Origin of the sequence: Chryseobacterium sp. CH21, assembly GCF_004119445.1 — a bacterium.
GTDB lineage: Bacteria > Bacteroidota > Bacteroidia > Flavobacteriales > Weeksellaceae > Chryseobacterium.
In genome coordinates, this window is record NZ_QICI01000070.1 from 1 (window position 1) to 57671 (window position 57671).

Below are 57671 nucleotides of genomic sequence, written 5' to 3' on the forward strand. Positions count from 1 at the left end.
GATTACAGCTCTTACAATTGTTCAATTTATTAATAAAAACTATTTAAACAAAAAAATCAACAATCTAAAATCAAGCATATTTTAAAATGCACAACGGGTTTAAATTGATGATTTCTATCACTTTAAGACATTCTCATTACTGAGGCTTAATGCTCACAAATTCTTTCGGACTTTCGTGATAATTCAACTTAAGCTCTAAAGAAGTTTTGATAGAATGTGACAATTCATCAATAATTTTTTGCTTAAATGTGGGCTTATAATAAATAATACTGATTTCTCGATAAGGGAAAGGTTTTTTGAATCTGAAAACATTTTTCTTCTGCTCTTCTGAAAGCTGGCTTAATGCCAATTCCGGCAGAATACTGATCCCTCCTACTTTATCTACCATGTGTACCAGCGTCTGGATATTGGAGGCTAAGAAGTCCAGGTTTTTAGGCTTCAAAGTATTTTCTTTAAGGTGGCAGATGTTCTCAAACTGATTTCTCAGACAGTTTCCTTCTTCAAGCAGCCATACTTTCTCTACATTCAGATCTTCCGGAATGATGTAAGAATTCTTTTTGTTGGCTTCCGTATTGGAACTGTAAATCATTAGTTCTTCATTGAATAAGAAATCCTGATAAAACTCGTCAGCAGTGTCATACGGAGTAGAGATAATTCCCGCATCCAGTTCTCCTGCTTTCAAAGCTTTAATAATATTATCAGTGGTCATTTCTTTTACATTCATCTGGATCTTAGGATTCTCTTCAAGGAATTTGAAAATTTCCGTTGGCAGAATAAAAGAAGAAACCGTAGGAATGATTCCCAGATTGATAGTACCTCCTAAAATATTATTCAAAAGATTGGCTTTGTTTTTCAGCTCATTGACAGATTCAATAATTACTTTTGCCTGATCAATAATCTGAAGACCTACATCCGTGGTACGAATCGGGTGGGTAGTCCTGTCGAACACCTTTACATCCAGTTCATCCTCAAATTTCTGTATCATGGCACTTAACGTAGGTTGGGTAATAAAACACGCCTGAGCGGCTTTACCAAAATGTTTATACTTATCTACAGCGATAAGATACTCCAGTTGCTGAATGTTCATTTGATTAATATTATCTATTACAAAGATATAACGTTTTTGCTATTAGCAATTAAAAATTCAAGTAAATTTGATATTCATTACCTTTACACTTGGATTTAGAAAAACAAAAACATTTATACAAATCATTAATGATATGGATTCTAAAAAATTAACGTTAAGTAACGGCGCACCTTATTTTGAGCATCAGGATTCACAGACGGTAGGACCAAGAGGCCCGGTATTGCTGCAAGACTTTATTCTTCAGGAAAATCTTGCGCATTTCGTTAGGGAAAGAATTCCTGAAAGGATTGTGCACGCCAAAGGAAGCGGAGCTTACGGAACTTTTACCGTAACGCATAACATCAGCCAGTACACAAAAGCAAAGCTGTTTTCAAAAGTAGGAAATTCATGCAGAATGTTTGCAAGATTCTCTACGGTAGGTGGAGAAAAAGGGAGCGCAGATACTGCGAGAGATCCAAGAGGTTTTGCTTTAAAATTTTATACTGAAGACGGAAACTGGGATCTTGTAGGAAATAATACTCCGGTATTCTTTATTAAGGATGCCAAAAAATTCCCGGATTTTATTCATACTCAAAAAAGAGTTCCGAAAACTAATTTAAAAAGTGCCACAATGATGTGGGATTTCTGGAGCCTGAATCCTGAATCTCTTCATCAGGTTCTTATCTTAATGTCAGACAGAGGAACTCCTCATGGCTACAGACATATGCATGGTTTCGGATCTCATACTTTCTCTATGATTAATGATCAGAATGAAAGAGTATGGGTGAAATTCCACTTCAAGACAAAACAGGGCGTAAAAAATTTCACTGATGAAGAAGCTGTAAAAATGGCTGGAGAAAATCCGGATTTTGCACAGGAAGATCTTTGCAACGCTATTGAAAATGGAGATTTTCCGAAATGGACCTTATATATTCAGGTGATGACTGAAGAGCAGGCAAAAGATTTCAGATGGAATCCTTTTGACGTAACCAAAGTATGGTTCCATGATGACTTCCCTTTGATCGAAGTAGGAGAAATGGAGCTGAACGAAGTCCCTGTTAATTATTTTGCTCATGTGGAACAATCTACTTTCTCACCAAGCAATCTGATTAACGGAATCAGCTTCTCACCGGACAAAATGCTTCAGGGAAGATTATTCTCCTATCCTGATGCTCATCGCTACAGAGTGGGTGTGAATTCTCATCAGCTGGAGGTAAACAGATGCCCATTTGAAGTCAACAATTATCAAAGAGATGGTTATATGGCAGATTCAAGCCAGTATCAGGACAAACCTAATTATCATCCGAACAGTTTTGATGACATCAAAGCGGATTCATCTTATAAAAACTTTGAATATGAGTTAGATAGCGCTCATGTTGCAAGCTATAACAGAAATGATAATGACAGTGATCACTACACTCAACCGGGACTTTTGTATTCTAAAGCTATGAATGCGGAAGACCGAGATCACCTGATCAAAAACATTATAGGCAGCATGAAAGGCATCAGCGGACCAAAGAAAGATGAAATTATCAACAGACAGCTATGTCACTTTTTCAGGGCCAATATTGAGCTTGGCATGAAAGTAGCTTCTCAGCTAAATGTGAATATTGATGCAAATATGATGAATCATTCCAAATAATCATATTGAACGATAAATTAAAAAAAAGGAAAAAAAAATAATATTTTTTCCTTTTTTTGTAAAAAATTCATAATTTGCAAAGGATGATATTTTAAAGTGGAAAAATGAGTTACGAGAACGTATTATTAAAAAAAGAAGATAAATTATCTATCATTACCATAAACAGACCTGAAAGTTTAAATGCTTTAAATGCAAAAACCATTCAGGAGATCAGTACCGTACTGGATGAGCTTAATGCTGACACTTCCTGCAGAGTAATTATCCTTACCGGAAGTGGAGAAAAGTCTTTTGTAGCGGGAGCTGATATTAAAGAATTCAGTGATTTCGGACAGGAAAAAGCTGAAGAACTTGCAAGAAACGGACAAAATATTTTGTTCAATAAAATAGAAAACATGTCTAAACCTGTCATTGCAGCCGTAAACGGTTTTGCATTAGGAGGAGGTTTAGAGCTTGCCATGGCATGCCACATCAGATATGCATCGGAAAACGCCAGATTAGGGCTTCCTGAAGTAACTCTTGGGTTAATCCCAGGCTACGGAGGAACACAAAGGCTTCCAAAGCTTGTAGGAAAGGGTATTGCCAACGAAATGATCTTCTCTGCCAAAATGATCCCTGCTCAAAAAGCAAAAGAGATCGGATTGGTAAATGAAGTATATCCTATAGAAGAATTATTAACCAAAACGAAAGAATTAGCAAATACGATTGCCTACAATTCACCAATGGCAATCTCGAAGGCTATAAATGCCGTGAATTTATCTGACACGGAGAAAGGTTTTGAAACTGAAATAAAATATTTCGGTGAACTTTTTGAAATGGAAGATAAGAAAGAAGGAGTTACTGCGTTTCTAGAGAAGAGAAAGCCTAACTTCTAAATCTTTCTAAAAGATTTTAATCCAAATTATTTCGAAAAAAACAATGCTGCGGTATGAATAAGTTTGATAAAGCTTATCTAAAAATGGCTCAGGAATGGGCAAAACTCTCCTACTGTAAGAGAAAACAGGTGGGAGCTCTTATCGTAAAAGATAGGATGATTATTTCAGATGGCTACAACGGGACTCCTTCGGGATTCGAAAACTGCTGTGAAGATGAAGAAGGGAAAACACACTGGTACGTATTGCATGCGGAGGCCAACGCTATATTAAAGCTGGCCGCTTCTACTCAATCTGCAAAAGGGGCAACGTTATACTTAACGCTGTCACCCTGCAAAGAATGTAGTAAGCTGATTTTGCAGGCAGGAATTACGAGGCTGGTGTACATTAATGAGTATTCGGATGACGATGGAATATCGTTCCTAAGAAACCATAACATTGAAATAGAACAAATATCGGACTGTGAACTAAAAAAATAAGCACAAATGACTTGGGATGAAAAGATCAAAGATTTTGAAATATTTCTTCGCTTCGAAAGAAATTTTTCAGAAAACACGCTCGACGCTTACGTTCGAGACATTAAGAAATTAAAAGATTACGCAGAAGAAGATCTGGCAAACGTCGGTCCAGAATCTATCGGTTACGAAAACCTGCAGGAATACATTTTCAATCTTTCCAAACAGAAATTCAGTGAGAGATCACAAGCAAGATGGATATCTTCCATCAAAGCATTTTTCAAATTTCTGCTTGAGGATGAATATCGTGAAGACAATCCTGCGGCGTTACTTGAAGGCCCTAAACTGGGATTATACCTACCTGATACCCTTAGCCTGCCTGATATCAACAAAATTATTGCTGCTATTGAAGTCAATACAGATCTTGGAAAAAGAAACCACTGCATCATAGAGGTACTTTATGGGTGCGGACTCCGTGTTTCTGAACTGATTGATCTGAAGATCTCCAATATCAACTTTAAAGAGCAATACATCAAGGTACACGGAAAAGGAAATAAAACGCGTTTTGTTCCTTTGGCCGACTATACTGCAGATATGCTTGAAAGTTATATCAAAGAGGTACGCTCTAAAGGTAAGATTAATAAGAAATATGAAGATACTCTGTTTTTGAACAGCCGCGGGACATCCATGTCCAGAGTAATTGTATTTCTTATTATTAAAGAACTTACAGACAAAGCAGGGGTTAACAAAAAAATATCTCCACACACATTCAGACATTCTTTTGCAACACATTTGTTGCAGAATGGAGCCGATTTACGTTATATTCAGGAAATGCTGGGACATTCCAGTATTACCACAACGGAAATCTACACGCACCTGAAAACAGAAGAATTAAGAGATGTTATTTTGAGTTATCACCCGAGAAATATTAATATTGCTCAATGAAACTATTGAAATATTGTCCAAGCTGTGGCAAAGAGTCCTTACACTGGGATGGCGAAAAAAAATGGAGCTGTCCTGAATGTGGTTTTACCCTGTATAATAATGTAGCAGGCGCTGTAGCGGTTGTTATCAGATGTGGTGACGAAATTTATCTTACCCGAAGAAACAGAGACCCTAAAAAAGGAAAACTGGATCTTGCCGGAGGATTTGTTGACCCTAAAGAAAGTGCAGAGGAAACCTGTAAAAGAGAACTGTTTGAAGAACTTCAGCTTGACATCAATATTTCTAACCTGAAATACCTTACCAGCCTTCCCAACATCTATCAATACAAAGAAATTGATTACAATACAATTGATCTCTTTTATGAGTATACTGTTTCGGAAAAGTTTGAGGTAAATCTTGAGATCTCTGAGATCTCAGAAGCGATCTGGATTCCTTTACAGGAGTTAAATTTAGAAGACATTGCTTTTGATTCCCAGAAGAGATTTTTCGAGGATTATTTAAAGAAATAATTTTTGTAATATATATTCTCCCGCGGGTTTTATAGATCTTGCAGACGGTTTTTTAACAATCTGTTTAGTTTATAAAATCTGCGGGAGTTTTTTTATTGTAGAAATTAATAGGTTTTAGTCTTCAGCATTTCATCAAAATACTGAATCAGCAATGCTCTTTCCGCATCTGAAAGATTGGCTTCTTTGTGATAAACAATATAACCCGGCATTGGCATTGTCTTATTCTGGATCGTCTGAATAGCTTTCGTGAGCATATTCTCCTTCAAATCCTTATTATAACTCTCCCAGCTGGAAAAGTTGAGATGTTCTCTGCCTTCATTCACGTGACTTTTTACAGACCAGGAAATGGGTGCAATAAAAGCATATTTTGGATAGATTGTTTCATTGGAATGACAGTCATAGCATGCATTTTTAAGCAGGGTTGCAATCTTCTCAGGCGTTTTCTTAGCATCAACAAAATTCTTGGCAGCATCCACAGGTATATTAGTCCTGTCAATAGGAAAGAATTGAATCAGGGCAAAGCCTACTAATATCCAGAATATGATTTTTTTAGCCATCCTTATGTCCTTATTTTACTGGAGTTAAAATAGCATTCCCGGATTTAAATTCTTTTTTCAGCTTTGGCTGTACTGTTGTAGTAGTTTCTGCAGGCACAGGAGTTTCAGATACTGATGCAGGAGTTGAAGCTGAAGCTGGCGTAGCTGATGTTCCTGTTGCAGATTTAGGACTATCAAGTGTTCTGGTATCCTTCAGATCCCATTCCTCTCTTGTTTCCCACAATCCTCTAACGACAACCTTTTTATAGAAAATATAAGCATCTTCAGCAAATACATCATTGACAAAGTCTGCTTCATCCCAATATTTATTTCCGTTATTATCTACCAGTATTCTTATAATGTATTCTCCTGGTTTCAGGATATCAAACTTTACCTTATCTCCTTTTAAATATTTTTGATAAGCAATCTTATCAGAAGAATCAACCATCTGAATCCAGTAATTGGCAGTAGGTGCATTTGAAATAGAGAATTCAACACTTCCAAACTGATCTATCTTAGCAACATCAAAATCGAAACGTTTTGACTGAGTATTCTTTGCATAGAATGAAGATACAGTTTCCTTAGGAACAGTAAGCTCATAGCTTTTCCCCATCACAAAATCTGACTGAACATGGATCTGATAAGGATTTGTCTCCGATATCTTAGCTGTGAATGGCAAAGTCGTTAAGCTGTCTCCTTTAGCTCTCAAAGTCCATTTTGTAGGGTCAATTTTATCTACAATATAGTTGGAAGCAATTTTTAAATCTGCTTTTGGAGCAATGGCAGTTCCGTCATTATCACTAAAGACATCCATTGCATTCTTTTTATTGTATTTATAGAATAATGAAACACTGTAAGCACTATCTTTTTTCGGGCCTTTATTGTGAGTGAATATCAGTTTTTCATTCGCTGTCTGCCCCACATCATCTTTTACTGCATCAAACCAGATTCTCACGGAATCGGATTTTGGATTGTGCGTTATTTTGATGTCTTTCAGTTTCTCATTCAATGACTGAACTTTTACCTCTTCAGGATTTCCTTCGAATGACATTAAAACTCCTCCAGCAATTTCCTTCATCTCAGAATACTTCACAGGCTTTTTGGAAGGATACACTTTTAAATTCAGCCCTGAAATCGATTTTTCAACATTGATGGGATCTTTCTGAAAACCTACCTTTTCTTTTCCCGGATCATACATTGAATTTCCGTTCTCATCATTAAAAGCTATAATTTTATATTTGCCCGGTGTCAGATAGTTCAATTCGTAGTATCCATCCTCATCAACCTTGGTGATATAGTATGGTTTTTTCTTATAGTTCATCGTATCTTTTATCTGATACAATCCAACCACAAGTTTATTTTCTGTTGTTGTTGCAGTCTTCTTTTTAATATCAAAAGCATCCTTAATCTCACCACTGATATACAAATCATCCAATTTATCTCCGGTTGAAAAAGCAAAATTGAAATACCTTAATATATTCGATTCGTTATTATCGACAATTGAATTTCCAAAATTGAAATTATAGGTTGTATTAGCCTGAAGAGTATCCGTCCACTGGATCAATACAAATTTGTTGGCAATATTGGAGGGAAGAATCCTCGTAATCCCTTTAAGAGGAGGTGAAATAATCAGGTTTTTATTGATGTCCTTCAATGTCACATATTCATCAAAATCCAAACGGAGTTCGTGAATATCTTTTTTGACATTAATTCTTGTCGTATCAATGTTTGAGCTTAAAAACCTTGGTGCTAATGTATCTTTAGGCCCTCCTACAGGAGATCCTACCCTTGCACATGAGTGTACAAGAAAACAGATAACGAATAATAAAAGAAACCTTTTCATGAAAATGTTTAAGCAAAAATAAACATTATTCTCCAAAAACTTCCTGTCCGGAATTTAAACTGTCTTTATTGTCATTCATTACGGTATGAAGCTTATCTTTCTGTAATGGAAAATCTTCGAATAATCCAGATAATGCAAGCGCTGTATATACTTTGTTTGAATATTTATTTCCAATAGCAACAATGGTCACTTTAGATTTTAAAAGGTGGGCAAATACCGAGTTGGTACCATGCCACCATCCGTTATGGTAAGTTAATTTCTCTCCGTTATCAAAGATTTTCATTCTGAATCCTAGTCCATAATTATTCATTCCTGCTTTTTCATTGCTGTAAGGAGTGAAAACCATTTGCATCAGTTCAGGCTTGAGGAAATTTTTCGAAAACATGGCTTTTGAGAAATTGTACAGATCTCTTGGCGTAGTGTACACATTTTTATCTCCATAAATCAGATCAAGTCTGTCTAAAGGATACAGCTTATTTCCTCCATAATAAAAAGACTGTGCTGCTGTTGGAATATCTTTTTCCTGGAAGATGTACGTGTTATTCATTTTCAACGGTGTGAAAACCATTTCTTTCATCGCCTGTGGAAAAGGAGTTTTGGTCACTTTTTCAATTAATAAAGCCAATAAAGCAAAGTTGGTATTGCAATACATAAATCCTGTATCTGTATCTCTCGCAAGATCAGGTTTGTATTTGATGATCATATTCAATACATCTTCATTCGTAATAAATGGCTTGGAAAGTTCTGCCGGAGCCGGCTGTATTTTGGTAATAAAATATTCATATTTCGGAAGACCGCTTCTTTGATCTAATAAAGTCTGAACGGTAACATTAGGATAAGGAAATCCTGGAAAAAATTGAGTAAGGTGATCAGTAAGTTTTATCTTTCCTGCTTCAATCAGTTTCATCATTGCCATTGCCGTTAACGTCTTTGAAACGGAAGCTACATGAAGGGGTGTATTTTTGTCAATCGGCATCTGATTTCCTTCTCTTCCGAAACCTCTGTAGTTTTCATACAGGATTTCATCACCTTTGGCAACAAGAATTCCACCACTAAGGTCTCCTCCTTCCCATATCTTTTTGTAATACTGATCGATATAACTTACAGTAGTCTGCCTGTTCAAAAGTTGTCCATCACCTTTTGTAAAAATATCACCAAAATCTACATTTCCATAGTTGGGCAGATTGGTTGTATTTTCAGTCGAAGCTTCTTTGGCTTCAGATTTTTTTTTACAGGAAAATATCGATAATAAAACAGTTAAGATAAGTACAAAATTACGCGTCTTCATGAGATTCAAAAATGAGCGGCAATTTAATAAAACTCGAAAATAAATAATAAATAAGAGAGGTACATTATGAATTATTTAACATAAATGAGAGGAAAAGTAAAATTTGGAGAGGCAAAATCATAAAAAAAGACGAATTCACTTTTTGTAAATTCGTCTTTTTATCTTTTATATATTTCTTAGCTTAACAATGCGAAGCTACTATTTTATCTACAATAAACTGAGCCAGTTTTTCTTTGCTCTGATGAGTCCAGCCAGCAATATGGGGTGTGACAATCGCTTTTTCTGATTCCAGAAGATATTTTAAATCTTCATTTTCTGCTTCAATATTTTCAAAAGAAGACTTTTCATACTCCAATACATCCAGACAAGTTCCTTTTACTTTTCCTGACTTCAGTGCTTCTACTAAATTTTTAGTTTTCACATTCTTTCCTCTTGCCGTATTCACGAAATAAAAGTCATTTTTCATCTCTGCAATGAATGTTTCGTCAATAAGATAATGGGTTTCTGCAGTCAAAGGAATATGTAAACTTAAAACCTCTGCAGATTGCTTTAATTCTTCTAATGAAACCTGTGTGGCATATTCATCAGAAAGATCAGGAAGAATATCATGGAAAATCACCTTACATCCAAATCCTGAAAGTCTTTTTGCAGTAGCTTTTCCCATGTTTCCATATCCAATTAATCCTACTGTTTTTCCTAACAACTCGTCTCCTCTGTTTTCTTCACGCTTCCAGATCCCGTTTTTCACTTCCTGAGAGGCGATAAAAAGTCTGTTCATGATCACCAACAGCATTCCTACCACGTGCTCTGCTACTGAATCCCTGTTTCCTTCCGGAGAGTTAATCAGCTGAATTCCCAGCTTTTCGGCAACAGGAATATCAATATTTTCCATTCCGGCACCTACTCTTGCAATAAACTTCAGATTCTTACCTTTTTCCAGAAAGTTTTTATCCAGCGGAATACGGCTTCTGATAATAATACCGTCGTAATTCTCAATTTTATCACAAACCTCATCATAAGACGATGTAAAATCCTCTTCTAAAATAAAATTCTGAGCCAAAAGCTGTTCAGTGATAAGAGGATGATTTTTATCTAAAAGAAGTATCTTCATTTTATTAATAATTTTAGAGATAGGAACAGGTTCCTAAATGATTATAATTTTATTCTACCGCAAAGTTCGCAAATTTCTGAAAAAACAAATGCTTTTAAGCTCGCAAAGGCGTTAGCACTCAGCAAAGTTTAAAAGCATTTTTATTGATAAAGTATAAATACTATTTCTTGTCTTTCTTAGATTCCTGCGGTTCCTGGAATAGTTTTTTAAGTTCTACAGATTCCAAAGGCTTCATTCTTCCGGAAAGGATTAATGAAAGTTCTTTTCTACGGAATGCTGCTGCAAATCTTTCTTTTTCTTCATCTGTTTCTGGAATCATTTCCGGAATAGGAATCGGACGGTTGAACTCATCCACAGCCACAAAGGTATAAATACCTGCATTCGTGTGAATTTTCTTCTGATTAATCGGATCATCCAACCATACATCTACATACACTTCCATTGAAGTGGAAAATGCTCTGGAAACTTTAGATTCCAATACCACTACTCCTCCTTCCGGAATCGGGTGATTGAAAGATACGTGGTTTACAGATGCTGTTACAACTCTTCTTTCGCAGTGTCTTGCCGCAGAAATAGATGCACAACGATCCATTTTTGCTAAAAGTTCACCACCAAAAAGGTTTCTTAAAGAGTTGGTTTCGTTCGGAAGAACGATATTAGTCATAATAGTCAGAGATTCTGACGCTTTTTTTATTTTTGCCATCTATTCTTAGTGTTGTGTGGGACAGCCGGTTTAGGTTGTGTTACTTTTCCGGCAGGTTTTACGAGTGAATCTTTTTTCAAAGAATCTGAAACAGGTGTTTGCGGAGCGTGTACCATTACCTTCACCGTATCTTTTACGATTCTATGGGTAGAAGTCTGTACAGAAACCTTATTGAAAGATTTTTTACCAAAAAGAAGCTCCTGTTGGGTAAATGCCAGGTATGCAATCCCTAGAACCGGAATGATCAAAAGGAAAGTCCAGAGAATTGTTTTTTTGAATTTAAAATCCTTTTCCCTGTTCACTGAGGCACTCACTTTTTCCCCGTTATTGATATCTGAAAATCTGATTTCTTCCAATCCATAGAAGTCCGGACGTCCGGATTCTATTCTTTTTCCTTTGAAATGAGTATGCCCTTCTTCAATGAAGACTGTTCCAAGATTTTGAATTTCAAGAACCTGCTCGGCCTGAAGTTTTTTCTTCCAAAAATCGGTCTGAATCTTCAGATCACTTCTTGAAGCTTCTAAAGACATCTGTTTCTGTTCTGCAATAAAAGCAGTAAGATCTTCAGCCTGTACTTCGTAGTCTATTGCCAATTCAATCTGACTGGCCGGAGGCAGGATGCTCCCGTTTTCCGAATTGATAATTGCCTTAGAATTCTTCAGTGAAAACACTCCAAAGCCTGGAACCGTGGCAGTTCCAAATTGTTTTAAATATTCTAAAATGTATGCTGAAATATTCATTTGGCAGCAAATTTATAACTTTTTCGTGACTTTTTGTAATATTTAACGGATATAAAAAAGACTGCCGGAGCAGCCTTTTGATTATTCTGTATTAAAACAGGAATACGATTATTTAAACCTCCTTTTTTAAGCTTATAAATTATTGTAAGAAAGGTAAAACCGTTAAAAAGTAAAAAAGCCAATTTGTAAATTCAAATATCACCAGACTTAGTCTTTTGCCATTTTATCTTTTTACCATTTTACCTGTTATTGGATTTTCCAGCTCACGCCAAACATAAAGTTCGTTCCTGCCTGTGAAAAATAATACGGTTGTCCTTCATAAACAGATCCGTTGTTCACATATTTCTTGTTGAACAGGTTATTCACCAATAGTTTCAATGCAATTTCATTATTAGCAATTTTAAACTGATACTGCGCATTGAAATCTGTCAGGAAGTAATCTTTAAGCTGAAGATTTGCATCTTCGGTATTGTCCAGATATTGTTTTCCAACATACTGATTCATTAAAGCAAACTGGAAATTCTTTGTAGGATTGAATTTCAGGCTTACATTGGCAATTACATTCGGAGAAAAAGAAATCTGTGTATTTCCAAGGCTTTTAGGAACATCTCCATTTTGGATATTGAAATCCTGGTTTCTGTTCTGGCTTAACGTTAGGTTTCCTGAAACTTCCCATTGTTTAGACAATTTTGCCAAAGCACCTACCTCAATTCCTCTTCTATAGCTCTTCCCTGAATTTGTTCTGATGAATGCTCCAACATTATTAAGCTCTCCATTCAAAACCAGCTGATTCACATAATACATATAATAAACATTCGCAGTAAGGGATACAATCCCGAACTGTTTTTCAAAACCTGCTTCAATATCGTGAAGTTTTTCAGCTTTCACATCATTATTGGCCATCAGATCATCTCTGTTGGGTTCACGATGGGCGTGTGCATATGAAAGGAATATTTTACCTCCTTCAATTCTGTAGTTTACTCCTGCTTTTGGATTAAAAAACAGCCAGTTTTTGCTTAAATCTGCTCCTTCACCATCACCTGCCATCAGGATTTTTGTATTGTAATTGATTTTTCTAAGCTGCAAATCCCCAAAAAATTCAAAGTTATCTACTCTTAGTAAAGCTTTTGCAAAACCTGATATTTCATTCTTTACTGAACGATTTCTGTAATATTCGCTTTCATCAATCTGAGGGAAAAACACTCCTGTCACATTTCCGTAGTGCCTTCCATAATACTGATTAACTACGGCACCAAAATTCAGATCCAGATTTTCAAACTTTCCGTAAAGGGTAGAAACCATTCCGTAGAAATCATTATTCAGCCATTTTTTCTGATAAAATCTGAAGATTTTATAGTTTGTCCTCCTTCAATGATATTCGGAAGATTGTATCTTGAAAAAGGATTTCCCTGTTTGTAGTTTTCATAATACCCCCTTCCTTTTGTATAATGGAACGTGGTTTCAAGATTCCAACGGTCGCTGAATTTCTGTTCCCAAAGCAACTGATAATGATTTTGTCTGTAATTATCCGTTTCATTATCATAGAAACTTACAATATTCTCCCAATTGGAATCATAGATCGCCCCTGAAATATTGAATTTAGGATCGGTTTCCCATGTTTTACGGTCAATTCCGTTCCAGGCCTGATAGGTTTTCTCTTTACCCCCAAAAGCCATTAAACGTAGTTTCGTATTTCCTTCTTCAAATAAAGCAGTGAAATTATAAGAATGTAAGTTGGATGAAGCTCTGTCGATATATCCATCAGAATGAATATGCGTATATCTTCCCATTACAGAAAGACGGTTTTTCCATAACTTACCGGAACCTATTTCTGCTGAATATTTATAGGTATTAAATGATCCGTAGCTGTCATCCGTTTTAAAGTAAAATTTCTCTTCCGGATCTTTAGAAAGCACATTGATACTTGCCCCAAAAGCGGAAACCCCGTTATTGGAAGTCCCCACTCCTCTCTGAATGACGATCTGTGATGCAGAACTTGTCAAATCCGGAACGTTGACAAAAAATGTACCCTGACTCTCAGAATCATTGTAAGGAACACCATTCATCATTACATTAATGGCAGAACCTGAAACTCCACGGATTCTAAAACCGGTATATCCTACTCCATTTCCCGCATCTGAAGTGGAAATAATGGAGGTTTGATTTTTTAAAAGAATAGGCAGATCCTGTCCTAAGTTTTTGCCGTCTAAATCTTTCTGTACATTGATGATTTCCTTGGCTACCGGAAGTCTTTTGGTAAAGTTGACAGCTTCAATTTCTCTGATTTTCAGAGAGTCTTTATTTTGGGCCTGCATAAAAGCCACAGAGGCTACACTAAGCCCTAAAAAAAATAATCCTTTCATTCTATAAATCTTTGACATTTAATGAATAAAAGGGGATCGATAAGATATTATACAATTCAGCGTTCTATGAAGGCGCATCCCTAAACAGCATTACCTGTTCCAGGTTCATTGGGTATAATCTCAGCCTGTTAAAGCACCCCTTTATTTCACCCGCAAAATTACAAAAAAATATGAAATAAAATTGGGGTTATGCGGTGCGTGATATCGGGTTACGAGAGGAAAAAACTACTACTGAAAATAAGAGTTATCAAATAAATCATTCATCATTTATAATTCTTTAGTAAGTTTTATTGTTTGCGTCAATATAGTAGTAGTTCGAACCGTCTTTGGTGACTTCAAACATCTTACCCAGTTTCCAGCTGAAGTTTCTTTTGATATTGGCGTATTCGAAAGGAACAATGATTTTATTGTTAACGTCAATGATTCCAAATTTATCATTATTGGAAGCCACAATCATTGGATTAGCTACATCATCTCCTTCCAGAATAAAAAGATACTGATATTGAGGATAGATCTGAAACTGTCTGTAATCTGCAGCATTCACAAATTTTGATTTTTCAATAATTCCATAGAATCCATTCAGAATGTAAGCCTGAAATAACTGTTGCTTATATTCTTCAAATTTACATTTTCCGAAATCCGATTCTTTGAACTGATATACTCTTTTCCCCGACTGATCTATACGATATGAGATCATATTCTTTTCTACTGTAGCATAGTCTTTTGTTCCAAATTTTCTGATTTTCTCATTCGGAGAATTCAAAAGATTGCAATCTTCATAAAAAATACAGCAATATGATATTCCGGCTGAATAATAAATTTTCCGTTCTGGTTTACATACCCAAACTGATCTCCTTTCTTTTTAGGAATCAAAACCGGAAGATCTTTATTGATCACCACCAGATCAGGATTAGGTTTATTCACTGAAGCCCTTTTCTGAATCGGAGTTTTAGGAATTTTCTTTGCAGGAATTTTCTTCACAGATTTTGTCTGCGAAAAGGTAAAAAGCGAAGCGAAAATACATAAAACAGTCAGTAAATTTTTCATATTCATCATATGCTTGCAAAAGTACGACCAAAAATAGATATTATAAAATACATATTTATAAAGAATCTAAATAATTTCACTCCCATAAAATTGTAAAATTTCGTAATTTTGGGAACATTTTGAATTGTTTGATAATTTTAAAAAACTTTTAAGAAAGTGTAGATTATGCTGACTTTATTCGGTTAATGTTGCGTCAAAATGCGAAATATCAAAATGTCATTAACTGTTTTATACAGACCGGTAAAGAAGAAGCAGGCCTACCTTTAATGTTGAAAGACCTTCTATTATGAATATTTATAAGGATTACATCAAAGAGATTGAAGAAAGAAAAACCCAAGGGCTTCATCCAAAGCCAATTGATGGGGCTGAATTACTAAGTGAGATCATTTCACAAATAAAAGATTCAGGTAATGCCGACCGACCAGATTCTCTTAAGTTTTTTATTTACAACACACTACCTGGAACAACAAGTGCAGCAGGTGTAAAAGCAAAATTTTTAAAGGAAATCATTCTAGGGGAATCCGTAGTAGAAGAAATTTCCACTGCATATGCCTTTGAACTGTTATCTCACATGAAAGGTGGTCCTTCCATTGAAGTGTTGCTTGATCTTGCTTTAGGTAATGATCCTGCCATTGCTCAGGAAGCTGCAAATGTTCTTAAAACACAGGTGTTCCTTTACGAAGCAGACACTAACCGTCTTAAAGAAGCTTTCGAAAGTGGAAACGCAATCGCAAAAGAAATTCTTGAAAGCTACGCAAAAGCTGAATTCTTTACAAAATTACCTGAAGTTGCAGAAGAAATTAAAGTCGTTACATTTATCGCTGGTGAAGGGGATATCTCTACAGATTTACTTTCTCCGGGTAACCAGGCTCACTCAAGATCTGACCGTGAACTTCATGGTAAATGTATGATCACTCCTGAAGCTCAGGAAGAAATCAAAGCTTTACAGGCACAGCATCCTGATGCAAGCGTAATGCTTATTGCTGAAAAAGGAACAATGGGTGTAGGCTCATCAAGAATGTCTGGAGTAAACAACGTTGCTCTGTGGACAGGAAAACAGGCAAGCCCTTATGTACCATTCGTAAATATTGCTCCAATTGTAGGAGGAACAAATGGTATTTCTCCAATCTTCCTTACAACAGTAGATGTTACCGGAGGTATTGGTGTTGACCTTAAAAACTGGGTAAAGAAAGTTGACGAAAACGGAAACCCAATTCGTAACGAAAATGGAGACATCGTTCTTGAAGAAGCTTATTCAGTAGCTACAGGAACTGTTTTAACAATCAATACAAAAGAAAAGAAATTATATAACGGAGATCAGGAACTGATCGACCTTACCAAATCTTTCACTCCGCAAAAGATGGAGTTCATCAAAGCAGGAGGATCTTACGCTATCGTATTTGGTAAGAAATTACAGACATTCGCAGCTCAGCTTTTAGGAGTTGAAGCTCCTGTAGTTTTTGCTCCTTCAAAAGAAATTTCTCACGAAGGACAAGGACTTACAGCTGTAGAAAAGATTTTCAACAGAAATGCTGTTGGAACTACTCCAGGAAAAGTATTACACGCAGGTTCTGACGTTCGTGTACAGGTAAATATCGTTGGCTCTCAGGATACGACAGGTCTTATGACTTCTCAGGAGCTTGAATCTATGGCAGCAACTGTAATTTCTCCAATTGTTGATGGTGCTTACCAATCAGGATGTCACACCGCATCAGTTTGGGATAAAAAAGCTCAGGCTAACATTCCGAAACTAATGAAATTCATGAATGAGTTCGGTTTGATTACAGCCCGTGACCCGAAAGGTGAATACCACGCGATGACTGACGTTATCCACAAAGTTCTTAACGATATCACTGTAGACGAGTGGGCAATCATCATCGGAGGTGACTCTCACACGAGAATGTCTAAAGGAGTGGCTTTCGGAGCTGATTCAGGTACTGTTGCTCTTGCATTAGCTACTGGTGAAGCATCTATGCCAATTCCTGAATCTGTGAAAGTAACTTTCAAAGGAAATATGAAAGAACACATGGATTTCCGTGATGTGGTTCATGCGACACAGGCTCAGATGTTGAAGCAGTTTGGAGGAGAAAACGTATTCCAGGGTAGAATCATTGAGGTTCACATCGGAACACTTCCTGCTGACCAGGCATTTACATTTACAGACTGGACTGCTGAGATGAAAGCAAAAGCTTCTATCAACATTTCTGAAGATAATACTTTGATTGAATCACTGGAAATTGCAAAAGGCAGAATCCAGATCATGATTGACAAAGGAATGGATAACCACAATAAAGTTCTTCAGGGATTAATTGACAAAGCAAACAAGAGAATTGAAGAGATCAGATCAGGTGAAAAACCAGGTTTGACTCCGGATGCCAACGCTAAATATTATGCTGAAGTAGTTGTAGATCTTGATGTAATCGTTGAACCAATGATTGCTGACCCGGATGTAAACAACGACGATGTATCTAAAAGATATACTCACGATACCATCAGAGATCTTTCCTACTATGGAGGTGAGAAAAAGTAGATCTTGGTTTCGTAGGATCTTGTATGGTTCACAAAGGTGACCTTAAGATTGTTTCTCAAATGCTTAGAAATATTGAAAAACAACAAGGAAAAGTAGAATTTAGTGCTCCTCTTGTTGTTGCAGCTCCTACTTATAACATCATTGATGAATTAAAGGCAGAAGGTGACTGGGAATTATTAGAAAAATATTCAGCTTTTGAATTTGATGATAATGCTCCAAAAGGAGAAGCTCGTGTTGAATACAAAAACGTAATGTACCTAGAGCGTCCTGGATGTAACCTTTGTATGGGTAACCAGGAAAAAGCAGCGAAAGGAGACACTGTTTTAGCGACTTCTACCCGTCTTTTCCAGGGAAGAGTAGTGGAAGATTCTGAACGTAAGAAAGGTGAATCTCTATTGGCTTCAACTCCGGTTGTTGTTCTTTCTGCAATTATCGGAAGAATTCCTAGCATCGATGAGTATAAAGCGGCTGTTGAGGGTATTGACCTTACTACTTTTGTACCTTCTATCAAAGAATTGACAAGTACAAGCGCTCACTAAGAGATTAATAAATACGTCGTAAGACTGTTGAAATTTATAGAATTGGAAGATTTTGGTCCTTTAGGATTTAAAATCTTCCAATTTTTTGTTTAGAACGTTTCTATTTTAATATAGATACGTTTTTTTTTCGATAAAAGCCTGAAAATGAATTCTATTTTTTCTTAAATTGAAAGTTATAAAATCTATTGATTTTAGAATCCAAATTACCCCTATTAATGGATTATAGGAACGTTTTTTGATATATAAGAAAGTGATTTTTCTTTTTCAATATCAGAAAAAGAAGCATTAAAAGAAAAAGAACAAAATTAAAATACGATATGACTTTTGATATTGATATGATCAAAAAAGTGTATGAGCGTTACCCGGAAAGAATTGCTGCGGCAAGACAAGTTGTGGGAAAACCTCTTACCCTTTCAGAAAAAATTCTTTACACCCACCTTTGGGAAGGAAATGCTACACAAGCACATGAAAGAGGAAACTCTTATGTAGACTTCGCACCAGACAGAGTCGCTATGCAGGATGCCACTGCGCAGATGGCCCTTTTACAATTCATGCAGGCAGGAAAAGCTAAAGTAGCTGTTCCTTCTACTGCTCATGCAGATCACCTGATCCAGGCGAAAGTAGGTGCTGACAAAGATTTACAGGAAGGGATCAACAAAAACTCTGAGGTATTCAACTTCCTGAGTTCTGTATGTGATAAATATGGAATTGGGTTCTGGAAACCGGGAGCAGGTATCATTCACCAAGTTGTACTGGAAAATTATGCATTCCCTGGAGGAATGATGATTGGTACTGATTCTCACACGGTAAATGCAGGAGGACTGGGAATGGTAGCCATTGGCGTAGGAGGTGCCGATGCAGTAGATGTAATGGCAGGAATGGCCTGGGAGCTTAAAATGCCAAAACTTATCGGAGTAAAATTAACCGGTAAAATGAGCGGATGGACTTCTGCAAAAGATGTTATCTTAAAAGTAGCAGGAATTCTTACCGTAAAAGGAGGTACAGGATGCATCGTAGAATATTTCGGTGAAGGAGCTGAATCTCTTTCGGCAACAGGTAAAGGTACAATTTGTAACATGGGTGCTGAAATTGGGGCTACAACCTCTACTTTCGGATACGATGATTCTATGAGAAGATATCTGGCCGCTACAGGAAGACAGGACGTAGTAGATGCTGCTGATAAAATTGCTGAACATTTAACCGGTGATGCTGAAGTATATGCTAACCCTGAACAATATTTCGATCAGGTAATAGAAATCAACCTTTCTGAACTTACTCCTCACTTAAACGGACCTTTCACTCCGGACTTAGCAACTCCGGTTGCTGAATTCAGAGCTAAAGCTGAGGCTAACGGATGGCCTTTAGAAGTTGAATGGGCTCTTATCGGTTCTTGTACCAATTCTTCTTATGAAGATTTATCAAGAGCTGCTTCCATTGTAGAAGATGCAGTATCAAAAGGAGTAAAGCCTAAAGCAATCCTGGGAATTAACCCTGGTTCCGAGCAGGTGAAATTCACAGCAGAAAGAGACGGTTTCTTAAACTCTTTCAGAAAATTTGAAAATACACGAATCTTTACTAATGCTTGCGGGCCATGTATCGGACAGTGGGACAGAGAGGGAGCTGAAAAAGGAGAGAAAAACTCTATTATTCACTCTTTCAACAGAAACTTTGCCAAAAGAGCAGATGGTAACCCAAATACCCATGCATTTGTAGCTTCTCCTGAAATGGTAGCTGCTGTGGCTATCTCAGGAAGATTAGACTTTAACCCGATTACAGATACATTAACTAACGAAGCAGGCGAACAGGTAAAACTTGACGAGCCTAAAGGTTATGAACTTCCTTCAAAAGGATTCGCAGTAGATGATAACGGCTATCAGGCTCCATCTGAAGATGGTTCAAGCGTTGTTGTGAACGTAAGCCCTACTTCAGACAGACTTCAGTTATTAGAAGAATTCCCGGCTTGGGATGGTAAAAACATTGAAGGCGCTAAAGTATTGATAAAAGCTTTCGGAAAATGTACCACTGACCACATTTCTATGGCTGGACCATGGCTGAAATACAGAGGTCACTTAGACAATATTTCAAATAACATGTTGATTGGAGCAGTGAATGCTTACAACATGGAAACTAATAAAGTTAAAAATGAATTAACGGGTGAATACGGTGAAGTTCCGGCTGTACAAAGAGCTTACAAAGCAGCAGGCGTTCCAACCATCGTTGTAGGAGACCAAAACTACGGTGAAGGTTCTTCAAGAGAGCATGCTGCTATGGAGCCTAGACACCTTGGCGTAAAAGCTGTATTGGTAAAATCATTTGCGAGAATCCATGAAACCAACCTTAAAAAACAAGGGATGCTTGGAATCACTTTCGCTAATGAGGCTGATTATGATAAAATCAAGGAAGATGACACGGTTAATTTCTTAGATCTTGACCAGTTTGCCCCAGGAAAACAGCTGACTTTAGAATTCGTTCATGCCGACGGAACTAAAGACATTGTTATGGCAAACCACACTTACAATGATCAGCAAATTGATTGGTTTAAAGCTGGTTCTGCCCTGAATCTAATCAAACAACAGGAAAAATAAGATTAATTGTTAGATTAATCAATATAAAGGCGGCTTCACTAGAAGTCGTCTTTTTATTTTAACTGTACTTTAAATATTCAATAGAATCGGATTTTAGCCCGTTTCATTTTTATTCAGTGTACTAATTGGGAGCCAAAATTTATAACCCGCTTGATAAAACTTAATGAATACATCAAACCTTATAGGTTTTAGAAACCTATAAGGTTTGATTTTATCTAAAATAACAATGAAAGATTTATAAATAAACACATTATTCTTTACCCAAAACTCAAAATCTGAATTCAATTCTGGCAAATAAGAACCTTCCTCCTATACCGTACTGGGAAACCTGTCTGGAATATACAAACTGGTTATCCGCAGTTAATGAACTTATATTTGGACTTTTGGAAGGCAGAATATTCAAAATATTATTACTTCCGATCGTTGCTGAAATATTTTTATTAAAATCATATCCTACAGATAAATCTGTCACGAAGCGGTTATTAAGGACGAAGTGCTCTGTACTTCCTGTTATTCCGTCAAAATTAGCATCCAGAACATCTGCATCAGTCACTTTACCAAAGAAAGAATTACGCAGTACGAAAGTAAATCCGGAAACTCTTAAAGCATTGGATAAAGTAGCTTTTACACGGGGAACGGCTTCTTCGAAATACACTCTATTCGGTTCTGAGAAATAGTTATCAATCTGGCTTACCAATTTAGGAGAAGCATGAATATCTCCGATTCTTTTGGTCTGATTAAAGTTGATTCCCAGATTATTCTCCAAGGAAACTACTGATGAGATTTTTGAATTCTGAGAAATCGTAATATCCAACCCTTTTGTCTGGGAGTCCACCGCATTGGCAAAAAAGTTGGCAGCGCTGGCTCTTGCGAGATCAAAAGCATCCTGAAGAACTGCCTGATCCGAACCTGGCGTAAAATTACCATTAGGACGGAAAAAAAGATCAGTCAATACGACTCTGTCTTTAATTTTTATTAAATAGGCATCCGCTGTGAAAGTAAGGCTTAATGAGGGTATTTTCCATGTAATTCCTGTGCTGTAGGATTGTGAAGTTTCCTGTTTTAATTTCGGAATACCCAATGCCTGTGCTGCTTCAGAATTATTCCTGAAAGTACCTACCTGTGTAGTTTTTCCCTGTTGAATAAGTGTAGAAGTAGAACTATAATAGATTTGCGCTAAAGAAGGTGCTCTAAATCCGGTAGAAACAGCACCTCTCCAGTTTAGATTGGGAGCCAGTTTTACATTGGTTGCCAGTTTATAGTTGAATGTAGACCCGAAGTCTGAATAGTTCTCATATCGTAAAGCTCCCTCTAACAGCCATCCGTCAGTAACTTCCAGCTCTGCATCAGCATAAGCAGCAATACTGTTTCTGTTTCCAGAAACTGCATTTTCCGGACTAAATCCTGGGAAAACCTGTGCTCCGGCAGGTCTTGTATTTCCGAAGAAATCGGTTACTTTTTCATTTTCAGGGGTTTTGGCAGTTACCACGCGTCCATAAATATCATAAGAAGCATAAGAATTTTCTTTTCCTGCATTCACTTTATAATTTTCGTGTCGGTATTCTGCTCCGAAAGCAATATTCAATCCTTTCAGGACATCATATTTTTTGGAGAAGTCCAGATTGACAGTATTTTGTGAAAACTCAGATCCTCCTGCATCAAAAGTTCGTGGAGAACTATCTGTAAGTGATGCATTAAAAGTATTTACAACTCCAAAACCAAAGGTGTTTTTCCCGAATGTATTGCTGAAGTCTACATTCCAGCCATTCCATTTTCCTTTAATTCCGGCAGCAAGAGAATAATCATTCACAGCGGCTTCAATCTGAGGAAGATATCCATTGGGAGTAACTGCATTGATGTTTCTCTCTGTATTCGGAAGACGGTAAAATCCTCCGGCATTTCCAAGGCGGTAACTATAACCACCAAATGAGTAAACTTTCCAATCATCATTCACAGGAATTTCAGAATTGAAAAAGAGCTGCCCCGACTGTAATTTAGACTGTCCTGCTCTCAGGCTGAAATCTTTTCTTTCCAGTCCTCTGTAATTAAGTTCCTGGGACGTAAAATCTTTACCTAATATTTTTTGAAGGTCAGAAATACTGTTGGCCCCTGAGATCTGAGACTGAAAATCAGTTCCAAAATACCCCACCTTAGTAGCATATTGTTTTACTGTATTAATAATCTGCTGGGTATTGGATGTATTTGTAATATTTTTATATAAACCATCAATATTAACTCCATCCTGCAATGCTCTGTAATTAATGGCATTATAAGCATTGTAAATATCTCCTTCTCTCACTCCGGCTCTGGAATAAGGATCACGGTATTGCGCAGAACCTGTCACGTTAATAAATCCGGATTTTCCTATTTTCGCTCCATAATTAAGATCTACAGAAATGGTCTGTCCATCTACTCCTCCTGAAAAATTATTGGCAACAGGCGAAGCATATCCTCCCAGAAACACCTGTCCGGAAAGTCCTAATCTTTTTTTCAACCCCAGGTTAACGACACCTGCAATAGCATCGGAGCCATACTGAGCGGAAGCACCATCTCTTAAAACTTCGATTTTTTCTAAAGCAAAGGCTGGAATAGCATTAAGGTCAGTTCCTACAGATCCTCTTCCCGGAGTAAGCGTAACATTGATCAATGAAGACTGATATCGTCTTTTCCCATTAAGCAAAACTAAAACCTGATCAGGACCTAATCCTCTTAAAAGAGCAGGATCTACAAAATCAGTCCCATCATTGACGGTGTGTGAAGTAGATGAAAATGAAGGAACAATGTAATTTAAAGCCTGACTAATATTGTTCGTGGGACTTTGTTTTAAAATTTTTGATATATTAATGATATCGACCGGAACGGGTGTATCTGTTAATGATCTTCCGGAACCTCTTGATCCAAGGATGACTACATCATCTATTTTTTTAGATTGTACAGTGTCCGTCTGGGCGTAATAAAATGTAGAGATAAGCGCGAAAGAAGGAATAAATATTTTTGTTTTGAAATTATGCATGTTGATTGTTGTTTACTTTTTGTTGTTAAAAATTGTTTTTTGAGCAATACAAATCCTGTAGCCTTAATTGTAAGGTTACCTTTGATGATGGGAATGTTTGTATTATTTTTTAGAAATAGAAAGTGCTAGCAACAACACATGCGCATGTAGAAATGGCATGAAAACATATCAGAATAATGAAGATTCACTTCATGATCTGAGGAATAAAAAATAACTGATGTAAGGTGATTTCCCTTGTCTTTAAACATTTGGTTTTAACTTTAAAACAAAAATTCAAGATGGGTAATGATAGAATGATAAACATTTTTTCCGGAAGATCCGGCTTATCGATTGCAGCACCTTGCTTGTTTTTGCAGGTTGCTATCCCATCTAGAGATTCTTGATAATTACCTGGCAAAGATATAATTATTTCGGAAATAAAAAAATTTTAGCTTAATTTTTCGATTTTCACAATTTTAGCGTAACAAATTACCTTTTTCAGCGTCTAACCGGATATCAGTAAAAAACATTATGAAAAAAACGATTTTCGCATTATCCTTATTAAGCTCAGTCTTCATTTTCTCGCAGGAAAAAAATAACAAGCCTCAGGAAAAGCAAATTGAAGGAGTAGTTATTACGAAAACTAAAAAAGCCGTTGAACAAAAAGCAGACCGTACTATTTTTGACTTTTCTGAACAACCTCAGCTAAATAACGGGAATGTTCTGGAAGGAATTAAAAAACTTCCGGGGCTTGTATCTACGGACATTGCAGGGATGATGTACCAGGGAAAAATGCTGGAAGTATACCTGAACGGAAGACCTCTTAACATCACCTCCAATGAGTTGAATTCTTTCCTTGAAGGAATGCCCGCTAACTCTGTGGAAAGAATTGAGATAATCACACAGCCCGGTGCCGAATTTCCTGCCACTTCGGGAGGGGCAATTATGAATATCATCACCAACAAAAACGCTAATAAATATTTAACAGCTACTTATTCCGGGAATTATTCTTTTACGAATTACGATAAATTCAGAAACAGAACGACCAATTCCGTTAATTTAAATGCAAGAAATAAATATTTTGGATGGCAGCTGAATGTGGGGCAAAATTATCGTGAAAGCATGCTGAATGGCCAACAGGATGAACTTTTAACAAGTCATACCGACAGATATGGGCGTGGATATTTTGCAAAATCAGGATTGACTTTTGATTTGGGGCAGGACAGATTATTATTAAACTACGACATTTATCACAATAATAATGACAATTATACTTTAAGTAACGGTCATGGAAATTTACCTTTTGAGAATGACCCGAATAATTTAGTAGAAGCTTTTTACACGTCCTCAGATGTGGCTCACACCAATAATTTGAGACAAGAAGCCGTTGTAACCTATCAGAAACGTTTTGCTGAAAAATCACAGAAACTGGACTTCCAGTTTGGTTATACAAGATCCGACAGTAAGTTTTCTCAGGACAACTTCTTCCAGGTGGGTAATTTTGCAGTAGAACCCTATCTGCCCATCAATAGTATACAGAATGGCTTAAAAGATCTTCTGAACAATAAATCTGTAATGAATATAGCCAACTTCAAAGTAGATTATTCCCAACCTATAAAACTTCTTGATGGCGGGAAAGTGAGCTTTGGAGGTTTGTATGAAAAACAGGACTATGATACTGAAAGTTTTGGCGTAACCAATCTTGAATATCAGAGACAGACAGCTTCTACTTATTTGGAGTTTCAGGCAAAATTGAAAAAGTTTGACTTCACTTTGGGATCCCGTGCTGAAAATTATGATATTTCCGGGGTAACAAGATATTTTGATAAGGATGCGAAACTGGTAGAAGCTAATTTGATTCCTTTCAATAAGTTTAAACTTTTCCCGAACGCGAGTGTACAGTATAACATGATGAACCAGGTTTATATTGCTGCGAATTACAACAGAAAAATCAGTTTACCAAGTATTTCTGCTTTGAACCCGAATAACGTGACGTTTTCAGGACCAAGTACGGAAGTAATGGTAACCCGAATCTACAGCCTACTATTTTTGATAACTATGAATTGAAAATTTCGGCTTTTGATTATGCATTTATCGGATATAGCGTAAGCTCGGCAAGCAATCAGGTAGCCCAGATCATTCGAAAAGACGGAAGAAAACTCTACAACGAGCAGGTGAATATTTCGAATATGAAAATTCACAACTTCAACGTGGGATTACCGGTTCCTTTTATGATTTTCAGCAAGCCTTTGAGCGAAATCATGAAGTTTGATTTCAATCCTGACAAAATTAACTTCATGTACTTATATGCTGGTTATCAAAAACATGAAATTGACAATCTGAATAATAAAGGATTCTGGATTTTCAATATTATGACTCAGATTCTTTTGCCTAAAGACATCAAAATGACAGCCAATTACAGTTATCTGACTCCAAAGGCAGGATATTTCTACTTCACCGCAGAGAAACCATTTAACAACTCTCTGGATATTACACTGACAAAGAAGTTTATGAACAACCGTCTGACGCTTTCTGTTTTTGCGAATGATATTTTCAACGGACAGATGATGCAGGTACGTTCTAATCCACCATCAGGAAGTCCGGTAATGATCAGCAGTAAATATGATACAAGAAATTTCGGATTTTCTATCAATTATAAAATTCCGACAAAAAATAAACTGGCAAAAGAGGATCCAAATATCCTTAACCAGACTAAAAAAGAGGACAATGGCGGTGTAATGCAGCAGGCGCAATAGTTCTTACGGTAAAATACAAGAGGCAGTAATCATTTTTACTGCCTCTTTCTATTGATATTAAAATGGTGCTATTTGTGATATCAGTGTTTATATCAAAAATCTATTGTTTGAAATCTCCAGCTCAGGGTATCTACCAATGTGAGTTGATTAACAATCACCGGAAGATCTGTGATAATTTTTAATGCCTGAAGAGCCATCATGCTTCCTATCATTCCGGGAAGAGCTCCCAAGACGCCAAGGCTGTCACAATCCGGTACATCCTCATCGAATGGCGGTTCAGGAAAAATATCCCGTAAGTTTTTGCTTCCATTATGATTAAATACAGCAACTTGTCCTGAAAAGCCTAAGATACTTCCGTAAACCAACGTTTTATGCAGTTTTATGCAGGTATCATTCACCATATATCTCGTAGAAAAATTGTCTGAGCCGTCAACAATAATATCATACTGAGAAAGGATTTCTTCAATATTTTCTTCATTGATTTTCTCTTCAATTCCTATCAAGTTAACCTGATGATTGAGTTCTTTTACAAATGTTTCTGCGCTCTTCACTTTGGATAATCCTACTCTGTTTTCAGTATGAATGACCTGACGGTTCAGATTATGAAGTTCAACCTCATCAAAATCTGCAACGCCTAAAGTTCCTACTCCTGATGCAGCCAGATATTGGATAACAGGACTTCCCAAACCTCCTGCCCCAATGACAAGAACTTTGGAAGACCTTATTTTCTTTTGACCTTCCATTCCTATTTCTTCAATAAATATCTGTCGGCTGTACCGTGAAAAATGATCTTCTTTCATAATTATCATTGAACCATTAAGGTTTTTTAAGTTTTTAAGGAAAGTTAAGATGAGCTTCGCTTTAAAAAGGTGCTATCTTAAAAATCTTCGATTTTTCTTAATTCAACTTCACTTCTTCAAAATCCTTAATGGTTTAAAAGTTTAAAATCCACTATAAACGGAATCCCAGTCTTTCATTACAGGATCATAGCCTGCTTTTTTGATCATGATTTTAATTTCATCCATACTTCTCTCGTCACTGGTTTCAAATTGTTCCAGAGATTCCTTATCCACCGCATACCCTCCGGGGTTTGTTTTTGAACCTGCACTCATGGCCGTTGCTCCCAGAGAGACAATATTATTTCTGAACACTTCATTTTCTCTTGTAGAAATGGAGATTTCAAGATCTTCATTCCAGATTCTGTAGGCACAGATCAATTGAAGAAGGTCTTTATCTTCCATAATAAAATTGGGTTCAATGATTCCTTCGGCAGGTCTGAGTCTTGGAAAGGAAACAGAAAACTTACTTTTCCAGTACTGTTTCTGAAGATAATCGATGTGTAATGCATTGAAAAAACTGTCAACTCTCCAATCTTCAAGGCCAAGGAGAACTCCCAGCCCGATTTTATGAATTCCCGCTCTGCCTATTCTGTCCGGTGTTTCCAGGCGGAAGTGGAAGTTTGATTTTTTACCTTTCGGATGGTATTCTCTGTACACATCCTGATGGTAGGTTTCCTGATATACCAAAACGGAATGCACGCCTTCTTCATGGAGCAGTTTATATTCTTCTTCCATCAATGGCTGAACTTCAATGGAAATATTGGAAAAGTGAGGTTTCAACTTACGAACAGCATTCTGAAAATAAGGAACACCTACTATTTTATTGGCTTCACCGCTTACCAGCAATACATGATTCACTCCCATAGATTTTAGTACTGATGCTTCAATCATCAGTTCCATATCGGAAAGGGTTTTCCGTTTTAGGTTATTGTCAAGGCTGAATCCGCAATAGGTACAGATATTCTGACATTCATTACTGAGGTACAGCGGCGCATACAGCTGAATGGTTTTTCCAAATCGTTTTTGAGTAAGCATTTGAGTCATACTTGCCATCAGTTCCAGTTCATGAGAAGCAGCTGGTGATAAAAGATTCAGGAAATCGTCAAGAGTTTTATTTTTTTTTTGAAGACTGTATCTTACATCGGCCAGACTTACTTTTTCAAGCTTATTCTTTACCTCATCCCAGTGGTAGTTTTCAAAAACATCTTTAAAGCTTTTCATGAGTCTGATTTATTCAAATAAAAACGAAGTAAGCGGGCTTGAAGCTTCAGCATGGTTGCCAATAGCACCTAATCCTGATTCAAAAGCTCTTCTTCCGGCAATCACGCCTTCTTTAAAAGCTAAAGCCATATTCAGTGGATTTCCGGCAATAGCAATAGCAGTATTCACTAAAACGGCATCTGCTCCCATTTCCATTGCTTTTGCAGCATCTGATGGTGCCCCGATTCCGGCATCTACCACTACAGGGACATTACTCTGACTGATGATTATTTCCAGAAAGTCCTGTGTTCTTAATCCTTTATTAGTTCCAATAGGTGCTCCCAAAGGCATTACCACTGCTGTTCCGGCATCTTCAAGACGTTTGCACAGAACAGGATCGGCATGAATGTAAGGCATTACAATAAATCCTAATTTGGCTAATTCTTCAGTGGCATATAAGGTTTCAATAGGATCCGGCAGCAAATATTTCGGGTCCGGATGAATTTCCAGCTTTACCCAGTTGGTTTCCAGTGCTTCTCTTGCTAACTGTGCAGCCAATACAGCTTCTTTAGCCGTTCTTGCTCCTGAAGTATTGGGCAGAAGATGAACATGGGTTTGGTTTAATGAATCAAGCAGATCATCTTCACCGGATTGGGCGTCAATTCTTTTGAGAGCCATGGTCACCATATTGGTTTCTGAAGCGATGACAGATTGTACCATATCACTCATACTTCCAAATTTTCCTGTTCCTAAGAACAATCTTGATTCAAAAGTTCTTCCTGCTATTTCTAATTTCTGATTGTTCATATCATTACTTTTTTTAGTTCATTAATAATAGTCGGCTGCTTTGTAATGAGGCCGGATACAGCAACACCATAAATTCCGATCTCCTGTAACGGCAAAATATCTTCAAGAGTAACGCTTCCTATAGCAAATATTTTAGGGATTCCTATTGATTCCTCTCTTAATCCATTAATAATATCCTGATAACCTTCAAACCCAAGAACAGGACTCAATTTCTCTTTGGTTGTGGTAAATCTCAACGGCCCTAAACCTATATAGTCACAAGATTCTTTGATTCTCAGGAGGACATCTGAAAGGGTATTTGCAGTTCCGCCAATAATCTTATTTTTACCTAAAATCAGTCTTGCTTCTTCGATAGCACTGTCATTTAATCCTAAATGTACTCCGTCAGCATCTATTTCTTTGGCTATTTGTACATGATCATTGATGATACAAACCGCCTGATATTCTGAACAAAGTTGTTTTGAAATTTCACAAAGGCTGATTAATTCATTTTCAGGGGCATTTTTCCACCGAACCTGTACCCATTTAATCCCATTATCTAAGGCTTTTCGGATACAAAGCTCCTGCTCCTGCCGGGTATTTCCCTGTGATATGTATTGTAATTTTTCCATGTTTTCTATGAATGCGTTCCCAACAAAGAGGGATTGCTTGTTAAAAATTTTTCGATGTATAGTTTTCCATTTCGGCAGGCTGTTTCCATACTTTCACCTTTGGCAAGTTCTGCTGTAATGGCTGATGATAAAACACAGCCGGAACCATGTTTAGGAAAATAGGTTACACTATTTTCGTTTGGAACTAAAAGAGTTTCTTTTCCGTTTTCAACTAAAATATCCGTTCCTAAATGATCTTCCCGATGTCCTCCTTTAATCAGCAATGAGCACTGATTCGCATTTGGCAAAAGATTATTTTCCTTTAAAACACTGTATTCATTATAGTTAGGTGTTATCAAACTGAGTTTATCAACAACCTTTTTTAATTGAGAAAGAGTTTTAATATCAAAAAATGGGAATTCAGAAGTGCTTTTCAGAACGGGATCCCAAACGATTTTTACGTCAGCATTTCCCTTTTGAGCCGATTCTACAATCTTACCCAGAAATTCAGCATCTTTCACTATTCCAATTTTCATGGCTGAAACGGGATACCTTCCCATCATCACCTGAATGGCTTCAGTTACTTCGTCTATAGGACGCCATTCTAAACTCAGACATTTTGAAGCAGTTTGCAATGTTAATGCTGTACATACTCCAAGCCCCATTACTTTTGATTGTTCAAAGGTTTTACTATCTGATAATAAGCCTGCACCGCCACTGGGATCGAAGCCTGCGACGCTTATGACATAAGGACGTTCCTGCATTTCTTAAATACGTTTAAGGGTTCTTCACTTTCCCAGATAGCACCCAATAGTGCTGCTCCATCTGCTTCTGACTCGAAAACTTCATGAATATTATTCTGATCAATTCCTCCAAGAACAATCAATTTGACATCCGGATTGTTCCGATGTTTTATTTCTTCCTTAATAGTAGAATCCAATCCGTATCCTTTTTTGGAGATACTTGGAAAGAATGGGCTTATGAAAGCATATTCCCATTCTTTGTCCAAAGTATTGTATGTTTTGATATCGTGTAAAGAGGTTGAAATGATATTTTCTTTCGCAAAAGATTTATATACTTCTTCCTTTCTATCGATCTCCCTGAAATGAAACCTTGAAATAGTAAAATCCTTCCCAAGATCGTAATGCGTATGAAATACCAGCTGTGAGTGAAAACTTTCATCAATTTTACTGATGAATTCAATCATTTCATTCCGGCTGATCCACGGTTTACGGACGTGAAGCAGATCAAGACCTTCCTGAAACATCTGGTTAATCGTATCAGTTTCGTTCGGAACAATCAATTCAGGAGTGATGACTAGGATCATATATAAATTTCTTTCCCTTTTTCGATGAATTCCTGTGATTTATCCAGCATTCCCTGTTCTGCAGATTCACGAATTTCCTGAGTAATTTTCATGGAACAGAATTTGGGTCCGCACATGGAACAGAAATGGGCAATTTTTGCTCCTTCTGCAGGAAGTGTTTCATCATGATAAGCTCTTGCGGTTTCAGGATCTAACGAAAGGTTGAACTGATCTTCCCATCTGAATTCAAATCTTGCTTTACTCAATGCATTGTCTCTGTATTGTGCTCCGGGGTGGCCTTTTGCTAAGTCCGCTGCATGAGCGGCCAGCTTATAGGTAATTACTCCTACTTTTACATCATCTTTATTGGGAAGGCCTAAATGTTCCTTCGGCGTTACGTAGCAAAGCATGGCACAGCCAAACCATCCGATCATTGCTGCCCCGATTCCGGAAGTAATGTGATCATAACCTGGTGCAATATCTGTAGTTAAAGGACCTAAGGTATAGAAAGGAGCTTCATGGCATTCTTCCAGCTGCTTTTCCATATTTTCTTTGATCATATGCATCGGAACGTGTCCGGGCCCTTCAATCATTACCTGTACATTGTGTTTCCATGCAATTTTTGTCAGTTCACCTAAAGTTTCCAGTTCTGCAAACTGAGCGGCATCATTGGCATCTGCAATAGATCCGGGACGAAGACCGTCTCCCAGTGAGAAAGCTACATCGTACTTCTTCATGATTTCACAAATCTCTTCAAAATGAGTATACAGGAAACTTTCTTTATGATGGAATAAACACCATTTTGCCATGATGGATCCTCCTCTGGAAACAATTCCGGTGACTCTTTTCGCTGTTAAATGAATGTATCTTAGTAAAACTCCTGCGTGAATAGTGAAATAGGAAACTCCCTGTTCTGCCTGTTCAATCAGCGTATCTCTGAAAATCTCCCATGTAAGGTCTTCCGGAACTCCTTTTACTTTTTCCAATGCCTGATAGATAGGAACGGTACCAATCGGAACCGGGCTGTTTCTGATGATCCATTCTCGTGTTTCGTGAATATTTTTCCCGGTTGAAAGATCCATAATGGTATCTCCTCCCCATCGGCATGCCCATACCGCTTTTTCTACTTCTTCCTCAATACTGGATGAAACAGCACTGTTTCCGATATTGGCATTAATTTTCACAAGGAAATTTCTTCCAATGATCATCGGCTCACTTTCCGGGTGGTTGATGTTATTGGGAATAATCGCTCTCCCAGCTGCAATTTCGTCTCTTACAAATTCCGGAGTGATCTTGCTTTTTGGAGTATTGGCACCAAAACTATGTCCGGGATGTTGAAAAGCCATTTCTTTAGACACAGAATCAAGTTGCTCTATTCTTTGATTTTCCCGGATTGCCACATATTCCATTTCCGGAGTAATGATTCCCTGCTTTGCATAGTAAAGCTGGGTAACTTCTTTTCCTTCCTGTGCCACTTTAGGTTTATGATCATAAGAGAACCTCAATTCGTCAAGACGAGGATCTGCCAAACGTGCTTTTCCGTATTCAGAAGTAATTCCGTCCAGGATATTTACATCATTTCTGTCCAGAATCCATTGTTCTCTGATTCTTGGAAGCCCTTTCTGAATATCAATGACTGCATTTTCATCGGTATAAGGACCTGAGGTGTCGTAAATAGTAACCGGAGCATTATGTTCAAAGCCGCCATTGTTAAGTTTGGTGGGGCTAAGCTGTATTTCACGCATTGCTACATTGATAGGGTGTAATGTTCCTTCAACATAGATTTTCTTTGAGTTCGGAAATGGCGAACATGTAATGGAGTGAGCCATAAGTATTGGTATTAAATATGAGAATTAACCGCCCTGAGTGGCAGTAATGATTAAAACTGAATCGTTGTTGTTAAGGATGGTTTCTGCCCAGACTGACAGAGGAATAATGCGATTGTTGACAGCTACTGCAATACCTTTCTTTTTTCCAGGTAGTTCAATAGCCAGTAATGCTTCCAGGTTTTCAGGAAGTACATCAAATGTTTTTCGGGTGTGGTTGATTATAAGTTCCATTCCTAATATTTTAAATATACTTTAGGAATGGCCATTATTGCACAATAGAATGTACAGCAAAAGTCATCTACTTTTCCCTACGCTGGTATGATCCAGATCAGGTTCAAAGGGTAAAGTCTCAGTCTGTTGGTAACAGACACCCCTAAAGTTTGGGACGAAGTTAGACATTTTTTTAGAATGGGCAAAATCTGAATTTCTTAAAAATAAAATTCCGGCGCTCTACGAGCGCCGGAATTCATTGAAATGATTATTAAAAACTCTGTTAATAATTACTTTTTAATTACTTTAATATTTTGCTGAGTTCCGTCTTTCATCTCTAAAACAAGAATATAAAGACCTTCTGAGAGATCATGTAACCTTAATGTTGATTCAGGATTAGTAATTGTTTTTATCAGCTTGCCCGAAACATCTATTAGCTTAGCCGTTTTCACTAGTTCAGGCTTATTGATATTAATAATTTCTGAGAAAGGGTTTGGATGGGCTTTTACTGTTTCTTTAGCCGCAGTTTCTGAAGTATTTAAACAACCCGCAGCATCTACAGTAGCTGTTACCTGTTGACGAGATGATTCACCACAACCAGTAGTAAAACTTAAGTTATAAAAATAGAAGTAATAGGCAGGATAGCTTGTGAAAGTAGTTCCGGTAATAACCAGTTCCGGTGTAGAATATGGAAAGGTTGCTCCCACTGAATTTCTAAATAAACCTGCACTTCCAGATCTTCTCATTGAGTAGGTACCTGCAGGCAAATATGTATTCAGTGTTACTATTTGAGGAGTTGCATTACCAGCTCCAGTTGTTACAAATGGTGTTATACTCATTAGCACTCCTGCTCCATTCAATATTTCAATTGTACCGGATTGGTTAGCTGTTCCTGAAAATACATCAACAGTTTTTAATAATAAAGGAGTATTGACTGTAAATAATAAGTCCCAGGCTGTATTGGTATTAGAGCTTGTTCCTAAGCTAGCTGGTGTAGTAGGTCCAACATTTTTTACTGTCCCAACATTTGAAGCGGCTGCCCAGTAGTTTGTTGTACTGGCAAGAGGTGCTGTTGTGTATGTATTCCCAGTTCCAACAAGATTACCGCCAGTGGCTGCATCATACCAATTTACATAAGCCCCTGCTTCTGTAGTTGCAGATAAAGTTGCACTACCGCTAGGACAAACTGTTGCTCCATTTGTTGTTAATATTACAGGCGGTTGGCAAGGCGTTAAAATATATGAATATGCCGGAGTCCATTCACTGAAATTTCCTGCTCCACAATTGGATCTTACCCAAACATAATACATAGTTGCCGGAGCTAATGAATTAATTGTTATTGATGTACCGGAAATATTAGTGTGTGTTGGAGTTGTAGTGCTTATTGGTGCAGTGTTGGAAGTACTATAATATACATCATAATTACTTGGTGTAGGCATAGGAGCTGCCCAGTTAGCTGTAATAGAGTTTGTTGTGGAAGAGTTTGTTGTGAAGGTTGGAGCAAAACAGGCAGGGGGCGTCCATGTATAAGTAAATCCCGCTGGTGGCATACCGGAAGCAGCACCTGCTGTTGTACTAGTATATTGAGTACTTGTATTATCAGTTCCTGGGGTAGAGCTCGTAAACGCTAACGTACTTGCATTTAATCTGTTATTATAATCTAAGTTTGATGCACCACGAAGCCCAATCTGAGCGCTTCCGGAAACATTAGTAGAGCCAATAGCAAAGGCTCCGCTATTGTATACCATATCAATAGTATTACTTGTCTCTTTCAATCTAATTTGAAAAGAAAATGTATAGGCAGAAGTGGAAGAAGTACTGTATGCCGGTCTAAAGTTTGTCCATTGAATAACTACTTCCCTGTTAGGAGCAGTTCCTAAAACATCAGTACGGATATCTCCTGTTACCCCACCCAAATTAGCAATTGTATTTAAACTTTTCCCAAATGCCGAGATTGTTCCACTATAAGTCTCTGCAGATGATACAGGAGTAGAATTCGCTGTCCCTGGAGCGGTTGTTCCAAAAGTAATATAGCCATTAGAGGAAACTTTAATACTTGAGTAGACAGTACCATTATAATTAAAATTAAAAGGTAATGTAACATCATAAGGTGTTACCTGATATAAACTTGCAGCTCCTGAGTTTGCTGTTGCTGTACCTAAAACTGTACCCCCACTAAGAGCTGTAAAAGTTCCTGTAGACTGTGCAAACGAATATGCTTTTGCCTGTGCATTCACCAATGAATATACCCCTGATAAAAACAAAAAGCAAATTGACGAAGCTTTTAAGCTCCTTTTTAGGGAATGTCTAATTTTTTTAAAATTGTAATTATTCTTCATAGAATAAAGATTGTTTTCAAATATAACAATTTTCAACAATATTCAAAAAAAACAACACTTTTACAAACAATAAAATAAATTTAAAAGCAAAATAAAATATTTTATTCTTAAAAACCACACAAAAATTGAAAATAATACAATACAAAAGACTTAATTAAAAAAAATTTATTTATTCTTTACAATTTGTCTACCAACAAAATTCATATTGACATCAATAAACAATAAAAAATAGGCTGTCCGAAAAGTTTGGACAGCCTATTTTTTAATTTTTTTAACTCAATATTATTTTTTAATGGTTTTTACATGAGTAATACCTCTATCTTTCATTATCAAATTAAAAATACACAATTCCTATAAGAAGCATATTGAAAATAACAATTAGGCCCTTAAACCCTATATAAAACTATGATAAAATAGGAAATTCCATGAGATTTTATATGATTAAGAGTAAGTTCTACAGAAGAAGCCTCCATCGTTCCTATTACATGAGTAAATTAATAGCAATAATATAAAAAAGTAATATCTTTATTTTTCTCATTATTCTTCACAAGCTCTCCATATTGCATCATTCTGCGGAACAGGAGCTATGATTTCAATGTTTTCTTTGGTTACCGGATGAATAAATTCCAGTTTTCTTGCATGAAGATTGATTCCTCCATCAGGATTGGAGCGTGGTGCTCCGTATTTCAGATCTCCTTTGATCGGAACTCCCGTTTTGGATAGCTGGGCTCTGATCTGATGGTGCCTTCCGGTTTCAAGATCAATTTCAAGAAGAAGATAATTATCCAGAGTTTTGATCACATTATAAATCAAAATCGCTTCTTTTGCTCCTTCTGTAGCTTTCGGAAAAACAATCGCTTTATTGTTCTTTTCGTTTTTCTTTAAATAATGAACCAGCCTTTGGCTTTGCGGAATCATTTCTTTCCCGACAACTGCCCAATACGTTTTTTTCACTTCACGGTTTTTCACCATCTGAGTAAGACGTGAAAGTGCTTTGGACGTTTTTGCATAGATCACCAGCCCGGATGTGGGGCGGTCTATACGATGAACCAAGCCGAGAAAAACATTTCCCGGCTTAGCATCTCTTATTTTTATAAAATTCTTGATAGATTCTAATAGTGATTCATCTCCGGTTTTATCACCCTGTACAAGCTGACCCACCTTTTTATTAATCACCAGAAGATGGTTGTCTTCATATATAATCTGCTCCTTCATACTTTTTCAGTCTATCTTCTTCTATTGGATAATGACAGTATAATCCCTGCCAGAAGACCTACGGTTTTAACAGCTGAAAGCTTTGAGCCTTCTGGTATGAATGCTCCTAATACACAGATTGCAGCAGCAGCATACATAGCATACACAAAGTTCTTATTGGTAAGCAACGGAGCCTGAATGAAAAAACTAGCCCCTATCAGCACATAGAAAACTTTTCTAGAAAGTAAATGATTAACTTCCGGAGAGAACAGATTAAACCACCCTACAGCAAGACAAATTAATGCGGCGATAGATAATATTCCCTGGATAGATTGTTGATTCTGCATGGATTAATAGCTTTCGTTTTCATTTGGAAACTCAACGCTTTTCACATCTTTTACATATTGAGCAACAGCTCCGGTAATTTCTGTGTAAAGGTCAAGGTATCTTCTTAAGAATTTCGGGCTGAAACCTTTGTTCATTCCCACCATATCATGATACACCAAAACCTGTCCGTCACAATGTGCACCGGCACCGATTCCAATGGTAGGAATAGAAATACTTTCAGTCACCTTCTTTGCTAAATCTGCCGGAATTTTTTCCAAAACGATTGAAAAACATCCTAATTCTTCCAAAAGCTGTGCATCAGCGATCAGTTTTTCAGCTTCTGCTTCTTCTTTAGCTCTTACTTTATACGTTCCGAATTTATAAATAGACTGTGGTGTTAATCCCAAATGTCCCATTACCGGAATTCCGGCATTGATGATTTTTTTGATAGACTTGGAAATTTCTTTTCCACCTTCAATTTTTACAGCATGTGCCCCACCTTCCTTCATCATTCTTACCGCAGACTCCAGTGCTTTTTCAGGATTACTCTGATAAGTTCCGAAAGGTAAATCTGCTACCACCAAAGCTCTGTCGGTTCCTCTTACCACACTTTGAGCGTGATAGATCATTTGATCCAGCGTAATAGGCAATGTGGTTTCAAAACCAGCCATTACATTTGCTGCAGAGTCTCCAATCAAAATAGCATCTACTCCACCTGCATCTACCATTTTGCTGTGGTAAAATCATAGGCTGTAAGCATGGTTATTTTCTCCTTGTCGAATTTCATTTTACGCAAGGTTTCAGTCGTAACTTTTTTAATTTCAGAGTGAACAGACATAATTTATCTATTTTTAAAAGTTAAAAAGTCGGCCTTGAGCCGACTTAAGTTTTTGTATGATTTATAAAACTACGTGACCGAGTTTCATGAGTTTGTCGTGATTTAAGATCTTGATATTTCTTCCGTCTACTTCAATCAGACTATCCTGTTTGAATTCCGAAATCAGACGGATAGCACTTTCTGTAGCGGTACCGATAATATTGGCAATTTCTTCTCTCGTTAATGAGATCTTGATAAAACCTTCAGGATCTACCCCCAGCTTCTGTTCCAAAAGCAACAGAATTTCAGCCAGTCTTTCTCTTACCGTTTTCTGAGCAAGGAAAGTAATGGTATTGGAAGATTCTCCTAATTCGTATGAAATTTTCTGAAGCATTACGAAAGACAGCTGTGGATCTACTTCCAAAAGATACATAAAGATATCTGCTGGTAAGAACACACATTCAATATCTGTCATTGCTTCTGCTTTGGCCTGGAAATTTTCCCCGCAAAGCAAAGAACGATAGCCGATGATATCCCCTTCTTTGATAAATCTTAAAATTTGATCTTTCCCGAACGCTCCTGATTTCGAAAGTTTGGCAGCTCCTTTTTCCAGAACAAACACTCCTTTTGGAGTTTCACCATCCTCGAAGATGGTATCGTGTTTTTGAAAACTCAGTTTCTTTTTGCCATTAATGTATTTTTCAAAATCTGCGCTAGAAAGTCTTTCTTTAAATGATTTATCATTAAAAACTCTGGCGAACCTCTCTTCAATTGCTATCTGTTGTTCCTGCGGCATTTTATATGATATTTATCACAAAAATAGAACTTTTTAACACGATAAACAAAAAAAATTGTTATAATTTTGTAGTTCAATATTTTATGGGGTGAGCGAGAACTGTTTTCATTGTGGTCAAGGGATAGAAAAAGAGAGAATTTTATTTAACGAAAAGACTTTCTGCTGTAATGGATGTAAGTCTGTTTACGAGATTCTAAATTTAAATCATTTAGGCAATTTTTATGAGCTTAATAAAGGAGCGGGAATTCGTCCGAATGATGAAAATTCTACTCAATTTGACTACTTAGACACACCGGAAATTTTTGATAAAGTCACTGATTTCTCTGAAGGAAACACCAGTCTTGTTACATTCAAAATCCCTGTAATTCACTGTTCTTCGTGTATCTGGCTATTGGAAAGTCTTCACACATTAAACCCGCACATTAAATATTCGCAGGTTAACTTCACAAGAAAGACCTTACAGATTTCATTCAATCATAACGATCTGAAATTAAGCGAACTTGCTAAGTTTTTAACCAACCTAGGATACAAACCGGTGATCAGCCTTGAAACCGCTGACAAAAATGAAGATCATCTTGACAAATCTTTATTGGTAAAATTTGCTATTGCTGCTTTTGCATTTGGTAATGGAATGTTCCTTGCCTTTCCTGAATATATTGGAGGAGAAGATTATTGGATGGAGCATTACAGAGGCTTATTCAGAACTTTAATATTCCTTCTGGCAACACCCGTTGTATTCTACTCAGCTTCAGACTATTATAAATCAGCATGGTACGGTTTAAAAAATAAGATTGTCAACATTGATGTTCCGATTGTCTTAGGAATTTTTGTACTATACGGAAGAAGTATCTACGAAGTGGTAACGGATTATGGCCCGGGATATTTTGATACCCTTTGCGGACTTTTATTCTTTATGCTCCTCGGCAAAATTTTCCAGAAAAGAACATACAATGCTCTTTCCTATGACAGAGATTATAAATCTTTCTATCCGATTGCTGTAACGAAAGTAGATTTTGAAGGAAAACAAGATAACATTCTTCTTTCAGAGGTAAAAGTAGGAGACCGAATTCTGGTGAGAAACCAGGAAATCATTCCGGTAGATGCTATCCTGATCAACGGAGAAGGAAATATCGACAACAGTTTCATCACGGGAGAAAGTGAAAGTATCAGCAAACAACCTGGAGATAAAATTTTCGCAGGAGGAAAACAGGTAGGGTCTTCTTTAGAACTTGAAGTAATTAAAAATGTAGATCAAAGTTATTTAACCCAGCTTTGGAATAAGGAAGCATTTAAAAAACACGAAACAGGCCTTGACACTCTGACAAACAATGTCAGTAAATATTTCACATTCATTATTTTAGGTATCGCTTTAGTTGCCGGAACGTATTGGTATTTTATTGATTTAAAAATTATGTTCCAGGTTATTTCAGCCATTCTGATCATTGCGTGTCCTTGTGCACTTGCGTTATCCGCACCGTTCACTTTCGGTCACATTATGAGGATTTTAGGCCGAAATAAGTTCTATGTAAAAGATACTTTAACGATTGAAAAAATAGCGAAGCTTGATACCATTGTTTTTGATAAAACAGGAACTATTACCCACAGAAAAAAATCAAATATCAAATACGAAGGATCTGAGATCAACGAATTTGATTCTCTGAATATTAAAACCTTATTAAAAAACTCCAACCACCCGCTTTCAAAATCATTATATGAATTCTTTGAAGTCAATGATGATTATTTCCCGGTAGAAAATTTCGTTGAAATTTCCGGAAAAGGATATGAAGCCAGTGTAAGAGGAACTCTTTATAAAATTGGTTCTGCCCGTTATAATAACCAGGAGCCTAAAAACCTTGAAACAGCAGTTTATATCAGCAAAAATGGAGAATATTTAGGAAAATTCATTTTCAAAAATGAATACCGTCCGAAGCTGAAAGAACTTTTCACTAAACTTACTAACTACAAAATATTTATCCTGAGCGGAGATAATTCCTCAGAAGAAAACCAGCTTAAAGAGCTTATTCCTAACTACAAAGGAATGGCCTTTAACCAGAGCCCGGAAGATAAACTGAACTATATTAAAAGCCTTCAGGATCAGCACATGAAAGTAGCCATGCTTGGAGACGGTCTTAATGATGCAGGAGCTTTAAAACAAAGCAATGTAGGAATTGCAATTGCTGATGACACAAACAGTTTCACACCCTCTTCTGATGTGATTATGAATGGAGATAAAGTGGTTACCCTTGACAATTACCTGAACGTTTGTAAAGGCTCTATTACCATTGTGAAAATGACATTTATAATCAGTTTTCTGTACAATATTGTTGGTTTAAGTTACGCTGTTACAGGGCATATGCATCCGCTCTTCGCTGCAATCATCATGCCAATCAGTTCCATCACGGTGGTTACCTTTACGACACTTTCAACCTGGATATTAGGTCGGAAACATTTCAAAAAACAGGCGTAGAAGCCCTTATTTAGACTGATTTTAAATTAGCTGAAATCGGCATTTCGTGATGAATGTCATTATTTTTCACTAAATTTGAACCCCGAAAATAGGTTAATTTTGTTGTCCAATGGATATTCTATATTTAATGATCCTCTGCAGTGTTTCTTTAGCTGCGATTTTCTTGGTCGTATTTATAGTGTATGCCCGAAAAGGACAGTTTGAGGATGATGAATCTCCTGCTGTCAGAATCCTTTTCGATGATGAAAAAGTCAAAGAAAATGATGAACCAGGCAACAAAGATAAAGACGAGAAAGAAATAGGAGAAAATAATAAAAATTGAGAAAAATAGTGAATAGTTGATATGGAAACACAGAAGTTTAGTTATGACAATAGTATTGTCCGTGCGTTCCTTTATGCGACCTTGGTTTTCGGTCTCATTGGATTTACGTTCGGGCTTACGGCGGCATTAATGCTTTTCTACCCTGAATTACCTGAATTCTTTTTCGGGACGGATGACACAACCATTAAAAGTTTGGCATCAGGAAACATTCAAGGTTTAATAAACACTCATGGTGCATTTGGTTTTGGTAGAATCAGAATGCTGCACACCAACACCGTAATCTTTGCATTCGTTTGTAACATCGTTTACACGGGTATTTATTACTCATTACAAAGATTATTAAAAACAAGAATGTACAGTGACACCTTGTCTTGGTTACATTTCTGGACTTGGCAGTTTATGATCGTTGCTACGTTCGTTACGTTCTTTATGGGGATCAATACCTCTAAGGAATATGCTGAACACGAGTGGCCGATCGACATATTGATCGCATTCTCATGGATCATTTTTGGTATCAATATGTTCCTGACTATTTCAAAGAGAAGAGTGAGACACCTTTATGTAGCGATCTGGTTCTACATTGGTACTTGGATTGCAGTAGCAATGCTTCACATCTTCAACAACCTTGAAGTACCTTTATCTTTCACAGGCTGGAAATCTTATTCAGCTTATGCAGGGGTAAAAGATGCTATTGTACAGTGGTGGTATGGTCACAATGCGGTTGCATTCGTATTGACGACTCCGGTTCTAGGTTTAATGTATTACTTCCTTCCGAAGGCTGCAGACAGACCGGTATTCTCTTATAAACTGTCTATTATTCACTTCTGGTCATTAATTTTCGTATATATCTGGGCTGGTCCTCACCACCTTCAGTATACAGCACTTCCAGCTTGGGCTCAGGCGGTAGGAACAGGGTTCTCTATCATGCTTATTGCACCATCTTGGGGAGGTATGTTAAATGGTCTTCTTACACTAAGAGGAGCTTGGGATAAAGTAAGAGAAAATCCTATCCTTAAGTTCTTCGTTGTAGCTGTTACTTGTTATGGTATGGCAACGTTTGAAGGACCGCTTTTGGCAACTAAAAACATCAACAAAATTGGTCACTTTACAGACTGGGTTATCGGTCACGTACACTTAGGAGCTCTTGGATGGAATGGTTTCATGGCATTCGGGGTTATCTATTACTTGGTACCAATTATGTGGAGAACAAAAATCTGGTCTGTAAAATTAGCTAACTGGCATTTCTGGTTAGGTACTTTAGGAATCATTTTCTATGCAGTTCCAATGTATATTTCAGGATTCACACAAGGATTAATGTGGAAGCAATTCAACCCAGACGGAACATTATTATGGAAAAACTGGTTGGATACGGTAACGGCAATTATTCCTTACTTCAAAATGAGATTCGTAGGAGGTTTATTCTATATATCAGGATCTATCCTAATGATTATTAACGTAATTGCTACAGTAAGAAAAGGATCATTCCAGAAAGAAGTTCCTGCTGAAGCACCAGCGTTGGCAAACATCAGCAAAAACAGAAAAGAAGGAGAAGGTACTCACCTTTGGCTGGAAAGAACTCCGGTATTATTAGGTATTTTATCTTTCTTCACAATATCTATTGGTAGTTCAATTGAAATCATCCCTACACTATCTCTTAAGAAAAGTGTACCTACGATTTCTGCAGTGAAGCCTTATTCACCACTTGAACTTGAAGGTAGAGATATCTATATCCGTGAAGGATGTAATGCTTGTCACTCTCAGATGATCAGACCGTTCAGAGATGAGATTACAAGATTCAACGGTAAAAACGGACAATACTCCAAAGCTGGAGAATTCGTATACGACAGACCATTCCTATGGGGTTCTAAGAGAACAGGACCGGATTTACATAGAGAAGGGGGTAAAAACCCAAGTTCTTGGCACTACAAACACATGTATAACCCAAGATCTACTTCTGCAGGTTCTATCATGCCTCGTTACCCTTGGTTAATTGCTACTGACTTAGACAGAACTAAGATGGTAGACAAAATGAAGCTGATGAAAAATGTATTTGATGTACCTTATACAAAGGCTCAAATTGATTCTGCAGACAAATGGGCTAACAACCAGTCAGCAAAAATTGTAAAAGATATCTTCTCTGAAGCAAATGACCTTAAGCAGGCTTATGCTAAGAGACCTCAGGGAGAATTAGAGAAAAAAGAAATTGTAGCTCTTATTTCTTATCTTCAGAGATTAGGAACTGATATCAAAACAACGGAAATCAAAACAGCAAGTAATAACTAAAAACATTAAAAGGTTCATATGATTCCTCAGAACTTTAAAGATATATTATCCAATACAGAAAACGCTGGTTTTTACCAGACGCTGGCTCTGATTTTCTTTATGCTGTTCTTCGTCGCTTTAGTAATCTATGTTTTTAGCAGACCTAAAAAATATTACAAAGAGGAAGAAGAGGCACCACTTGGGGATGATGAGGATGACAATTTTAATTTAAAAAATTAAACTATTTTTTATGAAACAAAGAACACCTGTTGTCGTAAACATCTTAATAATAATTGGGCTTTTAATAGTTTTTTATTATTTATTTGTACAGAGCTACGCGTTCCTAGCTTCGCCTTACTTCTGGGGAACAGTTGTGATCGCTGGTATCCTTGCCTATATTCATAGTGCTATTGGAGACCTTATTGAGAACAACAAATTCAAAAAATTATCTCCGGAAGAGAAAGCAGCTTATTTGGCTGAAAAGAAAGTTCCTTTCTTAAGAAGAATGTATGATGCAGCCTTCAAAAAGCAATCTGAAACTGAAGAAAAAGACATCCTTATTGACCACGGTTTCGACGGAATCATGGAGCTGGATAACCAATTACCAAAATGGTGGGTAGGTTTATTCTATTTTGGGACTGCTTTTTGTATTGTATATATTGCAGCATACTCTTTCACAGACTTCGCTCACCCGTTGAGCGAATATGAAAAAGAATATAAAGAGCAGTTAGCTAGTATTGAAGAATATCAGAAAACTCAGCCTCCTGTAACTATTGAAACAGCGAAGTATTCAGCTGATAATATTGCAGAAGGTAAAGAATTATTCAAAACAAACTGTGCATCTTGTCACAAAGAAGACGGTAGTGGAGGTATCGGACCAAACCTTACTGATAACTACTGGATCAACCAGCCTGAGAAAACGTTATTCAAAAACGTATTCCACATGGACTGGAATGGTTCTCCTACTAACCCTGCCATGAGAGCATTCGGTAAAAACGGAGAAGTTTCAGGTGCAGAAATTGAGAAGATTGCAGCATATGTATATCACATCAATCAGGAACAACCACCAGTGACTCAGGCTCAGGGAGGAGCTGCTCCTCAAGGAACCGAAGCACATTGGGAAAAAGAATAATTTAAAAAATTAGAAACATATGAAAAAAACATAATTTGTTATTAGATTAAAATAGTAACGAATTATGTTTTTTCTTTTTTAAAACCTATTACATATGTCAGACATAGAAGAAATAGAAGTACGCGGCGGACAGGGACAGGTTCTGGACCCTGAGACTTACAGAGATTCTATAGGGACAATGGAGCAATCCGGAAAAAGAAGATGGGTATTTCCAAGAAAACCTAAAGGGAAGTACACCAACTATAGAAACATTGTAAGTTATCTATTATTAATTATTTATTTTACACTACCGTTCATCAAAATCAATGGTAATCCACTATTATTATTCAATGTAATAGACAGGGAGTTTTTCATTTTTGGACAGCCTTTCTATCCACAGGACTTTTTTATCCTTACTTTAGGTGCTATCGCCTCTTTAATCTTTATTATTGTTTTTACGATTGCGTTCGGAAGAATTTTCTGCGGGTGGATTTGCCCTCAGACAATTTTTATGGAATCTATCTTCCGTAAAATCGAATATCTGATTGAAGGTGACCGAAATAAGCAAATGAAGCTGGACAGACAGGAGTGGAACAGCGAGAAAATTTGGAAGAGAAGCTTGAAATGGACTGTTTATGTTGTTATTTCATTGATTATCACTCACTTCATGTTCATGTATATTGTAGGATATGAAGAAGTGTTTAAGATTGTTGGTGAAGGGCCATTTACGCATCCTACCAATTTTATTGTAATGATTCTTCTTACCGCAGCATTTTACTTTGTATTTGCATGGTTCAGAGAACAGGTTTGTACGCTGGTATGTCCTTACGGAAGACTTCAGGGAGTACTGATTGATAAAGATACGATCAACGTTTTCTATGATTTTAAAAGAGGAGAAAACAGATCAAAATGGAGAAAAGGAGAAGACAGAAAGGCAGCAGGCAAAGGAGATTGTATAGACTGCCATCAGTGTGTAGTGGTATGCCCTACCGGAATTGACATCAGAGACGGACAGCAGCTGGAATGTATCAACTGTACAGCATGTATTGATGCGTGTGATGAAGTCATGGAAAAAGTAGGTCTTCCAAAAGGATTGGTAAGATATGCTTCCGAGAACGAAATTGAACAGCAGACTCAGTTCAAATTTACCGGAAGAATGAAAGGTTTCTCAATATTCCTTTTCCTTCTTGTAGGATTCTTAGGATATCTTCTTTACAGCCGTGGCGAGATGGAAGCTAAATTCATCAAACCGGCAGGAAGTACATTCTTTGTAAGAGACGGTAAAATTACCAATACCTACAATTATACTTTCCTTAATAAAACGAACGACAAAAAAATCGTTACCATCAAAGTAATGGAGCCGGCCCATGGTGAAATTACTTATAGTGCATCAAGCAAAATTCAGGTAGACAGAGATAAGATTTCAAAAGGAACCATCAATATCAGCTTCCCGGAAGATGAAATGAAACTCTCTAAACAGAATATCACGATTGGTGTTTATGATATGAAAGGTAAACTGATTGATTCATATCAGACTTATTTTGAAGGGCCATTTAAACTGCAATTTTAATTAGAAAAAATGAAGAACTTTAGTTGGGGACACGGTGTTGTAATTGCATTATTAGCATTCATCGTTTTTATATTATCCATGATGTTTCTTTTCCCGAACGGGCAGAAAAACTCAGAAATGGTAACGGATAATTATTATGAAGAGGAGTTGAAGTATCAGGATGTCATTGATGCCAAGAAAAAAGCAGATGACTTACAGGAAAAACCTGTATACAGCCAGGATACCAAAGGAATTAAAATTACTTTTCCAAAAGAATATAACAACTCAAATACTACGGTAAAATTTGTTTTAAACAGAACCGACGACCAGAATTTAGACATCAAAAAATCTGTACAGCTTGATGCCAGCCAGTCTTTTACAATCCCAGCACAGGTATTGAAAGTAGGAAACTACACGTTAAGATTAAGTTGGACCAAAGACAAAACAGACTACCGAATGGATTATGACGTGATATGGAAATAGGACTTATTGTATCGGCTATTGCTTTAGGCTTTGCTTCCGGTTTTCACTGTATCGGAATGTGCGGTCCTATTGCCCTGTCGATGGGATTAACCAAAAAACAGGCAGCCAACTTCTATCTTCAAAACCTTACCTATCAATTCGGAAGAATATTCACCTATTCATTATTGGGTGCCCTTCTTGGAATTATCGGACAGGGATTTGAAATGGCAGGCTTTCAGAAATACCTTACCATAACAGCAGGAGTTCTTCTGATCATTATGGCTGTATTTTCATTTGGCGGAAAAGATTTTGCTTCAAAAATTCCTTTTCTTTCAAAATTTCTATATTCTGTCAAATTAAATTTAGGAAAACTTCTTCAGAAGGCAGATTACCGTTCAAGATTCTCTACAGGAGTTCTTAATGGTTTTTTACCTTGTGGAATGGTTTACATGGCTCTTACCGCAAGCCTTGCAGGAGGTGGAATATGGCAGGGAGCTTTATATATGGCTTTATTTGGTCTCGGAACCCTTCCGTTTATGTTTGCTATAGTTTTAGCTGGAAACCTCATGAATCAGGCCTTCAGGGTGAAAATTTTGAAAGCCGTTCCTGTCATTATGATTATTTTGGGAGGATTATTCATTCTGAGAGGTCTTGAACTGGGAATTCCTTATGTTTCTCCGAAAGCAGAAGCCATGACAATCGTTAAAGATCCTAACGGAGCTGTAAACTGCCATTAATCTGTATGTAAATAAACCATGAAGAAAACCATTCTTTTATTCATGATAAGCCTTTTTATACTGCAATCCTGCAGTGTGAATTCTGAAATTGTCTATCACAAAGATGCTGCCTCTACTTCCCTCATGGATATAGATATAAGAGAGTTTATGTCTGAAATGATGGCCATGACACCAGATTCATTAAAACAGAAGGAATTCGGAGAAATGGACAAACTTCCGACGATCTGGACAAGTATGTATGATTTTTCCAAAAAAGAAGGGAAATTAAAAACTGAAAATCCGGACTCCATCAGAATCATGAAAAAGATCTTCATGAAGTCTACGAAAGAAGACAATAAGCTCGCAGGATTTTCTTTTAAAATGGAACATTTTACACCGGAAGATTATCTGGTCTTAAAAAGTTTTACAAAAACTGAAAAAGTCCCCCTGGATCAGAATATATATAACAATTGGGACGGAAAAACTCTGATAATCGATACAGGAAACTTTAATCTTAAAAGTATTGAAGAATCAATCCGCTCTAAAACCTCAAAGGAAGAATCTGAAAAAATAGCCGGAATGATGGTGATGTTTTTCAAAAAAATTGGGACTACTTTAAAGTTTGAGAATCCCATCCAATCCATTTCAGGGAAACATGACTGGATAAAACAGATTGATAACCATTCAGTAAGGATCGATTACGATCTGAAAGCCATTTATGAGAAAGATTCAAAACTAAAAAACGCAGATAAAAAGATGATCATTGTTACAGAATAAAGCAAAAACCACCGGAATCCGGTGGTTTTTTATTGTAGACTAAATTTTACTATTTAGTTGATAACATCAAATCTTGCATATTCTGCAATCTTCTTAGGAAGTTTAATTCCTTCTGCTGTCTGGTTATTTTCCAGCAACGCAGCCATAATTCTTGGCAATGCCATTGCTGAACCGTTTAGAGTGTGAACCAGCTGAGATTTACCTTCTCCTTTGTAACGGCATTTCAATCTGTTAGCCTGGAATGTTTCAAAGTTAGACACAGAACTTACTTCTAACCACATTTCCTGAGCAGCACTCCAAACTTCGAAGTCATACGTCATGGCAGATGCAAAACCTGTATCACCACCACAAAGTCTTAGTACTCTGAACGGAAGTTCAAGGTCTGTAAGGATTTCTTTGATGTGCTCTACCATTTCTTCCAAAACAGCATAAGAGTTCTCTGGCTTTTCAATTCTTACAATCTCCACTTTTTCAAACTGGTGAAGACGGTTCAATCCTCTTACATGAGCTCCGTAGCTTCCTGCTTCTCTTCTGTAGCACTGAGAAAAAGCTGTATTTTTGATCGGAAGTTCTTTTTCCTCAAGCAATACGTCACGGTAAAGGTTCGTTACAGGAACTTCTGCCGTAGGAATAAGATATAATTTATCTTCGTTGATATAATACATCTGTCCTTCTTTATCCGGCAGCTGTCCGGTTCCAAAACCAGATGCCTCATTCACAACGTGAGGGGGATTCACTTCTGTGTAGCCTTTTTCAACGTTTTTATCTAAAAAATACTGAACCAAAGCTCTCTGTAGTCTTGCTCCTTTTCCTAAATAAACAGGGAAACCTGCACCGGCAATTTTTACCCCTAATTCAAAATCAATAAGGTTATATTTTTTCGCCAGTTCCCAGTGAGGAATAGCTCCTTCACCAAGACCTTCTACCGGATGAGACTGAAAAATCATTTCATTATCATCTGCAGAAGCTCCGCTTTTTACCAATTCATTGGGAATGTTCGGAAGCTGGTACAGAATATTCAGTAAGTCATTTTCTTTAACTTCTAACTGGGATTTCAATTCTGAACTCGACTCTTTGTATTGTGCTGTTTTAGATTTTGCAGATTCCGCTTCTTCTTTTTTCCCTTCTTTCATCAATAGACCAATTTCTTTCGAAATTTTGTTGATTTCGGAAAGCTGGGAATCTAATTCAAACTGGATTCTTTTTCTTTCGTCGTCGGCAGCGATAGCCTCGTCTACCAACCCAAGATTTTTGAAATGTCTTTTCTTAAGACCTTCTAAAACGCGTTCTTTCTCGTCGCGCAAAAAATTGACTTGTAACATTTTATTTAGATGTTAAATATTAGATGTTTAGCTCATAATAAGCTAACAATTGTACAAATTTAAAAATTATTTTGTGATCGTAACAGTATTTGTGGAAGTGGGAGCATTTTCATCCTTAGAAAACACCGGAACTTTGTTGTATAAAACCTTTGAAACCTGGAATACTGTTGGTGTATTACGATACTGAACTTCCAACGTGTCTACAACATTATCATTGGCATTGGTACTTTTTGTATACGTAATCTGCATTCTGGAATAATAGGATGTTCCCGTTCCCGGATTATCAGGGCTGATAGAATCCAGTCTTCTTCTCTTGGCTCCTGCCAGATATTCCATATAAAACAGTGAATCTGTAGTCATCTTCAAAGCAATGCTTACCGGAGCAATATCTTTAGTACCAAAAATATCATTCACAGAAAAGCCTGTAAAAGAACCTGTTTTTTTACTGTTCAGAAGATCCTGACCAGCACTGTTTCTTACATAGATATTCATTAATTGATCTATTCTCTGCAAAGAATCATCATCACTTTTACAGCTGATCATTGCAAAAACTGCAACCAATATGCCCCAAAAATATTTCATCATAGCTACAAAGGTAAAATATTAATCTTTAGGCTGCTTCTTTATTTTTCAAAATATTTCTGGTACCAAAGCTCAAATGTTACCAGCTGCCATATTTTCACCCAGTCATATTCATGTACCTGATGATTCCACCATTCATCAATAACTGCAGCATTGAAAAAATTTCTCTTTTTCAGGCTTTCCAAGGTTTCCGCAATGAAATCTCTTATTTTCTCATCCTTTTTAATGAAATAATTAACCGGAAATGAAAAGCCTTTCTTTGGCATGTTTAAAACTTGCTGAGGAAGATGTTTTGCAGCTGCTTTTCGCAATAAAGGTTTATTCTGAATTCCATTGAACCTCATATTTTGCGGAAGTGCAGATACATAATCTATAAGATCATTACTCAGATAAGGATAACGAAATTCTACACTGTATTTCATTGCACTCAGATCATCCCGGAAAACATGGTGAGAAGAGAGTGAATATTTCATATCATATTCAAAATATCCGGAATAATTTTTTGTATCGGAAAGATGATATTCTGAAAGATTTGTTTCAATATTATTATAAATTTCAGGATTTGTCAGAGTTTTAGCTTCCAAAGGCATCATACTGATCTGGCTCTGTCTGAAAAAATCAAACATATCATCCTGAGAGAAATAGTTTTTCACCCGTTGTGAAAATTTATCTTTGGTGAAAATAAATGGTTTTATAAAATTAAAATTCCTCATCAAAAGCCATCTTTTAAGTTTCAGAGTATGAGAATAGCCTGCAAAGAGCTCATCTGCACCGTTACCACTTAATACTACTTTAAAACCTCTGTCATGTGCGAATTTTGCAGCATTAATCAACACTTCAAAGCTGCTGTAAGGTTCTTCAAAATGCTGGATATTTTCCTTAAGCTGTTCCAAAGCTTCTTCATCACTTACTTCCTTTATTTCATGCGAAACACCAAAATATTTAGCCGCCAGCGATGCATTTTTCACTTCCTCTTCAGAAAACGGATAAGATATAGTGTATGTATGAATATCAGTATTAAAAGGTTTTGATTTTGAAGCAATTAAAGTAGAATCTATTCCTCCACTCATCATTACCGCTACGGGAACATCGGCATATAATTGCTCTGAGAGACTTTCAGAAAGAAGTTCATCTATTTTTCTTACCGCTTCTTCTTCAGAAATATTTTTCTTAGAACATGAAGGGAACTTCCAGAATTTTTCTTTAGTGATTTTCTGATCTTTTAAATCAATAGTCATAAAGGAAGCAGGTTCCATTGAAAAAATATGCTGAAAACAGGTTTGTGGAGCCAACGTTGTCTGGAAAAGAAAATTGGTATATACTCCATTCCAATTGATTTCAGGTTCTACAAATTCATGCTTCAGCAATGCTTTTATTTCTGAGGCCCAAACTAACCCCTTCTCGCTCTGGTAGTAAAAAAGAGGTTTCATCCCTACTCTATCTCTTGCCAGTATAAGTTTCTGGCTGGAGAGATCAACGATACAGATGGCAAACATCCCATCCAGCCTTGCAAAGACTGAGTTTCCCCACTCCTGGTAAGCTTTGAGAATGACTTCAGTATCAGAAGTACTATGGAAAGAATGTCCTGCAGACTCAAGCTCTTTTTTTAATTCTTTAAAATTATAAATCTCTCCGTTAAAGGTGATAATAATTTGCTCATTCTCTGAAAGCATGGGCTGATGCCCTTTTTCAGACAAATCAATGATAGATAATCTGCGGAAACCCAAAGCAATCTCTGAATTCTCGTTCTGCAAAACCGGAAATTGTTCTTTAATTTTTTGGGTAGAATCATTCCCTGAAAAAGAAAATCCCTGATTCAAATTATATAGCCAGAAACCTTCATCATCCGGTCCGCGATGTCTGATCGCCTGATTCATTTCCAGAATATTTGTTGAGGAAATACTTTTATGAAATGAATAATAACCGCTGATTCCACACATAGTAAAGACTTAATTGATTTGTAAAAATAAGGAAATGTCTTTATTTTCGCCCGTGTATGGAGTAATTATTTCTTCAGAAATTTTTCTTTTAAAAGCTGTATTTCTTCTTTTGAAACCATATAGTCTTTCAAATTGAATGGTGTAGAGCTATAAAACTTTCTGAACAAGAGAAAAGCTGAAACCAAATAGGATGATGTGGTAGCGATACAAGCACCCAAAATTCCCCATCTGGGTACTGCAATGAAAGAAAATGCAACTGTCACAACCAATCCGACAATGGATTTTACATTAAGAATTTTAAGTTCTCTCATTCCAGAAAAGTAATGTCCAACCATATCACTGACAGCAATGGCGAAAATTCCGGGTGATAAAAGAAGCATAATTTCTTTGGTATCTCTGAATTCTTTACCGAAAATTATTTCATACACCTGAGATGGTATAATGATGATTCCCAGCACAAAACCAATCATCAGAATAAAAGTCAGTTTTAAAGCTTCTTTGGTTTTTTCTATAGATTCCTCACTACTTTTACTATTAACCACATCTGAGTACAAAATCACAGCAATACTGCGGGTAATCGTCCATATTGCCTCTGAGAAAGTAACCCCAATGGAAAAAATTCCAACGCTGGCAATACCTTCAAAATGTTCTAAGAAATAAAATGAAAGTCTGTAATTCAAAAACTGAACAAAAGCACTCAGCTGGGTTTTCCAACCATATTCAAACATATTTCTGCCCACCTCTTTTGAGAATGATATTTCGGAAATATTGCATCTTTTGATGATCTGAAAAAACTGGTAAGGAAGAGAAGCGCCAGACATCCGATCTGTGCAAGAAAATAGACTGAAACATCTTTTTTCCCAAACATATACACCAATATTCCTATAAAGATAATATGAACCAGTTGTTGCAACACAGTATATACATTAAACTTTCTAATATTCTGTGTTCCAATAAATAAGCTGATATTGGTAGATAAGAGTGAAGAAAAAACAGATATTCCAATAAGATACAACAGATATTCACTCTGAATAGAAGCCAGACTGAATAAGAACGGGATTAAAAGCCCTGTCAGAAGAGACCATAGATAGGCATATAATAAAACTTTCTCTATTTTAAATCTTGATGCAAAATAAGAAGCACTGCTTCCGGAAAAGATACTGCTGAAAAAGCTCACTGCTGCAGCATTGGCAACTACAATCGAAATAGTTCCTTTCCCCTCACTTCCCCACATATTCGTAGAATAGATCACCAATCCGAAACTTAGGATCAGAATAAGAAAACGTGAGACAAATGTTTTAATGATAGTAAGCTGCATGATGGTTATTTATCAATAGACTTTTTCACAAACTCAATAAAAGAGTTCTTTATTATTCCCCAATTGTATTTTTTTCAAATTCCTTTCGGGCATTATGTGCATCAGAATAATATAACTCCGGATTCCTGATATAATTAATCACAATTTCAGAAATATCTTCAGCATCCTGAGGATCCACCAGGCACCCAAATGAAAGTTTCTTCATATGCTTCCGGATACCCTTCAAATTGGAATAAATCACCGGTTTTCCTGCTCCCATAAAGTAAAAAAGTTTTATCGGCAGAGAATGATTGTTTTCAAAATTAATTTCCCGAAGATCAAAACATAGATCTGCATCTGCAAATGCTTCTGTGAACTGTTCAAAACGAGTTGATTTCCTGATGTCAATATCATCAAAAGAATATTCTTTCAATAACGATGAAAAATAGAGCTCGTCACTTTCGTCAACAGTGGAGCCAATAATGAGGATTTTAATATGTAATTCAGGAAGTTTCTGACGAACCTTATCTACTGCATTGAAGAAATTTCCAATTCCTTTATCTTTAGAAATCTGTCCTGTGTAACAAAGTGTTATTCTATTGGATTCAAGTTTCTTGATGCTTTCCTTGATATATACAGAATCAGGATAATAAGGAAGAATTATCTGTTTTTTAAATCCGAAAAAATAGGCTAATGGAAATTTTTTAGTCGTTTCTCCAAAAATAAAGTGAGTGCTCAAAAAGCCGGCATATAACTGAATAAGAGAAAATTTTACAGCTTGAAAAATTTTAGCGGGAAAACGATAGTTCTGAAGCATTGACATGGAAGGATACCACTCTGTAATGTCGTAAATACAGCTTACCCTATTCTCTTTTACAAATTTCTTTGAAGCCACTACAGCCAATGGTTCGGAACAGATAATGATCTTAGGCTGAAAACTTTCACATACTTTCTGAAAAACCTCTATTTTCTGTTCGATGCTTTCTTCCAGGATAGCATAAGATTCTATTTCAATTCCATCAATAAAACCCTTATAATCAGCATATAAACTACATATTCTCACTTCATACCCATTATCTCTAAGAGCTTTTGCCTGATGATAAAAAATCCGGTCATCATTATAGCTGTGGGATGTCGTTAAAAAAAGTACTTTAGGCATTGATTTTTACTCGAATCTATACAAAGATACATTAAAACAAAAAAGTGAGAAACACGTTCTCACTTTATGATTATTCGGCTGTATAAGCTACACAGCGATTATTTTACTGAAGCTGCCCAACTCTTCTCCAAAGGAAGAAGGAAGTGGCTTAAAAAGTCCAGATATGTATTTTTTGAGAAGTCAAAAACCTGCATATCATTTGCAAGTTCTCCGCTTCTTAATTTCGTTTTAAAGTCTATGAGTTTAAGTGTCTTTACTTCACCGTTTTCCACAAAACTTGCTTTCATTCTATCAAAAAGTCCCAATTGATACTCTTCATCAATTTCTCTCATGATCTTTCCTAAAGCATCAATACTGCATCCTGAAGCCATTTCTTTTTCTTCGTCTACGCACACTACGATAAACTGATTCTTTTCAATTTTAAATGAAGAAGAAAGCGGTTTTCCGTGAGCAGCCCATGTAGCAAGGAAGTCGAAAAGTTTTTCGGTAATGGCTTTTGCTTCTTTTGTTTCAAAAGGTCTTGAAGCCGGATATATAATGACTCTGTAGTCGTTGGTTTCTACAATATTAGATTCTTCGATTTTCATAATGTAAATATTTATTTTTCAAAGATTTGAACAACCTTATTCAATTTTGATCATTAGACAAAACAGGAGTAGAATAATGATTTTAAATCCTTATTATTTAAAAAACAAAATTACGCAATTTTCTCGAGTTTAAGATCATTGTATTTTTTGCTCAGTACATAGAGCATCATCATGAAAAGCGGGAAAATAAACGGGAAGAAAAATCTCAACGCTGCCGACTGTGGAAAGAAAAAGAATTTGATATACACATTCACCAGGAAAAGAACAGAAATCATTCTTACCCATACATCTTTGGAACGCCAGAAGATAACCCCGATCATAATGGCTACAGATAAAGTTACCTTTTTAAAATAAATAATTTTGATATAAATGATACTCAGATAGTCTTTTAAACTGACATCGATAGGATGTGTAGAAATAATAGGCCTTCTATCAATAAAAGTATCATAAAAGAGGTCTTTCCAGCCCGGATAATGATAAAATTTAATGATTACCAGATACATTATCAAAAGCACTATTCCCTGTCCAATGAAAGAAATGTCAATCTTTTTTTCTTTAAAATAATGAAAAAAGAACACTGCGACAATATAGGTCAGGGTGAATGTAATATAATCCGGCCGTATAAAGGTAATCCCAAACAGAAGCACAAACATGGCCCATTTACTCCATTTTTTGATTAATCCAATAATAAAGATCAGCATAAATTGGAAAATGAACATATCCGGTGTAGAAACCCTGGACATATAGGTCATTGGCGGCAATAGCATTGCAGCAATCGTTAATACGATGGCAAGCCAATATTTCTTTGGAAACAGGAGTTTCAGGATATAAAATAATAATAACCCTGAAAAAAAATAAGATATAAGACTGGTAAACAGAACTGCCATTGGTGCGGTAAATCCAAGCTTATAAAAAAGTGTTATGACAAGAATATACCCTACTTTGATTTGAAAATAGGGTAATTGTTCTGTAAAAGATTGTGTATTTTTTACGAAATACTGCCTTGGAATATCCCACTGCTTTATTCCGATGATGTCTGTATAGTGAGCTGCAGGAGCCTCTTTTTTTATATCCTCATAGGTAATGATCCGGACTTTATCCGGTGAATCCGGAAACTCGGAAGTATACATACATCCCATGTAGCCCGGCATATCCCAATCATATACTCTGTTTTGATAATTCCAGTATGTAAGAAGTGTAAGTATCGAAATTATCAACAAAAAGGAGAGTCTCCATTTCAACTTCATAAACCTTTGTAAGATTTCAATTATAAGTCTTCTGCTTCAGCAAGAAGTTCAACGATATCTTTTACGGCTACTTCGGTATTTTTGTTAAAGTGTTTTACACCATCCGTCATCATGGTATTACAGAAAGGGCATCCGGTAGCAATTACTTTAGGTTCAAAAGATAAAGCTTCTTCCGTTCTTTCAATATTGATATCTTTATTTCCTTTTTCAGGTTCTTTAAACATCTGTGCTCCACCTGCTCCACAGCAAAGACCTTTAGTTTTGCAACGCTTCATTTCTACAAGCTCCGCATCCAGCTTCTCCAATAATAGTCTTGGAGCTTCATATTCGTCATTGGCACGGCCTAAATAACATGGATCATGGAACGTAATTTTTTTCCCTTTGAAAGCTCCGCCTTCTATCTTCAGCCTTCCTTCTTCCATTAAAGTTTTAAGAAACTGAGTATGGTGTACAACATCAAAGTGACCACCTAAGCTTGGATATTCATTTTTAAGGGTATTGAAACAGTGTGGGCAAGCGGTTACGATTTTCTTTACTTCGTAGGCATTCAGGACTTCAATATTGGTAAGTGCCATCATCTGGAACACGAATTCGTTTCCGGCTCTTTTTGCAGGGTCTCCTGTACAGCTTTCTTCCTGTCCTAAAACTGCAAATTCAACGCCTATTTTATTTAATATCTTGCAAAATGCTTTTGTAATTTTTTTAGCACGGTCATCAAAACTTCCCGCACATCCAACCCAAAATAAAACTTCCGGGGCTTTTCCTTCGGCAGCATATTCTGCCATTGTTTTTATATTGAAATCCATTTCTTTTTCAATTTGAAAATGTGAGAATTTGGAAATTTGAAAGTGATGTAAACTGTGATCAATTTCAAACTTTCAAATTGATTAATTATCTAGTTTTCCGTTGCCCAGTTCAGACGGTCAGCCTGGTTATACTGCCAAGGCGCTGCGTTATTTTCCACATTGGTCATCATCAGATTCAGTTCCTGTGGAGCAGCAGACTGTTCCATCACCAGGAATCTTCTCATTTCAAAAATAATGGAAAGTGGATCAAGCAATACCGGACATGCATCTGTACATGCATTACATGTAGTAC

General features: G+C 36.7%; 47 protein-coding genes, 4 pseudogenes and 2 riboswitches (1 of these 53 running past the window's edge). Of the genes and pseudogenes, 17 read left to right on the plus strand and 34 right to left on the minus strand.

All coding sequences use genetic code 11. The features are described 5' to 3' along the window. Positions 1–136: 136 nt before the first annotated feature. Entirely contained in the window at positions 137–1087 is a 951-nt protein-coding gene (locus tag BOQ62_RS14915; RefSeq protein ID WP_034692517.1) for a LysR substrate-binding domain-containing protein, read from the minus strand. Positions 1088–1220: 133 nt separating this feature from the next. On the opposite strand from BOQ62_RS14915, the gene BOQ62_RS14920 reads away from it, so the two are divergent. The 5 genes from BOQ62_RS14920 (at position 1221) to BOQ62_RS14940 (ending at position 5486) form a co-directional block, all read left to right on the plus strand. Next, complete coding sequence (locus BOQ62_RS14920) at positions 1221–2708, plus strand: catalase (protein ID WP_129040724.1); 1488 nt, start codon at positions 1221–1223, stop codon at positions 2706–2708. 104 nt (positions 2709–2812) lie between these two features. After that, on the plus strand, positions 2813–3580 hold the full coding sequence (locus BOQ62_RS14925) for an enoyl-CoA hydratase/isomerase family protein (RefSeq protein ID WP_129040726.1): 768 nt from the start codon (positions 2813–2815) through the stop codon (positions 3578–3580). Between the two features lie 53 nt (positions 3581–3633). Further along, entirely contained in the window at positions 3634–4056 is a 423-nt protein-coding gene (locus BOQ62_RS14930; RefSeq protein ID WP_002983800.1) for a deoxycytidylate deaminase, read from the plus strand. A gap of 6 nt (positions 4057–4062) precedes the next feature. Then, positions 4063–4977: a site-specific tyrosine recombinase XerD gene (xerD, locus tag BOQ62_RS14935; RefSeq protein WP_105702361.1), complete on the plus strand. Its 915-nt coding sequence runs from the start codon at positions 4063–4065 to the stop codon at positions 4975–4977. Beyond that, positions 4974–5486 (plus strand): NUDIX hydrolase, encoded by a 513-nt coding sequence (locus BOQ62_RS14940; RefSeq protein WP_129040728.1) that lies wholly within the window; start codon positions 4974–4976, stop codon positions 5484–5486. The genes xerD and BOQ62_RS14940 overlap by 4 nt, the downstream gene beginning before the upstream one ends. 104 nt (positions 5487–5590) lie before the next feature. Here BOQ62_RS14940 and BOQ62_RS14945 read toward each other — a convergent pair whose 3' ends face one another. From BOQ62_RS14945 to BOQ62_RS23400, 9 genes and pseudogenes are all read right to left on the minus strand, one after another. Continuing rightward, entirely contained in the window at positions 5591–6049 is a 459-nt protein-coding gene (locus BOQ62_RS14945) for a heme-binding domain-containing protein (protein WP_185146803.1), read from the minus strand. A gap of 4 nt (positions 6050–6053) precedes the next feature. Next, the gene (locus BOQ62_RS14950; RefSeq protein ID WP_129040732.1) at positions 6054–7865 is read right to left on the minus strand and encodes an Ig-like domain-containing protein; all 1812 of its coding nucleotides are present in this window, start codon (positions 7863–7865) and stop codon (positions 6054–6056) included. A gap of 25 nt (positions 7866–7890) precedes the next feature. After that, positions 7891–9153 (minus strand): serine hydrolase domain-containing protein, encoded by a 1263-nt coding sequence (locus tag BOQ62_RS14955; RefSeq protein WP_129040734.1) that lies wholly within the window; start codon positions 9151–9153, stop codon positions 7891–7893. A 181-nt stretch (positions 9154–9334) separates the two neighbouring features. Beyond that, positions 9335–10264, minus strand: coding sequence for a 2-hydroxyacid dehydrogenase (locus BOQ62_RS14960; protein WP_129040736.1), 930 nt, complete (start codon positions 10262–10264; stop codon positions 9335–9337). A gap of 160 nt (positions 10265–10424) precedes the next feature. Beyond that, positions 10425–10967, minus strand: coding sequence for an acyl-CoA thioesterase (locus BOQ62_RS14965; RefSeq protein WP_105702355.1), 543 nt, complete (start codon positions 10965–10967; stop codon positions 10425–10427). Continuing rightward, positions 10955–11707 carry a hypothetical protein gene (locus tag BOQ62_RS14970; RefSeq protein WP_129040737.1) on the minus strand — a complete coding sequence of 251 codons (753 nt, stop codon included), beginning with the start codon at positions 11705–11707 and terminating at the stop codon, positions 10955–10957. The genes BOQ62_RS14965 and BOQ62_RS14970 overlap by 13 nt, the downstream gene beginning before the upstream one ends. Before the next feature lie 246 nt (positions 11708–11953). Next, positions 11954–14070 (minus strand): annotated as a pseudogene (locus BOQ62_RS14975) (TonB-dependent receptor). 277 nt (positions 14071–14347) lie between these two features. Then, positions 14348–14833, minus strand: a complete 486-nt coding sequence (locus BOQ62_RS23395; RefSeq protein WP_228414186.1) for a hypothetical protein — start codon at positions 14831–14833, stop codon at positions 14348–14350. After that, on the minus strand, positions 14830–15117 hold the full coding sequence (locus tag BOQ62_RS23400; protein WP_228414188.1) for a WG repeat-containing protein: 288 nt from the start codon (positions 15115–15117) through the stop codon (positions 14830–14832). The genes BOQ62_RS23395 and BOQ62_RS23400 overlap by 4 nt, the downstream gene beginning before the upstream one ends. A gap of 286 nt (positions 15118–15403) precedes the next feature. Here BOQ62_RS23400 and BOQ62_RS14985 point away from each other — a divergent pair. Together BOQ62_RS14985 and BOQ62_RS14990 are read left to right on the plus strand one after the other, a co-directional pair. Then, positions 15404–18186: pseudogene (locus BOQ62_RS14985) on the plus strand (bifunctional aconitate hydratase 2/2-methylisocitrate dehydratase). A gap of 317 nt (positions 18187–18503) precedes the next feature. After that, a complete protein-coding gene (locus tag BOQ62_RS14990; protein WP_129040739.1) occupies positions 18504–20771 on the plus strand; it encodes an aconitate hydratase in 2268 nt (755 codons plus the stop codon). A 268-nt stretch (positions 20772–21039) separates the two neighbouring features. Here the strand turns inward: BOQ62_RS14990 and BOQ62_RS14995 are convergent, their stop codons facing one another. Continuing rightward, positions 21040–23784 carry a TonB-dependent receptor plug domain-containing protein gene (locus tag BOQ62_RS14995; protein ID WP_129040741.1) on the minus strand — a complete coding sequence of 915 codons (2745 nt, stop codon included), beginning with the start codon at positions 23782–23784 and terminating at the stop codon, positions 21040–21042. Between the two features lie 293 nt (positions 23785–24077). Beyond that, a riboswitch (SAM-I-IV-variant riboswitch) is annotated at positions 24078–24175 on the minus strand. 119 nt (positions 24176–24294) lie between these two features. Here BOQ62_RS14995 and BOQ62_RS15000 point away from each other — a divergent pair. Beyond that, a pseudogene (locus BOQ62_RS15000) lies at positions 24295–26519 on the plus strand (outer membrane beta-barrel protein). Between the two features lie 92 nt (positions 26520–26611). On the opposite strand, the gene BOQ62_RS15005 reads toward BOQ62_RS15000, so the two are convergent. The 13 genes and pseudogenes from BOQ62_RS15005 to BOQ62_RS15065 all read right to left on the minus strand — a co-directional run bounded on the left by BOQ62_RS15005 (position 26612) and on the right by BOQ62_RS15065 (position 38773). After that, positions 26612–27328 carry a HesA/MoeB/ThiF family protein gene (locus BOQ62_RS15005; protein WP_164976761.1) on the minus strand — a complete coding sequence of 239 codons (717 nt, stop codon included), beginning with the start codon at positions 27326–27328 and terminating at the stop codon, positions 26612–26614. 132 nt (positions 27329–27460) lie between these two features. Further along, entirely contained in the window at positions 27461–28579 is a 1119-nt protein-coding gene (gene thiH, locus BOQ62_RS15010) for a 2-iminoacetate synthase ThiH (RefSeq protein ID WP_129040743.1), read from the minus strand. A 9-nt stretch (positions 28580–28588) separates the two neighbouring features. After that, on the minus strand, positions 28589–29365 hold the full coding sequence (locus BOQ62_RS15015; protein WP_129040745.1) for a thiazole synthase: 777 nt from the start codon (positions 29363–29365) through the stop codon (positions 28589–28591). After that, complete coding sequence (locus BOQ62_RS15020; RefSeq protein ID WP_129040747.1) at positions 29362–29976, minus strand: thiamine phosphate synthase; 615 nt, start codon at positions 29974–29976, stop codon at positions 29362–29364. Before BOQ62_RS15020 ends, BOQ62_RS15015 begins: the two co-directional genes overlap by 4 nt. Positions 29977–29981: 5 nt before the next feature. Then, the gene (locus BOQ62_RS15025; RefSeq protein ID WP_129040749.1) at positions 29982–30719 is read right to left on the minus strand and encodes a hydroxymethylpyrimidine/phosphomethylpyrimidine kinase; all 738 of its coding nucleotides are present in this window, start codon (positions 30717–30719) and stop codon (positions 29982–29984) included. Beyond that, positions 30695–31282 (minus strand): thiamine phosphate synthase, encoded by a 588-nt coding sequence (locus tag BOQ62_RS15030; RefSeq protein ID WP_129040751.1) that lies wholly within the window; start codon positions 31280–31282, stop codon positions 30695–30697. The genes BOQ62_RS15025 and BOQ62_RS15030 overlap by 25 nt, the downstream gene beginning before the upstream one ends. Further along, the gene (gene thiC / locus BOQ62_RS15035) at positions 31279–33090 is read right to left on the minus strand and encodes a phosphomethylpyrimidine synthase ThiC (RefSeq protein ID WP_129040753.1); all 1812 of its coding nucleotides are present in this window, start codon (positions 33088–33090) and stop codon (positions 31279–31281) included. Before thiC ends, BOQ62_RS15030 begins: the two co-directional genes overlap by 4 nt. 24 nt (positions 33091–33114) lie before the next feature. Continuing rightward, positions 33115–33321 carry a sulfur carrier protein ThiS gene (thiS, locus tag BOQ62_RS15040; RefSeq protein ID WP_129040755.1) on the minus strand — a complete coding sequence of 69 codons (207 nt, stop codon included), beginning with the start codon at positions 33319–33321 and terminating at the stop codon, positions 33115–33117. A 57-nt stretch (positions 33322–33378) separates the two neighbouring features. Next, positions 33379–33475: riboswitch (TPP riboswitch) on the minus strand. A 115-nt stretch (positions 33476–33590) separates the two neighbouring features. Beyond that, positions 33591–35564 carry a T9SS type A sorting domain-containing protein gene (locus BOQ62_RS15045; protein ID WP_164976762.1) on the minus strand — a complete coding sequence of 658 codons (1974 nt, stop codon included), beginning with the start codon at positions 35562–35564 and terminating at the stop codon, positions 33591–33593. Between the two features lie 612 nt (positions 35565–36176). Then, positions 36177–36854 (minus strand): RluA family pseudouridine synthase, encoded by a 678-nt coding sequence (locus BOQ62_RS15050; protein ID WP_129040759.1) that lies wholly within the window; start codon positions 36852–36854, stop codon positions 36177–36179. 11 nt (positions 36855–36865) lie between these two features. Next, positions 36866–37180 (minus strand): hypothetical protein, encoded by a 315-nt coding sequence (locus tag BOQ62_RS15055; RefSeq protein WP_129040761.1) that lies wholly within the window; start codon positions 37178–37180, stop codon positions 36866–36868. Positions 37181–37183: 3 nt separating this feature from the next. Further along, positions 37184–37998, minus strand: a pseudogene (gene panB, locus BOQ62_RS15060) (3-methyl-2-oxobutanoate hydroxymethyltransferase). 61 nt (positions 37999–38059) lie between these two features. Further along, positions 38060–38773, minus strand: coding sequence for a Crp/Fnr family transcriptional regulator (locus BOQ62_RS15065; RefSeq protein WP_034692595.1), 714 nt, complete (start codon positions 38771–38773; stop codon positions 38060–38062). 88 nt (positions 38774–38861) lie between these two features. On the opposite strand from BOQ62_RS15065, the gene BOQ62_RS15070 reads away from it, so the two are divergent. The 9 genes from BOQ62_RS15070 (at position 38862) to BOQ62_RS15110 (ending at position 48439) form a co-directional block, all read left to right on the plus strand. Next, complete coding sequence (locus BOQ62_RS15070; protein ID WP_129040763.1) at positions 38862–41240, plus strand: heavy metal translocating P-type ATPase; 2379 nt, start codon at positions 38862–38864, stop codon at positions 41238–41240. A 109-nt stretch (positions 41241–41349) separates the two neighbouring features. After that, entirely contained in the window at positions 41350–41562 is a 213-nt protein-coding gene (ccoS, locus tag BOQ62_RS15075; RefSeq protein ID WP_047424690.1) for a cbb3-type cytochrome oxidase assembly protein CcoS, read from the plus strand. 21 nt (positions 41563–41583) lie between these two features. Then, positions 41584–43845: a cytochrome-c oxidase, cbb3-type subunit I gene (gene ccoN, locus BOQ62_RS15080; protein ID WP_129040765.1), complete on the plus strand. Its 2262-nt coding sequence runs from the start codon at positions 41584–41586 to the stop codon at positions 43843–43845. Positions 43846–43863: 18 nt separating this feature from the next. Further along, the gene (locus BOQ62_RS15085; protein WP_103232097.1) at positions 43864–44064 is read left to right on the plus strand and encodes a cbb3-type cytochrome oxidase subunit 3; all 201 of its coding nucleotides are present in this window, start codon (positions 43864–43866) and stop codon (positions 44062–44064) included. A gap of 10 nt (positions 44065–44074) precedes the next feature. Next, positions 44075–44956 (plus strand): cbb3-type cytochrome c oxidase N-terminal domain-containing protein, encoded by an 882-nt coding sequence (locus BOQ62_RS15090; protein ID WP_129040767.1) that lies wholly within the window; start codon positions 44075–44077, stop codon positions 44954–44956. A gap of 94 nt (positions 44957–45050) precedes the next feature. Beyond that, complete coding sequence (ccoG, locus tag BOQ62_RS15095) at positions 45051–46505, plus strand: cytochrome c oxidase accessory protein CcoG (RefSeq protein ID WP_129040769.1); 1455 nt, start codon at positions 45051–45053, stop codon at positions 46503–46505. A gap of 9 nt (positions 46506–46514) precedes the next feature. Next, on the plus strand, positions 46515–46967 hold the full coding sequence (locus BOQ62_RS15100; protein WP_105703480.1) for a FixH family protein: 453 nt from the start codon (positions 46515–46517) through the stop codon (positions 46965–46967). After that, the gene (locus tag BOQ62_RS15105) at positions 46958–47683 is read left to right on the plus strand and encodes a sulfite exporter TauE/SafE family protein (RefSeq protein ID WP_129040771.1); all 726 of its coding nucleotides are present in this window, start codon (positions 46958–46960) and stop codon (positions 47681–47683) included. The genes BOQ62_RS15100 and BOQ62_RS15105 overlap by 10 nt, the downstream gene beginning before the upstream one ends. A gap of 18 nt (positions 47684–47701) precedes the next feature. Next, positions 47702–48439 (plus strand): hypothetical protein, encoded by a 738-nt coding sequence (locus tag BOQ62_RS15110; RefSeq protein WP_129040773.1) that lies wholly within the window; start codon positions 47702–47704, stop codon positions 48437–48439. 53 nt (positions 48440–48492) lie between these two features. On the opposite strand, the gene serS is transcribed toward BOQ62_RS15110, so the two are convergent. The 10 genes from serS to BOQ62_RS15155 all read right to left on the minus strand — a co-directional run. Further along, the gene (gene serS / locus BOQ62_RS15115) at positions 48493–49761 is read right to left on the minus strand and encodes a serine--tRNA ligase (RefSeq protein ID WP_129040775.1); all 1269 of its coding nucleotides are present in this window, start codon (positions 49759–49761) and stop codon (positions 48493–48495) included. A gap of 66 nt (positions 49762–49827) precedes the next feature. Then, the gene (locus BOQ62_RS15120; RefSeq protein ID WP_129040777.1) at positions 49828–50346 is read right to left on the minus strand and encodes a hypothetical protein; all 519 of its coding nucleotides are present in this window, start codon (positions 50344–50346) and stop codon (positions 49828–49830) included. Between the two features lie 38 nt (positions 50347–50384). After that, a complete protein-coding gene (gene asnB / locus BOQ62_RS15125; protein WP_129040779.1) occupies positions 50385–52283 on the minus strand; it encodes an asparagine synthase (glutamine-hydrolyzing) in 1899 nt (632 codons plus the stop codon). Positions 52284–52348: 65 nt separating this feature from the next. Then, positions 52349–53011, minus strand: coding sequence for a lipopolysaccharide biosynthesis protein (locus tag BOQ62_RS23405; protein WP_262708346.1), 663 nt, complete (start codon positions 53009–53011; stop codon positions 52349–52351). Further along, on the minus strand, positions 52981–53601 hold the full coding sequence (locus tag BOQ62_RS23410) for a hypothetical protein (RefSeq protein ID WP_228414190.1): 621 nt from the start codon (positions 53599–53601) through the stop codon (positions 52981–52983). The genes BOQ62_RS23405 and BOQ62_RS23410 overlap by 31 nt, the downstream gene beginning before the upstream one ends. 52 nt (positions 53602–53653) lie before the next feature. Further along, complete coding sequence (locus BOQ62_RS15135) at positions 53654–54739, minus strand: glycosyltransferase (protein WP_228414193.1); 1086 nt, start codon at positions 54737–54739, stop codon at positions 53654–53656. Positions 54740–54837: 98 nt separating this feature from the next. Next, a complete protein-coding gene (locus BOQ62_RS15140) occupies positions 54838–55326 on the minus strand; it encodes a hypothetical protein (RefSeq protein WP_129040781.1) in 489 nt (162 codons plus the stop codon). A 110-nt stretch (positions 55327–55436) separates the two neighbouring features. Next, complete coding sequence (locus BOQ62_RS15145; protein WP_164976763.1) at positions 55437–56543, minus strand: hypothetical protein; 1107 nt, start codon at positions 56541–56543, stop codon at positions 55437–55439. A gap of 50 nt (positions 56544–56593) precedes the next feature. Then, a complete protein-coding gene (locus BOQ62_RS15150; protein ID WP_105703490.1) occupies positions 56594–57379 on the minus strand; it encodes a (Fe-S)-binding protein in 786 nt (261 codons plus the stop codon). 89 nt (positions 57380–57468) lie between these two features. Continuing rightward, positions 57469–57671, minus strand: the 3' end of a protein-coding gene (locus tag BOQ62_RS15155; RefSeq protein ID WP_129040785.1) for a (Fe-S)-binding protein. It continues 1135 nt past the right edge of the window; 203 of the gene's 1338 nt are visible here — the last part of the coding sequence; the start codon falls outside the window, past its right edge — the gene reads right to left on this strand; it ends in the stop codon at positions 57469–57471.

Coding starts and splice junctions, on each gene's coding strand:
- BOQ62_RS14915 (WP_034692517.1), bottom strand. CDS start 1,087: ATGAACATTCAGCAACTGGAGTATCTTATCGCTGTAGATAAGTATAAA.
- BOQ62_RS14920 (WP_129040724.1), top strand. CDS start 1,221: ATGGATTCTAAAAAATTAACGTTAAGTAACGGCGCACCTTATTTTGAG.
- BOQ62_RS14925 (WP_129040726.1), top strand. CDS start 2,813: ATGAGTTACGAGAACGTATTATTAAAAAAAGAAGATAAATTATCTATC.
- BOQ62_RS14930 (WP_002983800.1), top strand. CDS start 3,634: ATGAATAAGTTTGATAAAGCTTATCTAAAAATGGCTCAGGAATGGGCA.
- xerD (WP_105702361.1), top strand. CDS start 4,063: ATGACTTGGGATGAAAAGATCAAAGATTTTGAAATATTTCTTCGCTTC.
- BOQ62_RS14940 (WP_129040728.1), top strand. CDS start 4,974: ATGAAACTATTGAAATATTGTCCAAGCTGTGGCAAAGAGTCCTTACAC.
- BOQ62_RS14950 (WP_129040732.1), bottom strand. CDS start 7,865: ATGAAAAGGTTTCTTTTATTATTCGTTATCTGTTTTCTTGTACACTCA.
- BOQ62_RS14955 (WP_129040734.1), bottom strand. CDS start 9,153: ATGAAGACGCGTAATTTTGTACTTATCTTAACTGTTTTATTATCGATA.
- BOQ62_RS14960 (WP_129040736.1), bottom strand. CDS start 10,264: ATGAAGATACTTCTTTTAGATAAAAATCATCCTCTTATCACTGAACAG.
- BOQ62_RS14965 (WP_105702355.1), bottom strand. CDS start 10,967: ATGGCAAAAATAAAAAAAGCGTCAGAATCTCTGACTATTATGACTAAT.
- BOQ62_RS14970 (WP_129040737.1), bottom strand. CDS start 11,707: ATGAATATTTCAGCATACATTTTAGAATATTTAAAACAATTTGGAACT.
- BOQ62_RS23400 (WP_228414188.1), bottom strand. CDS start 15,117: ATGAAAAATTTACTGACTGTTTTATGTATTTTCGCTTCGCTTTTTACC.
- BOQ62_RS14990 (WP_129040739.1), top strand. CDS start 18,504: ATGACTTTTGATATTGATATGATCAAAAAAGTGTATGAGCGTTACCCG.
- BOQ62_RS14995 (WP_129040741.1), bottom strand. CDS start 23,784: ATGCATAATTTCAAAACAAAAATATTTATTCCTTCTTTCGCGCTTATC.
- BOQ62_RS15005 (WP_164976761.1), bottom strand. CDS start 27,328: ATGATAATTATGAAAGAAGATCATTTTTCACGGTACAGCCGACAGATA.
- thiH (WP_129040743.1), bottom strand. CDS start 28,579: ATGAAAAGCTTTAAAGATGTTTTTGAAAACTACCACTGGGATGAGGTA.
- BOQ62_RS15015 (WP_129040745.1), bottom strand. CDS start 29,365: ATGAACAATCAGAAATTAGAAATAGCAGGAAGAACTTTTGAATCAAGA.
- BOQ62_RS15020 (WP_129040747.1), bottom strand. CDS start 29,976: ATGGAAAAATTACAATACATATCACAGGGAAATACCCGGCAGGAGCAG.
- BOQ62_RS15025 (WP_129040749.1), bottom strand. CDS start 30,719: ATGCAGGAACGTCCTTATGTCATAAGCGTCGCAGGCTTCGATCCCAGT.
- BOQ62_RS15030 (WP_129040751.1), bottom strand. CDS start 31,282: ATGATCCTAGTCATCACTCCTGAATTGATTGTTCCGAACGAAACTGAT.
- thiC (WP_129040753.1), bottom strand. CDS start 33,090: ATGGCTCACTCCATTACATGTTCGCCATTTCCGAACTCAAAGAAAATC.
- thiS (WP_129040755.1), bottom strand. CDS start 33,321: ATGGAACTTATAATCAACCACACCCGAAAAACATTTGATGTACTTCCT.
- BOQ62_RS15050 (WP_129040759.1), bottom strand. CDS start 36,854: ATGAAGGAGCAGATTATATATGAAGACAACCATCTTCTGGTGATTAAT.
- BOQ62_RS15055 (WP_129040761.1), bottom strand. CDS start 37,180: ATGCAGAATCAACAATCTATCCAGGGAATATTATCTATCGCCGCATTA.
- BOQ62_RS15065 (WP_034692595.1), bottom strand. CDS start 38,773: ATGCCGCAGGAACAACAGATAGCAATTGAAGAGAGGTTCGCCAGAGTT.
- ccoS (WP_047424690.1), top strand. CDS start 41,350: ATGGATATTCTATATTTAATGATCCTCTGCAGTGTTTCTTTAGCTGCG.
- ccoN (WP_129040765.1), top strand. CDS start 41,584: ATGGAAACACAGAAGTTTAGTTATGACAATAGTATTGTCCGTGCGTTC.
- BOQ62_RS15085 (WP_103232097.1), top strand. CDS start 43,864: ATGATTCCTCAGAACTTTAAAGATATATTATCCAATACAGAAAACGCT.
- BOQ62_RS15090 (WP_129040767.1), top strand. CDS start 44,075: ATGAAACAAAGAACACCTGTTGTCGTAAACATCTTAATAATAATTGGG.
- ccoG (WP_129040769.1), top strand. CDS start 45,051: ATGTCAGACATAGAAGAAATAGAAGTACGCGGCGGACAGGGACAGGTT.
- BOQ62_RS15100 (WP_105703480.1), top strand. CDS start 46,515: ATGAAGAACTTTAGTTGGGGACACGGTGTTGTAATTGCATTATTAGCA.
- BOQ62_RS15105 (WP_129040771.1), top strand. CDS start 46,958: ATGGAAATAGGACTTATTGTATCGGCTATTGCTTTAGGCTTTGCTTCC.
- BOQ62_RS15110 (WP_129040773.1), top strand. CDS start 47,702: ATGAAGAAAACCATTCTTTTATTCATGATAAGCCTTTTTATACTGCAA.
- serS (WP_129040775.1), bottom strand. CDS start 49,761: ATGTTACAAGTCAATTTTTTGCGCGACGAGAAAGAACGCGTTTTAGAA.
- BOQ62_RS15120 (WP_129040777.1), bottom strand. CDS start 50,346: ATGATGAAATATTTTTGGGGCATATTGGTTGCAGTTTTTGCAATGATC.
- asnB (WP_129040779.1), bottom strand. CDS start 52,283: ATGTGTGGAATCAGCGGTTATTATTCATTTCATAAAAGTATTTCCTCA.
- BOQ62_RS23405 (WP_262708346.1), bottom strand. CDS start 53,011: ATGTTTGAATATGGTTGGAAAACCCAGCTGAGTGCTTTTGTTCAGTTT.
- BOQ62_RS23410 (WP_228414190.1), bottom strand. CDS start 53,601: ATGCAGCTTACTATCATTAAAACATTTGTCTCACGTTTTCTTATTCTG.
- BOQ62_RS15135 (WP_228414193.1), bottom strand. CDS start 54,739: ATGCCTAAAGTACTTTTTTTAACGACATCCCACAGCTATAATGATGAC.
- BOQ62_RS15140 (WP_129040781.1), bottom strand. CDS start 55,326: ATGAAAATCGAAGAATCTAATATTGTAGAAACCAACGACTACAGAGTC.
- BOQ62_RS15150 (WP_105703490.1), bottom strand. CDS start 57,379: ATGGATTTCAATATAAAAACAATGGCAGAATATGCTGCCGAAGGAAAA.